This is a genomic window from Clostridium collagenovorans DSM 3089 (genome assembly GCF_900130005.1).
GTDB lineage: Bacteria > Bacillota > Clostridia > Clostridiales > Clostridiaceae > Clostridium_D > Clostridium_D collagenovorans.
Genome location: NZ_FQXP01000003.1, coordinates 57,672 through 115,342 on the forward strand (window position 1 = coordinate 57,672; position 57,671 = coordinate 115,342).

The 57,671-nt window shown below is 29.1% G+C and carries 55 protein-coding genes (1 of these 55 only partly in view); 44 read left to right on the forward strand and 11 right to left on the reverse strand.

From position 1 onward, the window contains the following. From BUA48_RS00345 to BUA48_RS00370, 6 genes are all read left to right on the forward strand, one after another. Positions 1–27, forward strand: partial view of a DUF1697 domain-containing protein gene (locus BUA48_RS00345; protein WP_072828871.1) — the 3' end only. Its footprint begins 501 nt before the window's first position; the window shows 27 of its 528 coding nt (coding positions 502–528); the start codon falls outside the window, past its left edge; its stop codon occupies positions 25–27. Between the two features lie 93 nt (positions 28–120). After that, a complete protein-coding gene (locus BUA48_RS00350; protein ID WP_072828874.1) occupies positions 121–639 on the forward strand; it encodes a GNAT family N-acetyltransferase in 519 nt (172 codons plus the stop codon). A 203-nt stretch (positions 640–842) separates the two neighbouring features. Next, positions 843–1,403, forward strand: coding sequence for an AAA family ATPase (locus BUA48_RS00355; protein ID WP_072828876.1), 561 nt, complete (start codon positions 843–845; stop codon positions 1,401–1,403). 353 nt (positions 1,404–1,756) lie between these two features. After that, a complete protein-coding gene (locus tag BUA48_RS00360) occupies positions 1,757–1,972 on the forward strand; it encodes a DUF1653 domain-containing protein (protein ID WP_072828878.1) in 216 nt (71 codons plus the stop codon). 50 nt (positions 1,973–2,022) lie between these two features. Beyond that, complete coding sequence (locus BUA48_RS00365) at positions 2,023–3,834, forward strand: sigma-54 interaction domain-containing protein (protein WP_072828880.1); 1,812 nt, start codon at positions 2,023–2,025, stop codon at positions 3,832–3,834. 762 nt (positions 3,835–4,596) lie between these two features. Further along, entirely contained in the window at positions 4,597–5,901 is a 1,305-nt protein-coding gene (locus BUA48_RS00370) for an L-cysteine desulfidase family protein (RefSeq protein WP_072828882.1), read from the forward strand. Between the two features lie 85 nt (positions 5,902–5,986). On the opposite strand, the gene BUA48_RS00375 is transcribed toward BUA48_RS00370, so the two are convergent. Beyond that, positions 5,987–7,147, reverse strand: coding sequence for an aminotransferase class V-fold PLP-dependent enzyme (locus BUA48_RS00375; RefSeq protein ID WP_072828884.1), 1,161 nt, complete (start codon positions 7,145–7,147; stop codon positions 5,987–5,989). A 212-nt stretch (positions 7,148–7,359) separates the two neighbouring features. Between BUA48_RS00375 and yedE the strand changes: the two genes are divergently transcribed. The 20 genes from yedE (at position 7,360) to BUA48_RS00475 (ending at position 25,923) form a co-directional block, all read left to right on the forward strand. Beyond that, positions 7,360–8,460, forward strand: a complete 1,101-nt coding sequence (gene yedE, locus BUA48_RS00380) for a YedE family putative selenium transporter (RefSeq protein WP_072828886.1) — start codon at positions 7,360–7,362, stop codon at positions 8,458–8,460. After that, positions 8,438–8,653, forward strand: coding sequence for a sulfurtransferase TusA family protein (locus BUA48_RS00385; protein WP_242944281.1), 216 nt, complete (start codon positions 8,438–8,440; stop codon positions 8,651–8,653). The genes yedE and BUA48_RS00385 overlap by 23 nt, the downstream gene beginning before the upstream one ends. Further along, a complete protein-coding gene (locus tag BUA48_RS00390; RefSeq protein WP_072828890.1) occupies positions 8,653–8,895 on the forward strand; it encodes a putative Se/S carrier protein in 243 nt (80 codons plus the stop codon). Before BUA48_RS00385 ends, BUA48_RS00390 begins: the two co-directional genes overlap by 1 nt. A 430-nt stretch (positions 8,896–9,325) precedes the next feature. Then, positions 9,326–10,282, forward strand: coding sequence for a peptide-methionine (S)-S-oxide reductase MsrA (gene msrA, locus BUA48_RS00395; protein WP_072828892.1), 957 nt, complete (start codon positions 9,326–9,328; stop codon positions 10,280–10,282). Between the two features lie 703 nt (positions 10,283–10,985). Then, complete coding sequence (locus BUA48_RS00400; protein ID WP_072828894.1) at positions 10,986–12,956, forward strand: class I tRNA ligase family protein; 1,971 nt, start codon at positions 10,986–10,988, stop codon at positions 12,954–12,956. 75 nt (positions 12,957–13,031) lie between these two features. Continuing rightward, positions 13,032–13,727, forward strand: a complete 696-nt coding sequence (locus BUA48_RS00405; protein ID WP_072828896.1) for a lantibiotic protection ABC transporter ATP-binding protein — start codon at positions 13,032–13,034, stop codon at positions 13,725–13,727. Between the two features lies 1 nt (position 13,728). Next, the gene (locus BUA48_RS00410; RefSeq protein ID WP_072828898.1) at positions 13,729–14,451 is read left to right on the forward strand and encodes a lantibiotic immunity ABC transporter MutE/EpiE family permease subunit; all 723 of its coding nucleotides are present in this window, start codon (positions 13,729–13,731) and stop codon (positions 14,449–14,451) included. Between the two features lie 4 nt (positions 14,452–14,455). After that, the gene (locus BUA48_RS00415; RefSeq protein ID WP_072828900.1) at positions 14,456–15,214 is read left to right on the forward strand and encodes a lantibiotic immunity ABC transporter MutG family permease subunit; all 759 of its coding nucleotides are present in this window, start codon (positions 14,456–14,458) and stop codon (positions 15,212–15,214) included. Between the two features lie 12 nt (positions 15,215–15,226). Continuing rightward, complete coding sequence (locus BUA48_RS00420; RefSeq protein WP_072830511.1) at positions 15,227–15,886, forward strand: response regulator transcription factor; 660 nt, start codon at positions 15,227–15,229, stop codon at positions 15,884–15,886. After that, a complete protein-coding gene (locus tag BUA48_RS00425) occupies positions 15,877–17,241 on the forward strand; it encodes a sensor histidine kinase (RefSeq protein ID WP_072828903.1) in 1,365 nt (454 codons plus the stop codon). Before BUA48_RS00420 ends, BUA48_RS00425 begins: the two co-directional genes overlap by 10 nt. Before the next feature lie 213 nt (positions 17,242–17,454). Then, positions 17,455–18,114, forward strand: a complete 660-nt coding sequence (locus BUA48_RS00430; protein WP_072830513.1) for an acyltransferase — start codon at positions 17,455–17,457, stop codon at positions 18,112–18,114. Positions 18,115–18,258: 144 nt separating this feature from the next. Then, positions 18,259–18,798 carry a GNAT family N-acetyltransferase gene (locus BUA48_RS00435; RefSeq protein ID WP_072828906.1) on the forward strand — a complete coding sequence of 180 codons (540 nt, stop codon included), beginning with the start codon at positions 18,259–18,261 and terminating at the stop codon, positions 18,796–18,798. Positions 18,799–19,274: 476 nt separating this feature from the next. Next, complete coding sequence (locus BUA48_RS00440) at positions 19,275–19,682, forward strand: helix-turn-helix domain-containing protein (protein ID WP_072828909.1); 408 nt, start codon at positions 19,275–19,277, stop codon at positions 19,680–19,682. Positions 19,683–19,691: 9 nt separating this feature from the next. Beyond that, positions 19,692–20,009, forward strand: coding sequence for a hypothetical protein (locus BUA48_RS00445; protein ID WP_072828912.1), 318 nt, complete (start codon positions 19,692–19,694; stop codon positions 20,007–20,009). Positions 20,010–20,153: 144 nt separating this feature from the next. Further along, positions 20,154–20,609 (forward strand): DIP1984 family protein, encoded by a 456-nt coding sequence (locus BUA48_RS00450; RefSeq protein ID WP_072828915.1) that lies wholly within the window; start codon positions 20,154–20,156, stop codon positions 20,607–20,609. Between the two features lie 766 nt (positions 20,610–21,375). Beyond that, positions 21,376–22,059, forward strand: coding sequence for a DUF5680 domain-containing protein (locus BUA48_RS00455; protein ID WP_072828917.1), 684 nt, complete (start codon positions 21,376–21,378; stop codon positions 22,057–22,059). 18 nt (positions 22,060–22,077) lie between these two features. Continuing rightward, complete coding sequence (locus BUA48_RS00460; protein WP_084665983.1) at positions 22,078–22,947, forward strand: methionyl aminopeptidase; 870 nt, start codon at positions 22,078–22,080, stop codon at positions 22,945–22,947. Positions 22,948–23,097: 150 nt separating this feature from the next. Then, entirely contained in the window at positions 23,098–23,607 is a 510-nt protein-coding gene (locus BUA48_RS00465) for a ClbS/DfsB family four-helix bundle protein (protein WP_072828922.1), read from the forward strand. Positions 23,608–23,753: 146 nt separating this feature from the next. Next, positions 23,754–25,010 carry an alpha/beta hydrolase gene (locus BUA48_RS00470; protein WP_072828924.1) on the forward strand — a complete coding sequence of 419 codons (1,257 nt, stop codon included), beginning with the start codon at positions 23,754–23,756 and terminating at the stop codon, positions 25,008–25,010. 142 nt (positions 25,011–25,152) lie between these two features. Then, on the forward strand, positions 25,153–25,923 hold the full coding sequence (locus tag BUA48_RS00475) for a DUF2087 domain-containing protein (RefSeq protein WP_072828927.1): 771 nt from the start codon (positions 25,153–25,155) through the stop codon (positions 25,921–25,923). A gap of 226 nt (positions 25,924–26,149) precedes the next feature. Here BUA48_RS00475 and BUA48_RS00480 read toward each other — a convergent pair whose 3' ends face one another. Then, a complete protein-coding gene (locus tag BUA48_RS00480) occupies positions 26,150–26,770 on the reverse strand; it encodes a VanZ family protein (protein WP_242944282.1) in 621 nt (206 codons plus the stop codon). Between the two features lie 408 nt (positions 26,771–27,178). On the opposite strand from BUA48_RS00480, the gene BUA48_RS00485 reads away from it, so the two are divergent. The 3 genes from BUA48_RS00485 to BUA48_RS00495 are packed head-to-tail and all read left to right on the forward strand — an operon-like array spanning position 27,179 to position 29,733. After that, positions 27,179–27,739 carry a class I SAM-dependent methyltransferase gene (locus tag BUA48_RS00485; RefSeq protein ID WP_072828932.1) on the forward strand — a complete coding sequence of 187 codons (561 nt, stop codon included), beginning with the start codon at positions 27,179–27,181 and terminating at the stop codon, positions 27,737–27,739. A gap of 12 nt (positions 27,740–27,751) precedes the next feature. Further along, the gene (locus BUA48_RS00490) at positions 27,752–28,438 is read left to right on the forward strand and encodes a response regulator transcription factor (protein WP_072828934.1); all 687 of its coding nucleotides are present in this window, start codon (positions 27,752–27,754) and stop codon (positions 28,436–28,438) included. After that, positions 28,435–29,733 carry a sensor histidine kinase gene (locus BUA48_RS00495; protein WP_072828937.1) on the forward strand — a complete coding sequence of 433 codons (1,299 nt, stop codon included), beginning with the start codon at positions 28,435–28,437 and terminating at the stop codon, positions 29,731–29,733. Before BUA48_RS00490 ends, BUA48_RS00495 begins: the two co-directional genes overlap by 4 nt. 125 nt (positions 29,734–29,858) lie before the next feature. On the opposite strand, the gene BUA48_RS00500 is transcribed toward BUA48_RS00495, so the two are convergent. From BUA48_RS00500 to BUA48_RS00510, 3 genes are all read right to left on the reverse strand, one after another. Then, a complete protein-coding gene (locus tag BUA48_RS00500; protein WP_072828939.1) occupies positions 29,859–30,494 on the reverse strand; it encodes a VTT domain-containing protein in 636 nt (211 codons plus the stop codon). Positions 30,495–30,761: 267 nt separating this feature from the next. Then, a complete protein-coding gene (locus BUA48_RS00505; RefSeq protein ID WP_072828942.1) occupies positions 30,762–31,418 on the reverse strand; it encodes a FusB/FusC family EF-G-binding protein in 657 nt (218 codons plus the stop codon). A 210-nt stretch (positions 31,419–31,628) separates the two neighbouring features. After that, positions 31,629–31,907 carry a CD3324 family protein gene (locus BUA48_RS00510; protein WP_072828945.1) on the reverse strand — a complete coding sequence of 93 codons (279 nt, stop codon included), beginning with the start codon at positions 31,905–31,907 and terminating at the stop codon, positions 31,629–31,631. A gap of 474 nt (positions 31,908–32,381) precedes the next feature. Here BUA48_RS00510 and BUA48_RS00515 point away from each other — a divergent pair, with 474 nt between their 5' ends. Beyond that, positions 32,382–34,157: a carbohydrate-binding domain-containing protein gene (locus BUA48_RS00515; protein WP_072828948.1), complete on the forward strand. Its 1,776-nt coding sequence runs from the start codon at positions 32,382–32,384 to the stop codon at positions 34,155–34,157. Between the two features lie 203 nt (positions 34,158–34,360). Here BUA48_RS00515 and BUA48_RS00520 read toward each other — a convergent pair whose 3' ends face one another. From BUA48_RS00520 to BUA48_RS00535, 4 genes are all read right to left on the reverse strand, one after another. Then, the gene (locus BUA48_RS00520; RefSeq protein WP_072828951.1) at positions 34,361–35,560 is read right to left on the reverse strand and encodes a sensor histidine kinase; all 1,200 of its coding nucleotides are present in this window, start codon (positions 35,558–35,560) and stop codon (positions 34,361–34,363) included. A gap of 2 nt (positions 35,561–35,562) precedes the next feature. Further along, on the reverse strand, positions 35,563–36,234 hold the full coding sequence (locus tag BUA48_RS00525) for a response regulator transcription factor (protein ID WP_072828954.1): 672 nt from the start codon (positions 36,232–36,234) through the stop codon (positions 35,563–35,565). 89 nt (positions 36,235–36,323) lie between these two features. Continuing rightward, positions 36,324–37,013: a DUF4956 domain-containing protein gene (locus BUA48_RS00530; RefSeq protein WP_072828957.1), complete on the reverse strand. Its 690-nt coding sequence runs from the start codon at positions 37,011–37,013 to the stop codon at positions 36,324–36,326. After that, entirely contained in the window at positions 37,007–37,759 is a 753-nt protein-coding gene (locus BUA48_RS00535) for a polyphosphate polymerase domain-containing protein (RefSeq protein ID WP_072828958.1), read from the reverse strand. Before BUA48_RS00535 ends, BUA48_RS00530 begins: the two co-directional genes overlap by 7 nt. 172 nt (positions 37,760–37,931) lie before the next feature. Between BUA48_RS00535 and BUA48_RS00540 the strand changes: the two genes are divergently transcribed. The 4 genes from BUA48_RS00540 (at position 37,932) to BUA48_RS00555 (ending at position 39,855) form a co-directional block, all read left to right on the forward strand. Next, positions 37,932–38,147 carry a hypothetical protein gene (locus BUA48_RS00540; RefSeq protein ID WP_072828961.1) on the forward strand — a complete coding sequence of 72 codons (216 nt, stop codon included), beginning with the start codon at positions 37,932–37,934 and terminating at the stop codon, positions 38,145–38,147. Between the two features lie 96 nt (positions 38,148–38,243). Then, positions 38,244–38,504, forward strand: a complete 261-nt coding sequence (locus tag BUA48_RS00545) for a TfoX/Sxy family protein (protein ID WP_072828963.1) — start codon at positions 38,244–38,246, stop codon at positions 38,502–38,504. A 30-nt stretch (positions 38,505–38,534) separates the two neighbouring features. Further along, positions 38,535–39,047 (forward strand): kinase, encoded by a 513-nt coding sequence (locus BUA48_RS00550; protein ID WP_072828966.1) that lies wholly within the window; start codon positions 38,535–38,537, stop codon positions 39,045–39,047. A 118-nt stretch (positions 39,048–39,165) separates the two neighbouring features. After that, entirely contained in the window at positions 39,166–39,855 is a 690-nt protein-coding gene (locus BUA48_RS00555; protein WP_072828969.1) for an HAD family hydrolase, read from the forward strand. A gap of 152 nt (positions 39,856–40,007) precedes the next feature. Here the strand turns inward: BUA48_RS00555 and BUA48_RS00560 are convergent, their stop codons facing one another. Next, positions 40,008–40,793 carry a peptidylprolyl isomerase gene (locus BUA48_RS00560; RefSeq protein ID WP_084665985.1) on the reverse strand — a complete coding sequence of 262 codons (786 nt, stop codon included), beginning with the start codon at positions 40,791–40,793 and terminating at the stop codon, positions 40,008–40,010. Positions 40,794–41,903: 1,110 nt separating this feature from the next. Between BUA48_RS00560 and BUA48_RS00565 the strand changes: the two genes are divergently transcribed. From BUA48_RS00565 to purD, 9 genes are all read left to right on the forward strand, one after another. After that, positions 41,904–43,292: an alanine/glycine:cation symporter family protein gene (locus BUA48_RS00565; protein WP_072828972.1), complete on the forward strand. Its 1,389-nt coding sequence runs from the start codon at positions 41,904–41,906 to the stop codon at positions 43,290–43,292. A 313-nt stretch (positions 43,293–43,605) separates the two neighbouring features. Further along, the gene (locus BUA48_RS00570) at positions 43,606–47,379 is read left to right on the forward strand and encodes a phosphoribosylformylglycinamidine synthase (protein WP_072828974.1); all 3,774 of its coding nucleotides are present in this window, start codon (positions 43,606–43,608) and stop codon (positions 47,377–47,379) included. A 607-nt stretch (positions 47,380–47,986) separates the two neighbouring features. After that, complete coding sequence (gene purE, locus BUA48_RS00575; RefSeq protein WP_072828977.1) at positions 47,987–48,466, forward strand: 5-(carboxyamino)imidazole ribonucleotide mutase; 480 nt, start codon at positions 47,987–47,989, stop codon at positions 48,464–48,466. Then, on the forward strand, positions 48,466–49,173 hold the full coding sequence (gene purC / locus BUA48_RS00580) for a phosphoribosylaminoimidazolesuccinocarboxamide synthase (RefSeq protein WP_072828979.1): 708 nt from the start codon (positions 48,466–48,468) through the stop codon (positions 49,171–49,173). Before purE ends, purC begins: the two co-directional genes overlap by 1 nt. Positions 49,174–49,723: 550 nt before the next feature. Further along, on the forward strand, positions 49,724–51,163 hold the full coding sequence (gene purF, locus BUA48_RS00585) for an amidophosphoribosyltransferase (protein WP_072828983.1): 1,440 nt from the start codon (positions 49,724–49,726) through the stop codon (positions 51,161–51,163). A gap of 31 nt (positions 51,164–51,194) precedes the next feature. Beyond that, positions 51,195–52,193, forward strand: a complete 999-nt coding sequence (gene purM / locus BUA48_RS00590; RefSeq protein WP_072828985.1) for a phosphoribosylformylglycinamidine cyclo-ligase — start codon at positions 51,195–51,197, stop codon at positions 52,191–52,193. Continuing rightward, positions 52,181–52,792 (forward strand): phosphoribosylglycinamide formyltransferase, encoded by a 612-nt coding sequence (purN, locus tag BUA48_RS00595; RefSeq protein ID WP_072828988.1) that lies wholly within the window; start codon positions 52,181–52,183, stop codon positions 52,790–52,792. The genes purM and purN overlap by 13 nt, the downstream gene beginning before the upstream one ends. A 16-nt stretch (positions 52,793–52,808) precedes the next feature. Further along, a complete protein-coding gene (purH, locus tag BUA48_RS00600) occupies positions 52,809–54,308 on the forward strand; it encodes a bifunctional phosphoribosylaminoimidazolecarboxamide formyltransferase/IMP cyclohydrolase (protein WP_072828991.1) in 1,500 nt (499 codons plus the stop codon). A gap of 361 nt (positions 54,309–54,669) precedes the next feature. Beyond that, a complete protein-coding gene (gene purD / locus BUA48_RS00605) occupies positions 54,670–55,920 on the forward strand; it encodes a phosphoribosylamine--glycine ligase (RefSeq protein ID WP_072828994.1) in 1,251 nt (416 codons plus the stop codon). Positions 55,921–56,286: 366 nt separating this feature from the next. Here purD and BUA48_RS00610 read toward each other — a convergent pair whose 3' ends face one another. Then, the gene (locus BUA48_RS00610; RefSeq protein ID WP_072828997.1) at positions 56,287–56,589 is read right to left on the reverse strand and encodes a hypothetical protein; all 303 of its coding nucleotides are present in this window, start codon (positions 56,587–56,589) and stop codon (positions 56,287–56,289) included. 335 nt (positions 56,590–56,924) lie between these two features. Here BUA48_RS00610 and BUA48_RS00615 point away from each other — a divergent pair, with 335 nt between their 5' ends. Continuing rightward, positions 56,925–57,467 (forward strand): GNAT family N-acetyltransferase, encoded by a 543-nt coding sequence (locus BUA48_RS00615; RefSeq protein ID WP_072829000.1) that lies wholly within the window; start codon positions 56,925–56,927, stop codon positions 57,465–57,467. The last annotated feature ends 204 nt before the right edge of the window (positions 57,468–57,671 follow it).

The following is a 57,671-nucleotide window of genomic DNA, read 5'->3' on the forward strand; positions in this document are numbered from 1 at the left end:
ATAAAACATCTATATAGCAAGGTCTAGGATTAATTAAAAGGTTAAACTGTATTACTAATATATTATGAATATGAGGAGGGGTTGGCAAAAGTTTTTATGAGGCATTAGGGGGGAATAGCTATGATAGAAAAATCCTTAGAAACAAATAGATTAATAATTAAGAGAACTAAAAAAGAGGATACATCATTTTGTATAGATATGTGGTTAGATGATGAGATGGGAAAATATTTATCGGACCCTCCACGTAATGCAGCTGGTGATATATATTTGAAATGGAGAGATAACATAGAAATCTATGGAGGATGTTATTATTTTGTTGCAGTTTCAAAGGAAAATGGAGAGTATATTGGGGCATGTAGTGCAGTTCCAAGTGAAGACAGGAAACATTGGGATTTAGGATATAGTGTGCATAAAAAGTATTGGCGTCAAGGTTATGCTACAGAAATCATAAGAGAATTGATTAACTTTTGCTATATAAATGGTGGGCGTAAGATTACAGCGGATGTAGCAAAATTAAATATAGGGTCTAATTCTGTGTTGAGAAAGCTTAATTTTTATATTGAAAAAGAAGGAACTTTTAAGAAAAGTGGAACTGATATTATTTATGAAAATTATACTTATAGACTAGATTTAAAATAATATTAAAGAATGTTATTAGAATATCAAGTAGAGAATAGAGGTAGTTTATTTACAAAATATATATTTTAGAGGCAAATAGACTATTTATATGTTGTAGGGGTAAGTAAAAAATTCAAATTAGATATAGGTATTAGGGAAATTTGAAAATTTATATAATAATAAGTTTAAAAGTTAATTTTAAGTTAAAATAGGGGGATATAGCCATGAAATTAGTAATAATATTTGGACCGCATGCTGTTGGGAAAATGACAGTAGGACAAGAATTAGAAAAGTTAACAGAGCTTAAATTATTTCACAATCATATGACAATAGATATTGTATTAGATTTATTTAAGAACATACCAGCAGAAAGAAGTAGATTAACTTCATTATTTAGAAAAGAAATTTTTGAAGCTTTCTCTAAAAGTGATGAGTATGGAATGATATTTACATTTATGTGGGCTTTAGATGATAAAGAGGATTGGGATTATATAAGTTCTGTTGAGAATTTATTTGCATCTAGAGGAGGAGAGGTATATTATGTTGAACTGACTGCAGATTATGATTTGCGTTTAGAAAGAAATAAGACTGAGAATAGACTTTTAAATAAGCCAAGCAAAAGGAATATTCAGCAATCGGAAAAAATATTTAAAAATTTAGAAAATTGCTACAGATTAAATTCAAATGAAAATGAAATACAAAAGAAAAATTATATAAAGATTGATAATACAAATCTTGAACCTGAAGTAGTAGCAAATATGATAAAAGAGAGATTTTTATTATAAGTAACTCATTATAGAAGTTTATTAAAGTCTCAATTTGTAAATTTAAAATGTTACCATAATAATTAAAGTGGACAAATTAATTTTTGTCCACTTTAATAGGTTTTATTATTAAAACTGCTTTAAAAGAAGTGGACATTTACTATGAAATTCTTATTGGTTAATATAAGTGTAATAGAGTGAGTTGTCCATTTTTTAGTTTGAATTAAAGTATAGAAGTTATTAGGAATCAGGATTAGTATGTTATATATTTAAAAATTACATAAAATTACTTTGATGTATTCATAGGTTTTTGCTATGCTAGAGTTAAGAATTATAGTAAAGTATAATAGAATAATTGTGAGGGTAACATTAAAATGGATAGAGAAATTAAAATAGGTAAAAAGTATAAGCATTTTAAGGGTGGAGAATACTTGGTGCTTCATATAGCAAAGCATTCAGAAACAGAGGAATTAATGGTAGTATATCAACCTTTGTATGGAGAAAGAGGAATATGGGTACGACCTTTAAAAATGTTTTTAAGCCAAAAAGAAGTTAATGGAGTAATGGTAAATAGATTTGAGGAAATGTAAACTTTAAAAATATATTTCAAAATAAAGTTTATTTATAAGGTGGTGAGAAATTGTCATTAGATAGCATAAGAGATTCTGTTCAGGAGGTAGCTGAGGCTATATCCGAGGTTTTAAATGTAGATGTTACAATTGTGGATCACGAACTTAATAGAATAGCGGCTTCTGGCAAATATAAGAGGTTTATTGGTACTAAGATACCTGCAAAATGCTTGTTTGAAAGAGTTCTTAGTGAGAAAAGACCCCTATGTCAATTAAGAGATGGAAAAAATAATAATATAGCAGATGAGAATTTTGCATGTTTACAGTGTGCAGCTAGAAGTACGTGTTTAGAGCTTGCAACGGTTGGATATCCAATTCTTAAAGACAGCGAAATAATAGGGATAATAGGAATTAATATTTTAAGTGAAGATAAGCTTAATTTAGTTAATGAAAACTTTAAGTCAACTATGGCTTTCTTAGAAAAACTAAGTAGTTTACTTGTTGGAGATGTAATTTATAAGGATATAATTAAGACTCTTGAAATTCAGCATGAAGAAAATCAGCATTTGATTGAAGGTCTAAGTAAGGGGCTTTTATCCATTGATGATAAGGGTATTATAAAATATATCAACAAGAAGGCTCAGAAGTTATTAACAGGAAAGATTTCAAATAAAAAATATAAATATATAAATGAAATAATAGAAGAGTTCGATTTACAGTGGATTCTAAAGGGTGAAAAAATTAATAACAAAAGTATAAGAAATGATGAGATACTTTTAAAAATAAACCCTGTTGTACTTAAGGGACGAGTTGTAAGTGCAATAATTGAAATAAGTAAGAAAAGTGATGAAGTAAGAGACGCTTATAAACTTATAGGTAAAAGTAAGGTTATAAGATTTCAAGATATTTTAGGGCAAAGTGCAAGTATACAAGAGGTTAAGGAACTTGCGAAGAACATATCCCATAGTGATTCTACTGTACTATTAAGAGGAGAAAGTGGAACAGGAAAAGAATTATTTGCAAGGGCTATACACTTTGAAAGTTTAAGAGCGGATAAACCTTTTGTTGCTATTAACTGTGCTGCCATACCTGAAAATTTATTAGAAAGTGAATTCTTTGGATATGAAGGTGGGGCTTTTACTGGCTCTAAAAGAGAAGGGCAAATAGGAAAATTTGAATTAGCCAGTGGTGGAACAATATTTTTAGATGAAATAGGGGATTTACCTATTTATCTTCAACCTAAAATTTTAAGAGTACTACAAGATAGATGCTTTGTAAGAGTTGGTGGAAGAGAAGAAGTTGAAGTAGATGTTAGAATAATAGCAGCTACTAATAGAAACTTAGAAGAAATGGCAGAGAAGGGTGAGTTTAGAGAGGATCTTTACTATAGATTAAATGTTATTCCAATATATTTACCTTCCTTGAATTGTAGAGAAGAGGATGTATTATTAATAACAAATGTGCTTATTAATAAATTCTGTACTAAATATAATATTGAACTTAAGGAATTGTGTCCAGAAGTAAAGAGGATTTTCAAGGAATATCCTTGGCCAGGAAATATTAGAGAATTACAAAATGCTATTGAATATATGATAAATATATGCACAGGCTCTATTATTGGAAAAGAAAGCTTACCTTTAGCAATGAAAAGGTATATAGGGGAAGGAAATGCTACACCTGGAAAGAAAAAAGTTGAGATAGAAGAAGTAAAAGCAGACCTTAGTTTAAAAGAACGAGTAGAGGATTATGAAAGGAATCTATTGAAAAGCTTACTTTGTAAACATGGTAATACTGCAGAGGGAAAAAATCAAATTATAAAGGAACTAAAAATAGATTTATCAACTTTATATAGAAAGTTAAACAAGTATGATTTGCAAAAATAAGATAAAATAAATAATTTATTTTATCAAAGTAAGAAAGGTATTCTTTTAGAAATAATAAGATTTTTGCAAATATGAGAAAGAAGTCTTAAACTCTATAAAGTCTTTTGCAAAAGTGCAAAAAGTATTAAATAGCAAGTTTTCATAGGTGCTAGGCTGTAAATGAAGGTTTATAAGTGTAGTTGCATGAAAACTTGTTTTATTTTTCATAAGAATTCAGTATATAAATAAGTATTCAACTAATATAAATAGGCGTTTTTGCAAAAATGCAAAAATTTATGTTTGGATTTTTGCAAAAATGAGAATGAAAATAAGCAATTGTAGAAAAAAGCTATAAATTAAAATTTTAAAAATATAAATAAACTTAAGGAATATATTAATAAATAGAAAAAGTTAAGAAAATAAAGAAAAAACCTTATAATATTTGAAATTCAACTCTAAAATCCTCAAAAACTTAAAGAAAAAAATAAAAATATAAATAAAAAATAGAAAAAACTTAAAATATTTAAAGTTTGGCATGTAAATTGCTTAATAAATAGTGTAATAATAAATTAAAATTTTTACTTAACTCATAAAAATATATATTTTGTAGTGAAAAAAATATTTTCCTATTTATAGCTTTAGTTAAAAAGCTTATAAGAAAATAAAATTAAGCAATGGAGCTTTTATTACAAAATATATATAAGAAAATTTTACTGATTAATTAAATTAATGAAGAGGATAAAATATCTTATAATAGGTATTTACATGGAGGAGAATAGAATTATGACAGTTATGGATTTACAATTATTAGAGGAAGAATTATTAAAGGCTATAAAAACTGAAACAAAACCAGCTATAGGATGTACAGAACCAGTAGCAGTAGCTCTTGCAGTTGCAACAGGTAAAAAATACTTTGATAAAAAAGTAGAGCATGTTAAAGTTGATGTAAGCCAAAATATATTTAAAAATGGTAAATCAGTTATAATTCCTAATACTGAGGAATGTGGTGTTGATATAGCAGCAGCTTTAGGATTAGTATGTGGAGATGCAGATGCAGTTCTTGGAGTTTTCAAGAATGTAGAAGATAAATTTGTAAAGGAAGCTAAGGAATTAATAGCTAACAACACTGTTGTTGCAAGTCCTTTAATAGGCTCTGAGCCAGTATATATTAAAGTTGTAATTACTGGTGAAGGGGATACTGTAGAAGTATTATTAAGAGGATCTCACACTAATATTGAAAGTGTTATAAAGAATGGAGAAGTAGTTTTTGAAAATAAAAAGGAAGAAGCAGTAGATTCAGTTAAGATGGATCCAGATTTCTTTAAGAAATTGGACTTTAAAACTTTAAGAGAAGTTGCTGAAAATATTGATATTAATAAATTAGACTTCATACCAGAAGGTATTGAAATGAATAAAAAAGCAGCAGAAGAGGGTCTTAAAAAGAATAAAGGCTTAAGATGGGGAGCTTCTTTATTAAGATTACAAGAAGAAGGAAAATTAGCTAAGGATACAATAACTAAGGCTAGAATTTTAACTGCTGCAGGTTCAGATTTAAGAATGGGTGGAGGTTTATGCCCAATAATGACTAGTGGAGGAAGCGGAAACCAAGGTTTATGCGTAATTCTTCCTATAACAGTTGTAGCAGAGGAACAAAATATAGAAAAAGAAAGATTATATAGAGCTATTTTCTTAGGTCACGCAGTTAATAACTTTGTTAAAAAGTACACTGGAAAACTTTCAGCAATGTGTGGATGTGCTATAGCAGCAGGTATTGGTGCTGGTGCAGCTATAACTTGGATGTTAGGTGGAACAGATGAACAAATTCAAGGTTCTGCACAAAACTTATTAGCAAACTTAACTGGTATGGTTTGTGATGGAGCTAAAGAAAGCTGTGCTATGAAATTATCTACATCAGCTGCTGAGGGAATAATGGCTGCATACCTTGCTTTAGAGGATGTAGTTGTACCAACTAACACTGGTATAATAGCTAAGAGCATAGAAGGAACTATTAATAATGTAGGAAAACTATGCAAAGATGGTTTAGCAAAAGCAGATGATGTAATGTTAGATATAGTGATTAACAATTAATTAGATAGATTTGTACCTTTCATGATTTGATTTTTAAAACACAAAAAATGCGACTTCTATTTGAAGTCGCATTTTTTACTTTATATTACATTAAATCTTCCTTAAGTACCTCTTTAATAGCCTTTATAGCAGTGTTTACATCTTCAATAGTATTGAAGTATCCAAAGCTAAATCTAACAGTTCCATGTGGAAAAGTTCCAAGAGTTTTATGTGCAGAAGGTGCACAGTGAAGTCCACATCTAGTCATAATTCCATAGTTCTTTTCTAAGAAGTAGGAAATTACAGCATTATCAAGGGGAGAAAAATCAAGAGATACAACAGCAACTCTATTTTCTGTACCCTTTAGTCCTGCTATTTTTGCTTCTTTTATAGAAGATATACCCTTTAAAAATTCTTCTGTTAAATATAATTCCTTCTCATGAATTTTATCTATACCAGTTTCTAAAATAAACTTAAGAGAAGCATTTAATCCAAAAATTCCTGGTACATTAGGAGTTCCACCCTCGAATTTATCAGGCATATAATCAGGTTGTACTTCGCTTTCAGATAAACTTCCAGTACCACCTTCAACAAGAGGATCTACAGAATTAACTAAGGAATCATCAATTAAGAATCCACCAATTCCTTGAGGCCCTAATAATCCCTTATGTCCTGTAAAGGCAATTATAGAGGCATTTATTTCTTTGAAATCTATAGGAATAACCCCTGCGCCCTGTGCAGAATCCACAATAAAAATCAAGTTATGTTCTTTGCATATCTCTCCAATTTCTTTTAATGGAAGTCTTGTCCCACAAACATTTGAAGCAGCAGTCATTAAAACAGCCGTTGTTTTCTTATTAATAAATTTAACTATATCCTTAGGACAAAGTTCACCTTCCTTAGAACAAGGAACTTTATGTACTATAACATTATTTTTAGTAAGAGATGTAAGTGGTCTAGTAACAGCATTGTGTTCCATTGAAGAAATTATGATTTCGTCTCCAGACTTTAACAATCCCTTCAAAATAACATTTAAGCTTTCAGTTATGTTTCTTGTAAACACAACATTTTCAGCTTTATCAAAATTAAATAGCTTACAAACTAATTCCCTAGTTTCAAAAACAGTTGATTCAGCTTTGAAAGAACTAGAATAAGCACCTCTATTAACATTACAGCCTAAAGAATTTAGATACTCATAAACTGTATTTGCAACGGTTGGTGCCTTTGGAAAAGTTGTTGAAGCATTATCTAAATATATCTGACTCATTGAAAATCTCCTTTTGTATTACTTTACTTTTAATATACACCATTCGTTGAATAAAACAATAGTTTTAGTATAATTTATTTTTTTAGACAATAATTGATAAAACCAATAGATAACAGGTTAATTATAGAAAATAACAATTTAACTTTATGTTGCCAATTTGTTAAAATTTTATTATGAAATTAAAAATATTAAAAAAGGGGGCCAATCCTATTATGAAAGACAAAAAGGTTTTTTTAGGTATTATTGGTGCAGGAGCAATCATAGGTCTTTTATCAGCTCTATTAGTTAAGCTTGGAAATCCAGGAAACATGGGAGTTTGCGTAGCTTGCTTTATTAGAGACACTGCAGGTGCATTAGGTTTACATGGTGCAAAGGTAGTTCAGTACATAAGACCAGAGGTAGTTGGTATAGTTTTAGGGGCATTTTTAGTTGCAGTAGCTTCTAAGGAATTCACAGCAAAAGGTGGTTCTTCACCTTTCATAAGATTTATCTTAGGTGCAGTTGTAATGATAGGTGCGTTAATGTTCTTAGGATGTCCATTAAGAATGGTTCTAAGAATTGGTGGCGGAGATTTAAACGCAATCGTAGGCTTAGTTGGTTTTGCAGCTGGTATAGGTGTAGGTATATTCTGTTTAAACAAAGGTTTCTCATTAAAAAGAAGCTACAAATTAAACAAATTAGAAGGATATGCATTCCCATTAGTTCAATTAGTTTTACTTGGATTATTAGCAGCAGCACCAAGTATAATTTTATTCAGTGCTGAAGGTCCAGGATCAAAACACGCTCCTATATTAGTAGCATTAGGTGTTGGAGCAGTTGTTGGTGTACTAGCACAAAAAACAAGATTATGTATGGTAGGTGGAATAAGAGATTTCATCTTATTTAAAGACAGCTATTTATTATTAGGATTTATCGGAATTATAGTATTTTCATTCATAGGAAACTTAGCTTTTGGACAATTTAAATTAGGATTTACTGGACAACCTATAGCTCATAATGATGCATTATGGAACATTCTTGGTATGTTCGTAGCTGGATGGGGAAGTGTACTTCTAGGAGGATGTCCATTAAGACAATTAATATTATCTGGAGAAGGTAATATAGACTCAGTTATAACTATTTTAGGTATGTTTGTAGGTGCAGCTTTCTGTCATAACTTCAAGTTAGCTTCAAGTGGAGAAGGCCCAACACCAAATGGAAAAATTGCTGTTATACTTTGTATGGTGGTACTAGCAGTTATATCATATGCATTTAGAGAAAAATTCTCAGCAAAACAATCTAAAAAGGTAGGTGTTAAAGTTGAAGCAAATTGATACTAGAGGAATGTCTTGTCCACAACCACTTCTTATGACTAAAAATGCTCTTAAAGATTCTGTAAAAGAGATTGAAGTTGTAGTTGATTGTGGAGCACCTAAAAGTAATGTTACTAGATTTTTAAACAACTCAGGTTTTAAAGTGACATCAACAGAAATTGAAGATGGGTGCATATTAAAGGCTACAAAATAATGAAAGAATTTTTAAGTTTATTTTACACACATTCAGGAGCTATTAAGTTTCAAAGAGCTATTGAAGGTAAGGGAATGAGTGGAGAGCTTATGCCAGTACCTAGAAAATTAAGTTCTAACTGTGGTATCGGATGTAGGTTTAGCTATGAAGAACCTATTGAGAATTTAATAAGTGAAGAAATAGAGAAAATCTTTGAAATAAAAGATAAAGAATATATAATGGTCTACGAAGAAGAAGAGTAAAATAAAAATATCATAAGAAGAATTAAAGGCTATACGGCACATGCTGTATAGCCTTTTTATTAAAAACAATTTTGAAGCTTAAATTCATTGTATTTAGTTTTACTATTATAAAATATTTAACTTGTATTTTAAAGTTAATACTATATAATAATTGTTATCAAGTAGTGCATAAATTATTTAGTGTTTCTTACTAAAGGTAAAAATAAGTGCTATAAATGTTATAACTATAAGTAAGATATATTGAGATGGAAATAATAAGGTAGAAGCATTAAAAGTTTTGAATTACATAAAATAAAAATATACTTTAGAAAACTTAATAAAATCTTTTAAGAAAAAAGATTAAGAATCTTAAATAAGGTCATATAGTATAGCTTTAAAATTATAAAATTTATGTTTAGAAATAAATATTACATTGAGAGGAGTGAAATTTATGAATAATAGCAGTATTGCAACTTTTGCTGGTGGGTGTTTTTGGTGTATGGTAAAGCCCTTTAATCAATGGTCAGGAGTGGAAAAGGTAGTTGTAGGATATACTGGTGGACATAAAGAAAATCCTACTTACCAAGAGGTTTGTTCAAAGAATACTGGGCACATAGAAGCTGTTGAAATAACCTATGATGAAAGTAAAATATCATATAATGAACTACTAGATATATTTTTTAAAAGTATAGATCCAACAGATAATGACGGGCAGTTTGGAGATAGAGGCGAAACCTATCGTACAGCAGTATTTTTCCATAATGATGCTCAAAAGAAAGAGGCAGAGAATTATATTCATAATCTAGAAAGTAGCGGTAAGTTTGATAAACCTATTGCTGTTAAGCTTTTACCTGCAAAGCCATTTTATCCAGCAGAGGAAGAGCACCAAAATTATTATAAGAAAAATAAACTTCATTATAATTTATATTTTAAGGGTTCAGGAAGAAAGAAGTTTATTGAAGAAAATAATTATATAAATAACTTCGATAAAGATAAACTTAAAGAGAGATTATCTGATATAGAATATAAGGTTACTCAAGAACAAGGAACTGAAATGCCTTTCCAAAATGCCTACAATGATCATTTTGAAGAAGGTATTTATGTAGATGTAGTAAGTGGTAAACCTCTTTTCTCATCAAAGGATAAATTTAAATGTAGCTGTGGATGGCCAGCTTTTGCTAAACCTATAATGGAAACAGCTCTTTATGAAAAGTTAGACTTAAGTCATGGAATGCATAGAGTGGAGGTTAGAAGCACTTCAGCGGATTCACACCTCGGGCATGTTTTCGAAGACGGGCCAAGGGAATTAGGTGGAAGACGTTATTGCATTAACTCCGCATCATTAAAGTTTATACCAAAGGATAAAATGAATGAAGAGGGCTACGGAAATTATCTTGAATTACTATAAATGAATAGAAAAGTTGTAGTAAGCTAATACTTTCTTTATAGTAAAGTTAATTGACACTTTAATGTTAAAGAGTATATAATTATAGAAGCAAAGGCAATGAAAAGAGCAGTAGTTATAAAGGAATACACAGAGAGTTTCCTAGTAGGTGAAAGGGAAGTTAGGAATTTATAATGAAACAAGTCTTGGAGCTGCATACGGATCTTATAAAAATGTATTATAAGTGATGCTATGACGTTTGTTCACGTTACAGAACTAAAGTATGATTTTTTCTAGTATTTTAGAAGGATGGTGTACTTGATGAGTCTAAGATGGTGACATTTTAGAAAAAAAGGGTGGTACCGCAAAATAGAATTTTGCCCCTGTAGATAGATTTCTACAGGGGTTTTTTGATGTTCAAAAACTTATAAAATACATGTAGTATATGTAATACTGTGTATTATAGAGTTTCCAATTAGCTATCTTTATCATATTTAGAAGTATACTTATTAAATAAATATATAAATATTTATATTTATAGGTAAATAATTAACTTATAAATTAAAGACCAATAGAGAAATAATAATTTAGTTTTAACATTGAAATTATATATGAAATAAAAAATATAAAACAACTTGATATTACAGTAGAAGTGATAACAAGCAAGAAGGGAGGATTTATTGAGAGTTTTGTATTTAAAGTACAATATTCTCGATAAAGGTAAAATATGATAAGTAAAAGATTAGATAAAAATGAAAGACCAGTATTTCCTAAGAAAGCTGTAATTACAGCAGGTATGCCTTATGGAAATAAAAACCTTCACTTTGGGCATGTTGGAGGTATGTTTATTCATGCAGATATATTTGCAAGATTTTTAAGAGATAGAATAGGAAAGGAAAATGTAATTTTTGTATCTGGTACAGATTGTTATGGTTCACCTATCCTTGAGAGCTATAGAAAGCTAAAGGAAGATGGATATGAAAAGACTATGGAGGATTATGTTAAGTCTAATCATTTAAGTCAAAAGGAAACCTTAGAGAACTACAATGTTAGCTTAAATCTTTTCGGTGCTTCTGCTTTAGGAAGAACTGGGGAAATTCATGATGAGACTTCAAGGGAAATATTTAATACATTATTTGAAAATGGATATATAAGAAAGATGTCCACTTTACAGTTTTATGATGAGGAGAAAAATGTATTTCTTAATGGAAGACAAGTAACAGGAAAGTGTCCAATTGCTGGATGTAATTCTGACAAGGCATATGCAGAGGAATGTTCCTTAGGTCATCAATACATGGCATCAGAATTAATTAATCCTATTAGTACTTTATCAGGTAAAAAGCCAGTATTAAAGAGTGTAGAGAACTGGTACTTTACATTAGAAGACTCTATGGAAATCATGAATGAGCTTAATGAGTTTCTAAAGAGAAATACTAATAGAAGAAAGTATGAGCTTAAGGCTATAGATGAATTTTTAAAGAAACCAGTAATATATGTTCCAAGAAAATACATTGAGGACCTTAGTGAATTAGAAGCTAAATTCCCAAATCATGAAACAATTGATGAGGAAAAGAAATCCTTTGTAACCTTTGTTTTTGAACACCTAGAAGATAGAGATAAGGCTAAAGAAACACTAGATAATTTAAGCATTAATTACACAAGTGGTAAGACTTTAGTTCCTTTTAGATTATCAGGAAATATATCTTGGGGAGTAAAAGTACCAGATAGAGATGAGCTTAAGGGTTTAACATTTTGGGTTTGGCCAGAATCATTATGGGCACCAATATCCTTTACAAAGGCATATTTAGAATCAATAGGAGAGGATCAGGAGAATTGGCATAAATGGTGGGATGATGAAGATTCCATGGTATATCAATTTATAGGAGAGGATAATATTTACTTCTATTCAATAGCTGAAATGGCAATGTTTACTGGCCTTAAAATAGCTAAAAATGAAGATGTAGATATTTCTAAGGTTAAATTGCCTCACATTATTCCTAATAAACATGTTTTATTCATGGATAAAAAAGCTAGTAGTAGCTCAGAAATTAAGCCACCTATGGCAGATGAGTTATTAGAGCATTACTCAAAGGATCAATTACGTATGCACTTTATGAGTTTAGGATTATCCTCAAAAAGTGTTGGATTTAAACCTCAAGTTTATATGAAAGAAGAAGAAAAAGCAGGAGTAGATCCAGTTTTAAAGGAAGGAAACCTTTTAACTAATGTATTTAATAGACTTATTCGTTCATGCTTCTATACATTACAAAGCATAGATGAAAGTATTCCAAGAGAAGAAGTAAGTCCTAAAGTAAAAGAGTTAACAGAAAAAGCAGTATTAGAATATGAAAGACATATGTACAATCACGATTTCCACAGAATAGCATATGTACTTGATGAATATATAAGAGAAGTAAACAAACATTGGGCTAAAAATATTAAAAATGAAGAATTAAAAGCGCAAGTAATAGCAGATTGCTTCTATGCTTGTAAGGTAATAGCAATATTAGTTCACCCTATAGCACCAGAAGGCTGTGAAATGTTTAGAGAGTATTTAAATATTGATGAAGAATTATGGAACTGGGATAAAATATTAGATCCTATTAATTCATACTTCAAAGATGGTGAAAATCATAAATTTAAATTCCTTGAACCAAAGGTTGATTTCTTTGAAAAAATGGAGCATCAATATCAATAAATAGATAAAACTTATAAAATTCTTATAAACACCCCTTATACTTAAATCAAAATTAAGTATAAGGGGTGTTTTTTCATGGAGTATATAGTAAAAACAGAAAAGTTAAGTAAAGTTTATAATGGACAAGAAGTTAATAATGAAATATCAATATCAGTAAAAAAGAATTCCATATATGGACTTTTAGGACCTAATGGTGCTGGAAAATCAACATTACTTAAGATGTTAACAGGAATGATAAGACCAACAAGTGGGGAGATTTTATATTGCGGAAGACAATGGGAAAGAAAAGATTTATTAAGCATAGGAGCTTTAATAGAAGAACCAGCAATATATGAAAATTTAACTGCAAGGGAGAATTTAAAGGTAAGAACATTGATTTATGGATTACCAGATTCACGTATTAATGAGGTGCTTAAGATAGTTAAGTTAACGGATACAGGAAATAAAAAAGCAGGTAAGTTTTCTCTTGGAATGAAACAACGTTTAGGAATAGCTATTGCATTGGTAAATAATCCAAAGTTATTAATTTTAGATGAGCCAACAAATGGACTAGATCCCATAGGAATTGGGGAGCTTAGAGAACTTATTCGATCTTTTCCAGAGAAGGGGATAACAGTTATATTATCAAGTCATATTTTATCGGAAGTAGAATTAATGGCAGATCATATAGGAATCATTGCTAAAGGAAAGCTTTGGTATGAAGAAGAAATAGAAAAGGATAAAAACTTAGAAAATGTATTTTTAGATGTAGTTAGAAAGGCAGGGGTATAATATGATTTCTATGATAAAAGCAGAATTATTAAAGCAAAGGCATACCTTCCAGAAGAGATTAGTTTGGATTGCACCAATTATAACCATAGTAATAGCTAATATTCTTATGGGGAAAGAGTATGTACAAAGTGCAGCTTACAACTGGTGGTATGTTCTTATATTACCCGGAACATTAACTATGATGAGCTCATTTCTTATAGTTAATGAGGAAAAGAGAAAATTTCATGGTATGTTTAATATTTTGATAGATGTAAAAAAGTTATGGTATAGCAAAATAATTATTTGTACCCTATATTTAGCTTTAACATCCATGGTATTTTGGGTGGGAATTACAATCTTAGGTTTTATATTCGGTAATAAAATATCTATATTTAATAGCTTTGTTGCATCAATATTATTATTTATATTATTTTTATGGCAAATACCCTTATGGATGTACCTATCAATGAAGAAGAATACAGTATTTTCTATGATACTTAGCATCATATGTAATTTTGGAATTGCTGTACTTTGTGCAGTAAAGTCTATGTGGTGGATTCCTTTTGCTATTCCAGCAAGGGTTATGATTTCTGTAATAGGGGTTTTACCTAATGGATTAAAGGCTGAATATGGAAATGCTCTTATGCATGGTGGAGTTATTCCAGTGGGTATAGCAATAACAGTAAGTTTATATTTGATTTTATCATATATTACAGCAAAGTCTTTTGGAGCAAGGGAGGTTTAGTGAAATGGTGACATTTAGAAATTATTTAAAAGCTGATTTATACAAATTTAGTCACTCTAAAATAATTATAAGTCATTTGATTATTCCAGTAATAGGAATAATTTTAATGATAGCTTACTTTACAATTTCTTCCTTAGGAGAATTAGAAAAAATCTCTGCGTATATGCAGATTATATCAATTGCCTTTCCTTTAATCATTTCCATGGTAATAACTATGGTTTATGAACAGGAAGAAGAAGCAAAAGGGTTTCAATATTTTCTTTCAACAGCAAGTAAAAGGTATGTTCCTCATACAAGCAAACTAGTTTTATTAGTTATCTTTGGAATGGTATCTACATTAATAAGCATTGTAGGATTTGGAATAATATTTAATATCTTAAGTGAGCAGAATATTAGTGTAATATTTTATATAAAAGAAGCAGTTATTATCTTCATAAGTAATCTTCCAATATATGTGATACAATATTTATTAGCATTTTCTTTTGGAAAGGGTGCAGCTATGGGACTGGGAGTTATTGGGACTCTTATTACAGCACTTATGTTAACTGGCTTAGGAGATGGTATTTGGTTTATATTGGCATGGGGATATTCAACAAGATTATCTTCATATTTTTTCCAATATGAAATGATGAATAACTGTAATTTAGCAGTGCAGAGTGAAGTAAATATAGCTATAATTTCAATAATACTTTTTATAATAATAGGAATAGTATCTCTAATAGTTTTCAGTAATCATTGGGAAGGAAAAAAAGAGAGTTATTAAGTGGGTGAGAAAGTGAGTAATATTTTAGTAATTGATGATGAAGAGGATATTTGTAAATTAATAAAAAATGCTTTAAGCAATCAAAAATATATAATTGAAACGAGAAATAATGCAATTGATATTTCGGTTGATGAACTTAAAAAATTTGATTTAATATTAATGGATGTTATGATGCCTAAGATAGATGGATTTACATTATGTAAAAGGATTCGTGAAGAAATTGATTGTCCAATAATATTTATAACAGCAAAAATACTAGAAGAAGATATTATTGAAGGCTTTTCAATAGGTGGAGATGACTATATAAAAAAGCCCTTTAGCATACTAGAATTAAGGGCTAGGGTTGCAGCTCATTTAAGACGTGAAAATAGGGAACATCACAATACTTTATCAACTAATGGATTAAGGTTTGATTTACAAGCTAAGGAATTATTTTTTAATGATATAAAAATATCTCTTACAAAGGGAGAATACAATATTTGTGAGCTTTTAGCAAAACATAAAGGACAAGTATTTTCCTTAGAACAAATATTTGTGAAAACATATGGGTATGACAAGAATAGTGATAATAGTGCAATAAGAGAGCACATTAAAAATATTAGAGCTAAAATTAACCTATATATAGATAATCCAATTGAAACAGTTTGGGGTGTTGGTTATAAATGGATATAATTAAAAAGAAGGAAGTAACACTATATAATATATTTTTAAGGTATTTAGTTAGTTTTTGTGTACTAACACTTGTAGCATTATTTTTGTCGATATTTATTTTTGGAATTGGTGTAAGTACAGGAATAGTATTGACAGCTGATTATGCTCAAAATAACGTAGAGGAGTTTAAAAAAGATCTTTTAGCAAAAGGAAATGTAGATAAAGATAGTATAAAGTATCCATATAGGTATGGCTTTTATAATAAAAATTTAGAAGTAATTAGTAGTAATTTTAATGAAAAGCAATTAGATGAAGCTTATAAATATTTAAATGGAATTAGTATAAAGGGCAAGTATATCTATACATCAATATCATTAAATGATGGAACTTGTGTAATATCATATGATATAAAGGCACATTTTTCATCGGAGTATATGAATAATATATTCCCCTATCCAGAGTTAATTATGATTATTTTATTTGTTGTTTCATTTATAATAATTTCTATTATTCTTATTAAAAACTTTGGTGAAAGATTAAAAGGTGAATTAAGTCCTTTAAAAAAATCTACGGAACTAATAATGCAGCAAGACTTAGACTTTGAAGTAACACCTACTAATATAAGAGAATTCAATGAGGTATTAATATCTATAGAAAATATGAAAAATGCATTGAGAAAATCCTTAGAAACACAGTGGAAAGCTGAACAAAGGAGAAAGGATCAAATATCAGCACTTGCACATGATATAAAAACTCCATTAACAATTATAAAAGGCAATGCTGAATTGCTATCAGAGGATGAAGCTTTAAGTGAAGATAAGGAATATGTAGATTTTATTATTAAGAACTCTAATAAAATTGAAAAATATATTTCAATTTTGATAGAAATATCAAAGGCTGAGAATGATATAGATTACAGTATGGAAACTATAGATTTTAATAGTTTCTTGCAAGAACTAAGGTGCGAAACTGAAATGTTGTGCAAGAGAAAAGATCTTAAAAACTCTATTGAGGTTAATAATCCTCCTGAAAGTTTTCATGGAAATTCAGAACTCTTAATAAGGGCACTTACTAATATAATAGTTAATTCTGTAGAGTATTCAAGTGAGGAGGATAAAATAGAGATCTTAGTTAATTGCCATAATAATAAATTAAACTTTACTATAAAAGATTGTGGAAAAGGTTTTTCAGAAGAAGGACTAAAAAATGCTACAAACCAATTTTATATGGAAGAATCACATCGTAGAGCAGGCAAACACTATGGGATAGGATTATACATTACAGAAACCATAGCAAAGAAGCATGGAGGAGAATTAGTGCTTAAAAATAGAGAAGATGGAAAGGGTGCAGAAGTTTCCTTAATTATTCTAAGATAAATATGTTTCAAAAGTATATAAGTTTAGATAGGTTTTTGAGTAACGTATAAATCTACAATAAGATTATTATTTTATAATTTTATTGTAGATTTATTATTTTTGTTTTAGAAAATACTGGTTTTTATTCTATAAATTATATATAATGCTAATATAAAGTTCTCAACGATTATATTATATGATGAAATAAATAATAGGAGGATTATGAGGATTATAATGAAAGTTTCTGTAAATGAATTATTAGACATTGAAGAATTAGATGCAAGAGCCATATTTGAAGGGGTTAAGTATCCTTGGGAAGCTCTTACAGAAATTAAGGATTTCATTTTTGAATATGCAAAAAATCTTCCAAGTGATTTTGAAAGAATAAAGGAATTTGTATGGGTTGGTAAAGGTACTACTATAGAAAAAAGTGTTCTTATAAACGGCCCAGCCATTATAGGTTACAATTGCGAAATCAGGCATTCTGCATATATTAGAGGCAATGTTATCATTGGTAATAATGTTGTAATTGGAAATTCAACTGAAATTAAAAATTCAATCCTCTTTAATAAAGCTCAAGTTCCCCATTATAATTATGTTGGTGATTCAATATTAGGGTATAAAGCTCATCTAGGGGCAGGAGCAATAACCTCCAATTTAAAATCTGATGGAACATTAGTAAAAGTAAAATATGGCAAAGATATTATTGAAACTGGTTTAAGAAAATTTGGTGCAATTGTAGGAGATTCAGCTGAAGTGGGATGTAACTCAGTTTTAAACCCGGGTACAATAATAGGAAAAGATAGTATTGTCTATCCATTAACTTCTGTAAGAGGTTATATTCCAGAGAAGAGTATTTTGAAAAGTAATGGTGAAATTGTAGAGAGAAAATAAAGTCAAAGAACCATGATAGGGTATTAATATTGTAGTTTTTCATTTTTTAATAACTGATTTTACAATTACTTTTCTTAGTATTGATGATACATCAAAAAAATCAAATGTTTTTTATAAATAATAACTATAGGAGGGAAAATAGTTATGATATTTTGTAAAACAGGAGAATTAACTATTCGTAGTTTAGAACTCTCGGATAAGCAGTTTTTAGTAAAATGGCTTTCAGATATCCATGTTCTTGAATATTATGGTGGAAGAGACAATCCATATGATGAAAATATGGTGGAAAAGAAATTCTACACTAGTAGTAATAAAACAAGATGTATAATTGAGTACTCGAATGATCCCATTGGTTATATTCAATTTTATCATATCAGTAAAGAAGAATATGAGGAATATGGTTATACCGGTATTCATAAAATTATTTATGGAACAGATCAATTTATTGGAGAAACTAAATACTGGGGACAAGGCATAGGGACAATGGTAATGAAAGAAATGGTAAATTTCTTAATAACAGAAATGGATACACAGAAGATAGTCTTAGACCCACAAGATAGAAATAAGAGAGCAATTAGCTGTTATGAAAAAAGTGGGTTTAAAAAAGTGAAAATTCTTCCGAAGCATGAATTGCATGAAGGGAATTTACAAGATTGTTGGTTAATGGAATATAATGTGTTGTAATGTAATTATAATAAAAGCAATGGTTATATTTGAAATAAATGATTAAATTATGGTAGGATTGATATAATTAGTTCATCTGAATCAAGGAAATCTATAGAAGTAGCAAAAAAAATATTACACCTATTAGATTATAAAATAATATAGGAAAAAACAGAATTAAATGTAGATAAAATTAAAGAGTTAAGTAAAGAAAATTTTTAAGATAGGTGATGAATCTATCTTATTTTTTATCCATAAATTTAGTTTTATAATTAAGAAAATAGTGTTAAGTTACTATAACTAATACAATTAATATCATGGTAATTTCAGTGTATAATGGTAACTATATGAAATTATAAAATTAAAACAAAAATGGTTGAAAGCCTTATAAACTGTGGATGTAAAAGAATTTTTACATAGAAAAATCCTATTGTAAAAGCATTTTGATAGATTAATAACTTTAAATATGAGAAGGTATTAGTGAAAGGAGAAGTATTATGGATGTTGGAAAAAAAATAAAGGATGCACGAGTAAAGTCTGGATTAACTCAAGAAAAAGTAGCAGAAAAAATAGAAGTTTCTAGGCAAACAATATCAAATTGGGAGAATGAAAAGTCTTATCCAGATATCATAAGTGTAATAAGATTGAGTGATATCTATAGTATTAGTTTAGATGAACTGTTGAAAGGAGACTCTGATATGATGAAATATTTGGAGGATAGTACGGATGTTGTTAGTAGTAATAAAAAGTTACTAATGGCTATTGGCGTCAATTGTTTACTATTTATTTTGTTTATATTTTTCAATGGTATTATAGGGAAAAATACTTATCTAATGATAGGTAGTGTGACTTTAGGAATTCTAAGTACAACGGCATTATTCTATCAAGTAATTAAGAAGTTTTAGGGGGATATTATGTGGTATTTAATTATAGTTATTTTTGTGGCAATGTTAGGGGCTTCAACTCTTGCTTATCAAGTTTATAAGATGACAGAACTTGATGCTGAGTGCAGGGGATTAAAACATCCGAAGTTCTGGGGAATTTTTTCATTAAGCGGACAAGGATCTGGAGGATTACTACTATATTTAATTGGGAGAAGAAAGTATCCTTCATCTATGAGCAATTCTGATAAACTTATAATGGAATCAAGAAAAAAGAAAGCAGCTGTTTCATTAACTTTTCTAGCAGTATCAACTATTCTTTTATTTACAATTTGTATTTTAAAATTTTAAGTATAGGTTAAAAAAACTAGTATATATTTTACTATATGAAACAATATGAGAAAAACCTTATATAAACCTTAAAGATAACCGAAAATCAGTGTATAATAGTAAATAAATATAAAAGGTAAAAGTAAGTGAAAATGGGGTGAAGATGTGAAATTAGCAGAAGCATTAAACTTAAGAGCGGATTTACAAAGAAGAATTGCATCTTTAAAAGAAAGATTAATAAAAAATGCGAAGGTTCAAGAAGGTGATACACCAGCTGAAGATCCAAAGGTACTTTTAAAAGAACTAGATAATAATATAGTAGAACTAGAAAATATTATAAAGGCAATAAACAAAACTAATAGTTCTACCTATGTGGAAAATGAGAGTATAGCAGATCTTATAGCCAAAAGAGATGCATTAGGGTTAAAATTATCAGTTTTAAGAGGATTTTTAAGTGAGGCCTCAGACAAAGTTGAGAGATATTCCAATAAAGAAATAAAGGTTTTAAGTACAATAAATGTAGCAGAAAAACAAAAAGAAATAGATAAACTTTCAAAGGAATATAGATTGTTAGATACAACATTGCAAGGATTAAATTGGACAACTGATTTAATAGAATAAAATTCAGATGGTAATTTATAAGGGTGAACATAAACTCTGCTAATTGAGATGTGAATTAGCTCAAGATGAGCATATACGGAACCAATGTGCAAATAGTAAAAGATGAGTTCAGTAATGTTACAAGGGTAAAGTTAAGTATTAATGTTAAAACCGTATGTTAACTTATAAATGAGGGTGGGATGGGGGACTTAATAGTATAAATAAAGTAAATATGGCTTATATATTAAGTGGAAGATGTAAATATACTATATTGAATTAATTAAAATAGCCTCTAGAGTATGTATAATTTAACATACTCTAGAGGTTATTTTATATTTTCATATATTCATTTAAATCAATTAAGTATAATAAGATAAAATAACTTAATACATATTTTTAAGCTTTAAATAATAAGGAGAATCTTATGAGTTTATTAAAAAAATATTTTAATAATAAAGGACAAGTGAAAACAAATTAAAATGTATTTACTAAAATTATATATGAATAATAGATAACCAATATAGAAATAAATCCTTAGGCATAATTTAATAGTGCTTATAAGAAAACTAAAGTGTACCTATAAGTACATGTTTTTCTTTAGTTTAATTTTCTAATAAACTTTCGATGATTTTTTAGATGTGATTTGAAAACTTTAAAGTGTGAAATGAAAGCTTTGGCATAAAGGAAATTACTATTTAAAAGCTACTTGTGGTTGTCAATTTTGCTACATTAGGTTGGTAGAAATATACTGATAATAATAGTATACTGATTTTAGAGGTGATTAAGAATGAGTTTTCATGAGCAGGTTCAAACATTAAGAAAATCAAGAGGGTTATCTCAAGAAAAATTAGCTGAAATAATAGGTATTTCAAGACAAGCTGTTGCAAAGTGGGAAGTTGGACAATCATATCCGGATATTGCTAAGCTAATTGCATTAAGTGATTTTTTTAATGTAAGCATAGATAAATTGGTAAATGACTATGAAGAGAATTGTCATTTATGTATAGAGCCAAGTAAAGTCAGTAGTATAAATGAAGAAGTTATAGATTTTTTATGTAGAGCTAAAAAGTCAACATATTCGGGAAATGGTCTGGAAAGTAAATCTTCAAGACCTAGCTCACATGATTTTGAATATATAGAAGGTGAATTTAAATATATTGATACATATTTAGGAGGAGAACAATTTTCAGGAGAGGAAGCTTTGTGGAAAAATGATACTCCATTATGGTCAATGAATTATGTAGGCAGAATTTTAGATGAAGCATTTTCAGTGAAGTTTTTAAAAGAGGTTTTAAATTTAGTATCTAGAGATTATCCTTACCGAGGCCCAATTATATATGAAAAGGGTCAGTACAAATATCATTGTATTATTAATGGAGAATTTGATTGGTTTCAAGGGTATGAAGAAATATATTTTAATAATAGTAAAGTTTATGAATGTTTTTTTCATGGTGGATCAATTAAATTATAAATAAATGGAGGATATTTTATTATGTTAAATAGAAATGATAATTGTTGGTGTGAAAGTGGTCTGAAATATAAAAAATGTCATTTAGAATTTGATAAAAAATTAAGAGATTTAAGGAGTAAGGGGTATATTACACCAGGTATAGAACTTATAAAAACTAAGAAACAAATTGAAGGTATAAAAGAAAGTGCAAAGATTAACAATGGACTTTTAGATTTGATTGGTGAGAAGATTAGAGTAGGTATGACGACTCAAGAAATAGATGATTTAGCATATAACTATACCATATCTAATGGTGGAATTCCTGCACCGTTAAATTATGATGGATTCCCTAAAAGTATTTGTACATCAATAAATAATGAAGTATGTCACGGGATACCCAGTAAAGATGTAATACTTAAAAGTGGAGATATTATAAACGTGGATGCAACAACGATATTTAATGGATACTATTCAGATGCATCAAGAATGTTTATGATTGGACAGGTAAGTGATGCTGCTAGAAAATTAGTTGAAGTAACTAAGGAATGCTTAGCAATAGGTATAAGTGAGGTTAAACCTTGGGGTTTTTTAGGGGATATAGGAGCTGCAATTCAAGAATATGCTGAGAGTAGAGGTTATTCAGTAGTTAGAGAATTTGGAGGACATGGTGTTGGATTAGATATTCATGAGGAGCCATTTATTAATCATTTTGGAAAAAGAGGAACAGATATGATTTTAGTACCTGGTATGGTATTTACAATTGAACCTATGATAAATATAGGGGGTCATGAGGTCTTTGTAGATGAAGATAATGGATGGACTGCTATTACAAAGGATGGGTCTCTTTCAGCACAATGGGAGCATACAGTTCTTGTAACTGAGGATGGGATAGAGATAATATCACAATAAAGATGGATAACTTATTGTTATCTTAAAGACGAAAAGCTTTCTCTTTTACAAAAGTAATTTAGAAGTTAAATATTATGGTATAAGAATAATTAGACTTGAGGAAAAAAGTTATAATTTAAATAAATAATGATACAGGGGATATGCGAGTAAATGGTAGAGTATGAAAATAGAGAGGAACTTATTTCAGAGATTTCAAAGCGTGCAAAACTATTTATTAAAGAGTTTAATGATATTGATGAAAAGTATAAGGACAAGTTAATTGAAGGTGTGGATAGAACTCCAGCCCAAATGATTTCATACCAGTTAGGATGGATGAATCTAATACTTGATTGGGAAAATAAAGAAAACCAAGGGGAAGTCGTAATTACACCAACACCAGATTATAAGTGGAATAAGCTTGGTGGATTATATGAAAGTTTTTATGAAGAATATAATAAGTATACGCTTAAAGAACTATGTGCTATGTTTATAGAAACAGAGTACAAAATTATTAATTTAATTAATAACTATACAGATATTGAGCTATTTCAGTCAGAAGGGAGAAAATGGGCATCATCAACACCTTCTAATTGGCCAATATGGAAATGGATTCACATAAATACCGTTGCTCCCTTTAAAACTTTCAGGAGCAAAATAAGAAAGTGGAAGAAATCTATTTAAGGGAATTGATTAAATATGGTATGTAAAACATTAGATTGATTAATTTGAAAAATAAGGATATAATTATCTAATAATTCCAAAGTCTATAAGTCGTGTCTGATTAGCAAAGATGAAAGATCATATCTTAACAATTTGGAGGTATAGTTATGAATAATCCGGTATTTAAAAATAAATTAATTGAAGATTTAGAAAATAAACTTGAACATAATCAAAGTGAGGCTGTAAATGAATTTTTACAATATATTCAAGACAATGGGACGCCTTTGATAGAAAAAATTGAAGGGGACAATGATAATTCCTTGGTTACTTTTATCTATAGTGCTGAAAAACAATTTGAAAGCGTATTAATATTTACTAGTTTTCTATTTGATTTTGCGAGTGAAATAGAAAAATATAAACTTAAACAGATAAAAAACACAAACTTATGGTATATAACTTTTAAAGTTATGAATGATATAAGATATGTATATACTTTTATTCCTAATGAATGTGAAGAAATTGAATTTGAAAAGGTTTGGGAAAATAAGGAGTATGATAAGTTTAATGAAAAGAAATTTATTTGGGAAGGCATAGATAATGGAAAGGATTTAATATATAGTTATGTTGAAATGCCGAAGGCTAAGGAAGACTTTTGGATTAAAGAAAGAATAGATATTAATAAAGGTACCATTGAAAATTATAAGTTTGAAAGTATAAATTTCAATTCACCTCGAAACATAGATGTATATATACCTCATGAATACAATAGAGATATGACTGAATATAAATTTATTGTTTTTACTGATGGTACTGCATATACTGATAAACTTTCAGCTAAAAATGTATTAGATAATCTAATAGCAGATAAAAAAATCCCACCAGTAGTTAGTATATTTGTTGATTCTGAAAGTGAAAGTAGGAGAGAAGAACTGAGATGTAGTGATAAGTTTTGTGCTATCATAGTTAATGAAATACTTCCATGGATAAGAAAAAAATATAAAATTTCAAATAATCCTGAAGATGCTATAATAGCTGGACTTAGTCTTGGAGGATTAACTGCATCTTATATGGGATTAAAACATTCTGAGACCTTTGGAAACATAATCTCACAGTCAGGCTCTTATTGGTACATACCTGTTGATGAGGAAGAAAAATTTAATAATAATAAAGAGAATAATGATTGCTGGATGAGTCTTCAGTTTAAGTCCGTAGATAAACTTCCACTTAAGTTTTATATTGAGGTTGGTATTATTGAAAAGCACAATATGAGAAAGAATAATTCTAACTTAAAAGATACTTTAATCTCTAAAGGGTATGATGTAAACTTTGAAGTATTTAAAGGTGGACATGATTATTTATGTTGGGGAGAAAATTTAGCTAATGCTTTGATTTCAATTTTAAATGTTAATGAGATAGCCTTGTAATTCAAGGCTATTTTTTATAGTCAAAACTCTTGAGCGTTGCATAATATATAGATGATTAATAAATAAGTTTGTTTATATATAGACAAAATTGAAAAATAACCATATAATTTATATAAAGTATTATATAAGGGGAGTTTATAAAATGAGTGAAAGCAATAAGGAATTATTTTGGGATGCAACAATTGGAGAGGTTAAGAAGGGGTATATTGAATTAGAAGATGGTTATAAGTGTATAATTTGTGAAAAGGAATTTACAAAGGGAAGAATATATGAGATAAATTCCATTCTATATGATGCTAGAAAAGCTACAGAGCTTCATATAGAAGAAAGTCATGGTTCCACTTTAGAGTATTTACTTGGAATGAATTCTAACTTTACAGGGGTATCGCAGGTACAACAAGAGGTTTTGGTGCTTATGGCATCAGGATTAAGTGATAAAGAAATTGCTACAAAGTTAGGAGTGGCACAGTCTACAATAAGGAATCATAGATATAAGTTACGTGAAAAAGAAAAGCAAGCTCGATTATTTTTAGCTATGATGGAATTAATATCATGTAATACAAATAAAAAAATAAATAAATTAGATAAGGATACTTTATGTGATGCTCATAAAACGGCAACTACCTTAGATGATAGATATAATGTTACCGATAAAGAAAGAGAAACTACAATTAAAATCTATATGGATGAAAATGGGGCAATGAAGACTTTTCCATCTAAAGAAAAGAAGAAGCTAATAGTTTTATGTGAAGTGACTAAAAACTTCTCAAAGGGTAAAAAATACTCTGAAAAAGAAATAAACAGAATCCTAAAAAGAATTTATGAGGATTACGCAACTATTAGAAGATCTCTTATAGAGTACGGCTTTCTTGATCGTGCCAATGATTGCAGTAGCTATTGGGTAAAGGAATAAAAGAATATATAAGAAAACCTTAGAAAACTTTTCAAAGAAGTTTTCTAAGGTTTTTTAGCTTATATTTCTGTAATATATAGTTACACAAATTTACTATAAGGTTATTACTAATTTTATTGAGTAAAAGAAAAAATGACATATAGTATAGTTAGAAAATATACCACATAAAAACTGTATAGGTCAATATGATAATAGTTTTATTTTAAACTATTATCATGCATGCATTTTAACTTATTAAAGTACATATAACTGTTATAGCCACGTACATGTATGGTTCTAATTTTAAAATTAAACTGTCCTTATTAGAAATTTCAACTACTGTGTTACTAGATAATTTAAGGAAGACTTTTCTAAGAACTTTAAATATAAGCCATCCTAAAATAGCTCCTAAGGAATTCATGATTAAATCAGTAACATCTGTACCACGACCATTAGTGAATAATTGTCCAAATTCAATAATCATAGAAAAAATTAATCCATAACATAGAGTGGGTAAGAAATTTCTAAACTTTTGCCAAAGTGTCGGTAATAAAAAACCAAAGGGCATAAAGAATAATATATTTAATATAGCAGAAATCTCAAATCCATCTGAAAATGGTATTAAATTAATATTAGGATTAAATATAGGCTTATTTAACTTAGAGAATCTTTGCCATTCACTTAAACAAGGAAACCCTACCACCTCTTTTAAGGAAATCATAAGATACAATATAAACAAGTATCCAAAGAAATAATGCTGCCAGTATATTTTCTTATTAAGCGTTTTACTGCTTTTATTTAAAAAAATATTAAAAATAGTTATTAGAAAAAATGGTAATAGCATTGCTATTATGTAACTTTTCATCATAAAACTCATCTCCATAGTTTGATAATAAATTTAAAGTAGCGTAGTAAAATTTACGGTGTTTTAATCATCCCAATATAGCATAACAACTTAAGCGAAAAATTATCTTAACAAAATATTACAATAATCTTAATTCTGTAAAATATTTATAAGGTAATAAGGAGCCTTATTAGGTATATAGGGAGGAACATAAAAATTATTATAAGAAGAATAAGCTTCATTATAATTTATATTTTAAGGGTTCAGAAAGAAATTTGAGCTTAAATATAGTTTAGAGAAGAAGATTAATTTCAATGAGTAATAAGATGATATATTTACAATCTTAATAATTCTTAATAAATACTAAACCAACTTTTTAATAATTACTACATATAATGGGCTTATTAAGTTGATTATAAGGGGAGATATTTGATGAAAGTTAAGTTTTTAATTCAGTATTTATTACATCCTAGAGCTACAGGAGCAGTTTTACCTAGTTCACAAAATCTATCTTCTAAAATTATTAAGAATATAGATTTTAAGGCTTGCGATTGTATAGTTGAATTTGGACCAGGTACAGGGGTTTTTACAAAAGAAATCTTAAATAGATGTAAGAAAGATACTACAATTATATTAATTGAATACAATAAGGAGTTTTATAAAATATTGAAGAAAAAGTATTATTACATGGAAAATGTGCATGTAATAAATGATTCAGCAGAAAATATTAATCATTATATAAATAAATATGGTATAAATAATGTAGATTATGTTGTATCAGGATTACCCTTTGCAAGTTTGCCAAAGGATATGACGGAGAAAATATTAGTTAATACTAAGAGTGTACTTGGGCATAAAGGCACCTTTATTATGTTTCAATATACAAAGTTAAAAATGTCATTAATAAGAGATTATTTTAAAAATATTAATATAAGCAGGGAGTTAATAAATATTCCTCCAGCATACGTTTTTACCTGCACAAATAAATTATAAGGAGAGGATACAATGAAAGGATATATTCTTATAGTTGATGATGATGAAAATATAAGAAACTTATTAAGTATTTATTTAGAAAATGAGGGCTTTAAAACTATAAAAGCAGAGAGTGCAAAAAGAGCTATTGAGTTTATAGAAGAAAAGGATATAGAGTTAATACTTTTAGACATTATGATGCCAGAGTTAGATGGAATAGAAGCTTGTATGAGAATTAGAAAAGAAAATAATATGCCAATAATTATGATATCTGCAAAGTCTGAAGATATGGATAAAATTCATGGATTAACAGCAGGTGCAGATGATTATATTACAAAGCCTTTTAATCCCTTAGAGCTTATAGCCAGAGTAAAATCACAGCTTAGAAGATATCAAAAATATAACATAGCTAACAATGATTCAAAGATTACAATTGAGATTGGAGAATTAATTATTAATACTGATACTAGACAAGTGTGGATTTCTGAAAATGAAGCAAGATTAACACCAAAGGAGTTTGATATTCTAGAATTACTTGCAAGAAATAAGGGGATTGTTTTAAGTATAAGAAAGATATATGAAGAAGTTTGGAAAGAGGAGTTTTTCAAATCAGATAATACTGTATCAGTACATATAACTAATTTAAGAGAGAAGATAGAAGCAGACCCTAAGGCTCCAATTTATATAAAAACTATATGGGGAGTAGGTTATAAAATATGATTAAGGGAAAAAAACTTAGATTAAATTTAGTTTTAGGAGTGCTTGTAGGGTTTTTTATATATCAGTTTGCAATATGTGAGGGATTTGCTGTGCTTGTAGCAAAACATCAAGGAACAGGTGGATTATTAGAAATACCCTCTAAAGATATTGTTGTACTTAGAGTTTTAGCCTTAATATTATTTGGAGTTATTATTTTAGCATTTAATACTAAGAAATTTAAAAAGATAAATTTAAATAAAATGAGCTTATATCTAGTGTTTTCAATTATAGTTTCAGTTATAGTAGCTATTGAGTGTTGTGTTATTACTATGTCATTTATTTTAAGGTTGTATCCCAATATAGATAAAATAATGATGAATAATTATTTCTTAGCAATAAATTCAGTTTTCCTTCTTATTTTTTTTGGTGTTGGGATATTTTTAAGTATTTTTGTTATGTTAGTTAATAGAAAAGTAAAATATATTAAATTTATAACTAAAGAGGTTAAATTAATTAAAGATGAGGGCTTTGGTAAAACAATTGAAGTTAAAGGTAAGGATGAAATAGCAGAACTTTGTGAAAGCATAAATAATATGTCAGTTGAATTGCGTAAAAAAATAGACCATGAGAAAAACATAGAAAATGCCAAAAATGAGCTCATAACAAATGTATCTCATGATTTAAGAACACCACTTACCTCAGTAATAGGATATGTAGACCTGTTAAAAAAGAATGGATTCGAGGATAAGAAAGTCTTTGATGATTATATATCCATTATAGATGAAAGGACTAAGAATCTTAATAGATTAATTAATGAGCTTTTTGAATATACAAAGCTAAATAATAATGATATTAAATTGAATTATAGTAATGTTGAAATAGGCTCTTTAGTAGAGCAATTAGTTGGAGAATACATACCTATTTTAAATAAAGATGGCTTAGAAGTTGAGAGATGTATTGAAAATAAAGATATATTTATAGATATAGACGTAGAAAAAATAGTAAGAGTTCTAGAAAATTTATTAATCAATGCAAAAAAGTATAGTGTAAAAAACACTATGATTTCAGTAAAACTATTTAGTGAAAATGATAGTGTTATAATCTCTATAGGAAATAAGACGCAAAATATATGCGAGGAGGATTTAGAAAAACTATTTGAGAGGTTTTATAAGAGAGATAAATCTAGAAACAATCAGGATAGCTCAGGACTTGGATTATCAATTGTGAAAAGAATAATGGAACTTCATAATGGTGATATAACAGTAGGACTTAAAGAAGATATTATAGAATTTAAATTAATATTGCCATTAAGATAAAATGATACTGTTGCACTAAACCTTACTTTCTAAAGGTATTAATGCAACAGTATCATTTTTTAACATTGATTTAAACATTTTAATTAAACATTGATTTAAATGTTTGATTTGAAGTTCATTAATCATTATATTGAAGATTTAATTTTACGCCAAATCATAAAGGAGTAGTATGATATAAGTAGTAAAATTAAAAGAGCTATAAGTTTAAACCAAGATGCTTCAGTAAGTCCACTCCCTAAGAAACCATATAAGAATATAAGTGGTGCATCTACTAAAACAATTAGTGCAATACATTTTTTATAACCTAAATTTATATACCCAGCTGTAGCTGTTATTAAATCAGAGGGCGTAACAGGACATATTATTCCAAGAGCTAAAATCTTATAACTATAAGTTTTAACTAGTTCTATAATACTCGGATTTTTGCTAATCCAATTGTCTTTAAGTAAGTTTTTATTAAAATATACACCTATGAAATACATAATACTTTGAGAGAAAAACAGTGCTAAAAGTGACAATATAAAGCTTGTATATGGACCAAAGATAACACTTCCTATTAGTATAAAAACTGTTTGAGGTATAAAAATAAGAACTCTCATAGTAGATATAAATACAAATAGTATTTGCATTTCAATATAATTTCCCTTAATAATAGAAATAAATTTACTACTATCTTTTGAGAGAAAGCCCATGTTATATAAAATTACTGCAATGCTTATCCAAAGCAAAATAATTAAAAGTAACTTAATTCCTTTTTTCATCATAAGTCTCTCCTTTAATCGTGATAAACCTATTGTAAAAAGGAAACTTTAAGATTTAATAATAAAAATTATTAAGAATTATTAAGATATATATTTTAATAAAAACTCTTCAATATATTTAATTAGATAAGATCAGTTCAAAATAAATATATTGAAGAGATTATGAGAGGAAAACTATAAATTGCAATAAAAAATTGAACTAATTTAAGTTTATTATCTAAATTAGTTCAATTTGCTTAGAGTTCATATATTTTATTAAAAATAATATCATTTTATATTATTTACTTCCTTTAAAAGTTCTTCTAATTTTTCTGTTGATGTAATTCTTTCATTGCATTTTTTGCTATCTAAGCATATATGAAAACCTATAGATTTGTAAGCATCTGAATTGCTACTTGAGGTTTTGCATATAGGGGAAACGAAGGCCACATCATTTTCAGAAGCGACGTGATTGCAAAGTGTGCAGACATTTGCAGTAGATGTGTTTGTTTCAGAAAGTCTACAAGACATACCAACTAATTTTCCATTAAGATTATAAGCAATAAGTAGTTTTTTAATTCCAGGATCAATCCATCCTAAATACACAAGTTTTGAATCCTCATTTAACTTAGGAAGTTTAAGTTTCTTTTCCTTTCTAAATAGTTTACTAAGAGCTGCAGAACTTATCTTAGGCATTCCATACACATAGGAATCAAGTTCTTTTAAATATCCATCTATTTTAATAGGATCAATTAGCTTATCAATATTAAGTATGGATTTTTGGTCTTCAGTAAGCGTATTAAATTGATTTAGAATTTTATTTTGAATATGTGCTTTAGTAGTGGTAACAATCATTGGATCAGGACAGTTTCTAAAGGTACTATTCAAGTCAAATAAACATTTACATATATAATTAAATTCATGCTTTTTTATAAAAGCTTCCATAATTTTAACACCTCATTTCAATAAAAAAAGATAATTATTATTTTCTAAATAAATAGAGTAATAATAATTATCTTTTATCTGTATTTTATAATGAACTACTCATTGTATACATATTTAGAATTAATTATTAGAACTTTTAATATGATATTACTCTAAAAGTATAACATCAATAAAAAGCTAGCTTCAAACTAATAAATAAGTATGTATTGATTATGAGCATTTAGTTTTCCTATCACTTATAATTCTTCGTATGCTTTTATCTGATAAATAATATTCTAAGGAAAGCTCATTAATCGTACTTCCTTTAAGATATTTCTTATAAATTTCAGAATTTCTAATTTTAAGGCTTTTCTTTATTCCACTTTTTTCACCCCAAGGTGCACGCTTATTTTCTTTTGCAGGAACATAAAGAAATTCTCCCTCAACATATTCTTGTATTATTTTAATAATTTCTGGTGGTAACACATCTAAAGCTTTTTTATATTTCATATCAGTACTCCTTAATATTTAATTTAATTATTAAATCAAAGAATACAAAAGGCCATGCTGTGTCACGGAACCTAAAATATATTGTTTTCAGCTAATTTAAAGGTTTAGGCTCCAAACAAAGCATAGCTGCTTTTAGTAATCTCTGAAAGGAGCAAGCTGATTTACAGCTGAATGTATAAGTATATACTTTCATAAGAAAACACCTCCAATATGTAAAATATTATATCATTAAATAAAAAAATATATAAGATTTTTTGTGATTGCTATAAAAATACCTATACATTTAATTAAAAAATTTTTATTCATCTTTATAAATAGGAAAAATCTCAATTCATGATGGGAAATATGTTGTAGTGGAAGATAGCTCTTATAATGATTACCTTATAAAAACTAAATTTATTTAAGATTACTTTAAGGTAGGAATGTTATTCTCCATATATAAAAAAGAGTATCTTTATACAAGGAGGAAAAATCATGAAAAAGAAACTTATAATGATGCTATTTGCAATTTCTATATGTACTAGTGTTGTAGGTTGCACAAAAAATGAAAACACAAAAAATATAGATAATACTTCAGCAATAAGCGAAAACAATGAAGCTAATGAAGTGGATACCACGATTCAATTAGGTGATGAAATAATTATAAATGGTGATGGTGCAGTAGCAGAAAATAATAAAGTTAAAATTACATCATCAGGTACTTATGAAATAAGTGGAAAATTAGAAGAGGGACAGATAATTGTAGAAGCAGGAGATGAAGATAATGTTGACATTATATTAAATGGAGCTGAGGTAAGTTGCTCTAATAGTTCACCTATTTATATTAAAAATGCAAAGAATGCAAGTATTAAATTATTAGAAGGCACAGAAAGTAAAGTAACTGATGGAGCTAACTATGTTCTAGAGGATACAGAAAAAAATGAACCTGATGCAGCAATCTTTAGCAAATGTGACTTGAAGATAAAGGGTACGGGTTCTTTAATTGTTGACGCAAATTATAATAATGGAATAGCAAGCAAAGATGATTTAGAAATTAAAAATGGAAATATTACGGTTACAGCAATTAATGACGCAATAAGGGGAAGGGATTCAATAGTAGTAACTGAAGGTGTATTTAACATAAACTCTGGTGGAGATGCGATGGAGTCTAATAATGATGAGGATGCCGAAAGAGGATATATAACAATCGATGGTGGAAAGTTTAATATAAATACATCTTCAAAGGATATAGCTACACAAAGTTCTAAAGGAATAAAAGCTATTACTAAAATCACAATTAATAATGGAGAATTTGAAATTAATTCTGCTGATGATGGAATCCATTCTAATGGAACTATAGAGGTTAATGGAGGAAATATTAATATTTCTTCAGGTGATGATGGAATACATGCTGATTCAACTTTAGATATTAATGATGGAAACATAAATATTTTTAAGTCTTATGAGGGATTAGAGAGTGAAACAATAAATATAAATAATGGGAATATATGTATAGTAGCTAGTGATGATGGTATAAATGCATCAGGAGGCAATGATGGTTCTGCTATGAATGGTAGACCAGGGCAAAATAAATTTCAAGGAGCAGGAAAAGGAGCTATTAATATTAATGGTGGTTATGTTTATGTGAATGCGAATGGTGATGGCATTGATGCAAATGGTTCAATTTCTATGAGTAATGGAACTGTTATTGTAAATGGACCAGAGGATAATGGTAATGGGGCTTTAGATTATGATGGAAGCTTTGATATGAAGGGCGGGATTTTAGTAGCAGCAGGAAGTTTAGGAATGGCACAAAGTCCAAGTACATCCTCTACTCAAAACTCTGTTAATATAATGCTGAAGCAGCAAGCAGCCAATACTTTAATTCACATTGAAAATGAGAATGGAGCAGAGCTTCTAACTTTTGCGCCAAGTAAGACATATCAATCAGTAGTTATATGTTCTCCGGAAATTAAAATGGGAGAAAGTTACAAAGTTTATCTTGGAGGAACGTCAACAGGAGCTTTAAAGGATGGAGTTTATTCTAATGGAAAGTATTCAGGAGGTACAGAAAAACTAAGCTTTACGGTTTCAAGCAATGTAACAACGATATCTGAGGAGGGGGTAAATGTAGGAAAATTTAATAATAAACCAGGGGAAGGCCAAATGCCAGAAGGTAGACCACCTATGTCGGGAGCAAAACCTCAGATGCCAGTAGATGGAGAAAAGCCAAAGGAAGATATGGTAAATGAAATTAAACCTAGAGAATAAAATAAATTTGAATCCATGTAATGTATAATAAATAAAGATATATATTGTAATCAATATATATCTTTATTCTGTAATCAGAGTTCAATCTAAATATGATTAAGATTGTTTAGTGGAATATATTATAGTAATACTTTTACTTTTAAAATTTAAAAGTAGAAAACAAATAACATATTATGTGTAAATTTAAATGAATGCAACTCAATCTATTTAAGTGGCAGTTCAACCATAAAGGTGGCACTTTCATTTACAATACTTTCAGCATAAATTTTGCCATGATGTTTTTGAACTATTGATTTAGCAATAGAAAGTCCTAGGCCATAGCCACCAGTATATCTAGCTCTAGAGATATCAACTCTATAAAATCTTTCGAAAATCTTTTCTAAATTTTTCTTTTCAATACCTTGCCCAGTATTTCTAATGGATAATTTAACTTTATTATTTTCTTCATAAAGATTTATGTTTATTTTTCCATTTTTAGTTGTATATTTAATTGCATTATCCAAAAGAATATTAAATAACTTCTTTATATCTTCAAGTTCAGCACTTATAATTATATTTTTTATAATAGTAGATTCTAACTTAATATCATTTTCAAAAAGAACTGCCTCAAAGGATAAAAGAGTATTTTCTATTAGTTTGCTTAAATCTATCTGTGAAAAATTAGCCCCTTGCTCTTCGGTATCTAACTTAGTTAATGATAGCATCTCATTAATTAAGAGTGACATTCTATTAGTTTGAGAATCTATGTAATTAAGCCATTTAATTTGATTTCTAATAGTATCATCAGAGTTTTCGAGTAATACAGAGGAATTAGTTTTTATTATAGCTAAAGGTGTTTTAAGCTCATGAGAAGCATCAGCAATAAATTGTTTTTGCTTTTCAAAGCTCTCCTTTATAGGCTTGATGGTCTTACTAGTTAAAAATATACTTACTCCAAAGAGAATAATTAAAACAAAAGATCCCATAAGTAAAAACTCTTTTAGAATATTTATAAGTACTTCCTTTTCTTTGCTAATATCAAAAAAAGCTATTTTTGTACCTATAGGCATAGACTTTTTTAAGAACATATAAGTATTATCTAAAAACTGTATTTTATTAGAATTCCCATTAGTAGATAGAGCCATATCAACTAAGTTAGGAATATCAGAAGCATTAATAAACATGTGCGAGTTACTATTAATTATTTTATTATTAGAATCAACAATAACTGATAAAGTATCCTTTGGCATAGATTTTCCTGTATTAGGTTTTGAATCCATTATAATAGAATTTAAATCCATTTTAATTTTATTATTCATATTAGCGGCTGTATTAAAATAAATAAGACTTAATATTGCAATGAAAACAGTGGTTAGTAAGCACATATTAATTATTATTAAATTCCTTTTTAATTTTCTAAACATAATTATTCCTCCAGTCTATACCCAACACCTCTTATAGTAGATATAGTTATTTTTGAACCTATATGAGATAATTTTTTTCTTAAAAAGGAAATATAAACTTCTATATTATTGTGTTCTACATCAGAGTCATAGCCCCAAACCTTAGCTATTAAATCATCTTTATTGACAACATTTTTAGGTCTTTGCATAAAATATCTAAGTATTTCAAATTCCTTAGAAGTTAATCTTATGGAATCAGTAGCGGTTTCTAAATCATAGGATTGTATGTTTAAATTTACATCACCAAAATGTAGTATATTTTCATTAATTACTTCACCTTTTCTTCTTGTAAGGGCACGTAGGCGAGCTAACAACTCTTCAGGAGCAAAGGGTTTTACTAAATAGTCATCTGCACCAGCATCTAAACCAGTTACTCTATCTTCAATTTGACTTTTAGCAGTAAGTAATATAACTGGAGTGGATATAACTTCTTTTCTTAATTTACGCAACACTTCTAAACCGGTTAATTTTGGAAGCATAATGTCTAAAATTATTACATCATAAATATCTGTTAAAGCATAATCAAGTCCATCTTCCCCGTCATAAACTGCATCAACGGAAAATTTATTTTTTATAAGAATTTCTGATAAAGCCTCAGAAAGTTGTTTTTCATCTTCTACTAGTAGAAGCTTCATAAAATCACCTCTTTTTAAATTTACCCTATTCACCTAAATTGTAACATAGAATTTTGTATGAGAAAAAAGGCTGTTTAAAGCAGCCTTTGTTAAGCATAAACCCTTTCTTCAAAGCCAGAAAGCATAAGTGATATTTGTAGATTTCCATTTATACATCTTAGTTCATCAATAAGATTTTTCTGATTCATATCAGACTTTATATTTATAATATATTGTAACTCAAACAAAGCACCAAAGTCCTTAGTTTTTATAGAATCTATATGCCAAGAAGTTGTGTACTTATTAAGCACCTGATCAAAGGCACCATTAAAGTTTAAGTCCTCTGGTATTATAATTTTTAACTTAGCAGTTTTATGTTTAGGCATTGCATATTTACTTTTATCTAATATTACAAGTAAGGCACATAGAATGAATGTGACGATAACAGCGTAACCTATGTATCCCATACCACATGTAAGTCCAACAGCTAAGGTGAAAAATACATAAGCAATATCCTTTGGATCGCCAGGAGCACTTCTAAAACGTACCAAAGAAAATGCACCAGCCAAGCTAAATGCTCTTGCGATATTATTTCCAACTAATAAAATTATAATAGATATAATTATTGGTAACATTATTAAAGTTATAGTAAAGCTAGGAGTATAGCCTTCCTTTTTATGAGTAATTATATATGCAAAGCTAATTACTAGGCCAAGAAGGGTAGATGAAAAAATAATGATTAAGGTGTTTACCAAGGTAAATGATTCACCACTGGTAGATGATATTATGGTTTCTAACATACTTTATCTCTCCTTTTATGATGAAAATCTTTTTTATTTAAACAATAACTCATAAATTCATTTCCATATTTAGAATAATGAGTACTGTATATAGCTAGTTCTGAAAGAATATTGGTAAACCACAAGGGGATGGCACCTAATATTTTAACTTCCATTAAGTAAAAACCTTCTTTGAGAATTGGATATCCAAAGGCTCCTTCTTGTAATGAAAGGCAATCACGTCTTGCTATAATATTTGTATCAAAGGTCATTCGGAAGTTTTTATCATTCTTAGCGAAAAAGGCTTTTCTACTATAGCTAATGTAAACCCTTGGATAAACTTCATTTTGTTTTAAATAATAACTTATTTCATTAAGTACTTGATTGTTTACATAATCAGTATTAGAAGGTCGTTCTTCTGACTCTAAAAATTTATAGGTTTCTTCAAGAGTTAAGATAACTCTTCTTTTATTTACAACACCATTAATTTTCTTTTTTAGTTCTAGAAATACTTTATCATTATGTTTTGCAGGAGATTTATAGCTTCTTAACCTAAGCTTTTCTTTATAATAAGGTTTAGATAGTGAGTGTCTAATTACATCATTATTTTTAGTATCGTAATATATATTATAAATATTGTAATCATTATCTAAATTGCAGTGACTATCAAAGTTCATATAATTTAATAAAATAGGCAACAAGATATTATACTGCTCCTTGCTTAATATAAATTTTTTCTCATAACGTTTAAAAGATTTAATAGCCATGAAATATCCTCCTTGTATTGTGTCTATGTATTAATTATAAGAATTCAACCTTAAACAAACCTTAAAAACATATATTGTTGAATGATTTTAGAAAGTACAAATTGCAAATATCAATATATAGATTTTTATAGAATAGGTTATAAATAATTTTTTATTATATAAATTTAAGAAAGTGAAGTGGAATTCTGTAAAGCGTTATAGAAATAAGATATTTAAGGTTTTATTTATAAAGTTTGCAGTATTAAATGAATTAATTTATGATATTATGAAAGATGAAATATATAAACAAGAAGAAGAAAATACAAATAGTATAGAGCAAATCAAAAGTCAATATGATTATAATAGCTTTGAAGATGAAGCAAAGCTTATAGTAGATAATTTAAAGTAAGCTTCACATCAAAGATTTATATGAAAACACATGATATAAAAATTTAATTTAATCAAAGTAAAGTTTGCAGGTTAAAATTTAGAAGGGGAGAGTATCATGGGAGAACTATCAAAACTACCTAATATTGGCGCAGCGGTTGAAAAGCAACTAAATAAAGTAGAAATATTTACTTATGAGGAATTGAAAAATGTTGGTGCAGAAAGTGCGTGGCTAAGGATACAAGAAATTGATGCTTCAGCATGTATTCATAGATTGTTAGCATTGCAAGGTGCAATAGAAGGTATTAAAAAGACAAATTTATCACAGGAAAAGAAAGCAGAACTAAAGAATTTTTATGAGGTCCATAAGCGTAAATGATAATTTAGAAAATTGAGAGGAATAAGGTTTATGGGGAAGGATGCTAAGTTAATAATACTAAGGGGTAACTCTGGAAGTGGTAAAACTACAACAGGTAAAGCCTTGCAAAAAAAGCTTGGACATGGCACAATGCTAATTTCACAGGATGTAATTAGAAGAGAAATATTATTTGTGAAAGATGGTCCAGAGACAGAAGCGCGTAAATTGCTACTTGAACTTGCTTTATATGGGAAAGAAAATTGTGATATTGTAATTTTAGAGGGTATTTTAAACTATGAGTGGTATAAAGATTTATTTGAAAAGTTATCATATGAGTTTGAAAATCAAGTTTTTGCATATTACTTTGATATACCCTTTGAAGAAACTCTAAATAGACACAAGCAAAAGCCAAATGCGCATGAGTTCGGAGAAAAAGAAATGAGAAAATGGTGGAAGGAAAAAGACCTCTTAGGTATTATTCCAGAAAAATTACTTTGGAAAGAATTAAGCTTAGATGAAATAGTTGATTTAATCTATGAAGAGGTTATAAGGGAACGGACTTAGTATTATTTAAATCTTTTGTATATCCAAAAGTGTTATATATTTAAGGAGAATGTTATATAAATCATAAAGTAAAGCTATTAAGCTGGTAAATTGGGCATATATAGGGGGTATATTTTATATGAAGAATGTTAAAGCAATTTTGTTTGATTCAGGTAGAACGCTAAATGTTCCTAGAACAGGACACTGGTTTATAACTCCAAATTTCATTAAGATAATTGAAAAGGAAGGTTTTGTGTATAGTGATGAGCAGCTAGATGAAGCAATGCAAAAGGCTTATGATCACATTAGCAAAATTTTAGTGGTGAAAACAGAAGAAGAGGAATATGAGATGTTCAAGGAGTTTTATGAAATTGTATTAAAAGAACTGAAGTATCCTGATATAAGTGATGAAATTATTGATTTATTAGCAAGGGATAATGTTTATAATGATGAAAAATTTTTCTTCTTTGAGGATGTGGAGCAGTCTTTAAAGATACTTAAGGGAAAATATTTATTAGGTGTGGTTTCAGATACATGGCCATCTTTGGAAAGGGTATTTATAAATAAGGATTTACGAAAATACTTTTCAACCTTTGTTATGTCATCAGTGCATGGCTCCTATAAAGCAGAAAAGGTTTTATTTAAAATAGCTATGAAAGAATTAGGAATTACTCCTGAAGAAGCAATATTTGTAGATGATAGTGAATCTAATCTACAGGCTGCAGAGGAGTTTGGAATGATCCCAATATTAATAGATGTGTATGATACAAAGGATTTAGAGAGTAAATATAAAATAATACACTCCATAAGTGAACTTATAGAAAAGTAATTATAAAAACTTTAAGTTGATATTATGTATTTTTAAGTAAGTACATTTTATCAAGTGCATAGTGTGAATTTAAGTAAGTATAAAATAAAAGAGCTACAGCTAAGAGAGAAGTCCTCTCAAGTGTTGTAGCTCTTTCTAAGTTTAAATAAATATTACTCTTCGTATTTAACTAATTCAGCTTTATCTATAGTTATATCTTTTACAGGCTTATCTTTATCTCCAACTTCAGTATTAGCTATTTTATCAACGATGTCTAAGCCTTCAAATACTTGACCGAAAACTGAGTGTTTACCATCTAAGTGAGGTGTACCACCGATTTCAGCATATTTGTCTACAACTATTTTAGGAAAGTTACCAGGGTAGCTTTCATCAACTTTCTTCATTTGATCTATGATAGAATCATCTACCTTAGAATTTTCAACTATGAAGAATTGGCTTCCGTTTGTTTTTGGCTGGCCAGTGTTAGCCATAGATACGGCACCTTTAAAGTGACGAATTGCAGGGTCTATTTCATTATCAAATGGTTCACCCCAAATACTTTGTCCGCCCATTCCTGTACCTTCAGGGTCTCCACCTTGAATCATGAAGTCCTTTATAACTCTATGGAATATAACACCATTGTAGTAACCTTTGTTTATTAATCCCTTGAAGTTTTCAACTGTTTTAGGAGCTATATCAGGAAATAATCTTATCTTAATATCTCCTTCACTAGTATGAAGAACAGCTATTTCTTCACCCTTTGCAGGTTTTTCAAGTTGAACTAAATTATCTGGAACAGGAAGTGGTTCAGGTTTTTCCTCTCCAGAAGCGGTTTTATCATTATTTTGATTTTGTGATTTATTAGTATCATCTTTAGGTGCATTTTTGTCTGATCCACAAGCAACTAAAGAAACACTAAGAATCACTGCAGTAACTATAAGTGATAGTCTTTTTAGCATTAATTATCAATCCTTTCTTAAATGTTATAATTTATCTTTAGATAAGGCTTGAAATCAGGCCTTAAAATAAATCGTTAAAATATCCTACAAAATTAATAGTCATTAAATTAGATAAAAGTGCATAAAATTAAATAAATATACTATTTAACAATGCAGCAAAGCTTCATATATGTAGGTTTCAAAAAAATTAGACATAAAAGATAGAAATAAATTATCAATTATTAAGTGATAAAAATAATTAATAATTTCCTTTTTAAGAAAAACTTAATCAAAAATATGTTTCCCAAAAGCTACTATTTTATGAATATTTCTTAAGGTCAATGAAGTTACTATGTAAGTACAAAGTTGAATTACCTATAAAAAATAAAACTTGAAAATATATAAGTTCTACTTAATACTCCACATTAAATTAATTATTGAATTTATTCCATAATTAATTTAATATCCAAAAAGAATGAAGATTCTTTATTAGAATATATATCTTGTAATATTAAAACTACATTATTTTACTTTAGATTTTATTAAGGGATTTAAAGCTGTGTATATAACTATAGTCTTATATATTAAAAGATAACTGGAAAACATAGTAATAAGCATATTCATAAACATAATACTATACTTGAAGTATATTTGTATAGTTAAATAAAGGAGATAACTAGAAAATTAAAGAAAAGTTAATTAATATTATCTCTTTGAAGTTATTTGTAGTAATTCGAAGTTGCAAAATTCTTTCAATGAAAGTATTATATAAAGTATAAAAGTAATAACTATTCACTTTTAGAATAACTATATAGTTAAAAAAATAACAATCCAATTCATGAAAATATTAATAATTCTTAAGAGAAATGCGTATTATTTATTAATAAACAAACAATACATGTATAAAATGTTAAAAAAATCATTATAAGAAATGAATAAATGTTAAAAAATAAGTTAACAAAAGTTGACAAAGTTATTACAAAATGATAAATTATAAGAAAGATATGTGCATATTAATACAAAATACTAAAATCAAAACACAGAATATTTAGAAATATGAATTAAAAAATATCATATTTTTGAATAGAAATAATACTTAATTCATTTAACATAATTAGGAGGGGTATGTGTATGGAGATGTTAACCAATATAGTAACGACTATTAACAAATATTTATGGGATTATATTTTAATATTCTTATTATGTGGAACAGGGATATATTTCACTATCAAATTTAAATTTGTTCAAGTAAGAAAATTTGGACAAAGTTTTAAAATGACCTTTGGTGGAATTAAGTTTGGTAAGAAGGCAGGAAAAGAGGGGATGTCATCTTTCCAAGCTCTAGCAACATCTATAGCAGCTCAAGTTGGTACTGGTAACTTAGCAGGTGCTGCTACAGCAATAGTTGCAGGTGGACCTGGTGCAATATTCTGGATGTGGCTTAGTGCTTTCTTCGGAATGGGTACAATCTTTGCTGAGGCAAGTTTGGCTCAAAAATATAAAGAGACTGTAGATGGGGAAGTTACAGGTGGACCAGCTTACTATATTAAGAATGGTTTAGGATGCAAATGGTTAGCAGTAATATTCTCAATAACAATTATATTAGCTCTTGGATTCATAGGAAATATGGTACAAGCAAACTCAATTGGTGATGCATTCAGCACAGCATTTAATATTAAACCTGTAATAGTAGGTATAGTAGTTGCTATATTAGCAGGGGTAATCTTTATTGGAGGAGTATCTCGTATAGCATCTTTCACAGAAAAAATAGTTCCAATTATGGCACTTTTCTATATAATTGGATCAGTAGTTATAATAGCGATGAATTACGCAGAAATTATTCCAGCATTTAAATATATTTTTGTAGGTGCATTTAGTAGCAAGGCTGTTGTAGGTGGAGCTTTAGGTGTAGGTATTAAAAAAGCAATGAGATATGGGGTAGCAAGAGGATTATTCTCAAACGAAGCTGGTATGGGTTCAACACCACATGCTCATGCTGTAGCAAAGGTTAATCATCCTGCAGAGCAAGGTTTAGTTGCTATGATGGGTGTATTCATTGATACTTTTGTAATATTAACATTAACTGCATTAGTTATTATAACAAGTGGAGCTTTAGGGGCAACAGATGCAGCAGGTAAGACTTTAACTGGTATCAGTTTAACTCAAAAGGCATTTGAAATGGGAATGGGTAATTTCGGAGTAACATTCATAGCAATAGCATTGTTATTCTTTGCATTCTCAACAATAATAGGTTGGTATTTCTTCGGTGAAGCAAATATTAAATTCTTATTTGGTAAAAAAGCTTTAACTCCATATAGAATCTTAGTTATGGTATTCATAGTTTTAGGATGTGTTGCAAAGGTTGATTTAGTATGGGACTTAGCAGATACATTTAATGGTCTTATGGTTCTACCAAACTTAGTTGCATTACTAGCTTTAGGTGGAGTAGCAGGTAAGCTGCTTGTAGATTATGAAGGTAAGAAAAATAAAATAGGTGAAAAAGAAAAGGTTAAAAAGTAACCTTGAAAATATAAGTTTTTAAGTTCTCAATAAGGGTTGTTTAAATGTAGCAAATTTAAAAGAAAGATATGAAATTTTAAAAGCTATATTTAAAGGGGTAATTGTAATAAAGGGAATATTTAAGTAAGCTGTGTTATGGTGATTAATTTCACTTTAGCACAGCTTTTTATTTTGCTTTTGAAAACTTTTTTGAAAAAAGTAGAAATACCCTTTGAAATTATTAGAAAATTCATCTATAATAAAAATATCGAACGATTTAAAATTACAGTTAAAAAACATTCGCAATATTTTTTAGAATACAAGGGGGATAACCATGGATAATAAAATTTTCAGGGTCTACGTAGAAAAAAAGGCGAACTTTAATATAGAAGGGGAAAGCCTGCACTTTGACTTAAACAATAACTTAGGTGTTAAATCTATAAGCGGTATAAGAATAATAAACAGATATGACATATGTGGTATCGACGATAAGGAATATGAGTTAGTTAAGACAAACATATTATCTGAAAAGGTAGTAGATAAGGTATATGAAGAGCTTTTAATGGATAAAGACGAGGTGTGTTTTGCAGTAGAGTTTTTACCAGGACAATATGATCAAAGAGCGGATTCAGCATCTCAATGTATTCAAATCTTAACTCAAAAAGAAGGTATTGAGGTAAAAAACAGTAAAGTTGTTGTTTTAAAAGGTAATGTTACTGAAGAAGAGCTAGCTAAGATAAAAGCTTACTTTATTAACAGTGTAGATTCAAGAGAAGCTACTATGGAAGAATTAACAACAATGCAAGATGAAAATGTGACACCTGAAAATATAAAATTCATAGAAGGATTTATAGATTTTACAGAATTAGAGTTACAAGAGTTTTTAAAATCTCAAGGGTTTGCAATGAGTTTAGAGGATATAAAACTTTGCCAAAACTATTTTAAAGAAAAAGAAAATAGAAATCCAAGTGAAACAGAACTAAAGGTAATTGATACTTATTGGTCTGACCACTGTAGACATACAACATTTAATACTGTTATAAGTAAAGTAGATTTTGAAGATGGAGAATTAACTAAGGCTATAGCAGAAAGCTACGAAGATTACTTAAATGACAGAAAAGAAATTTATGTAAATAAGCATAAGAATTTATGTTTAATGGACATAGCTGTTATGGGAATGAAAAAGCTTAAAAAAGAAGGAAAGTTAGACAACTTAGATCAATCAGAGGAAATAAATGCTTGTAGTATAGTTGTTGAAGCTGAAGTTAATGGAAAAAATGAAAAGTGGCTTGTAATGTTTAAAAATGAAACGCACAACCACCCAACTGAAATAGAGCCTTTTGGAGGAGCTTCAACTTGTTTAGGAGGAGCTATTAGAGATCCATTATCAGGAAGATCTTATGTTTACCAAGCTATGAGAGTAACTGGAAGTGGTGATCCAAGAACAGCTTTAGAAAACACCTTAAAGGGAAAACTTGCTCAAAGAAAGATAACTAAAGAAGCTGCTAGAGGATACAGTAGTTATGGTAACCAAATAGGTTTAGCTGCTGGTCAAATAACAGAAGTATATCATGAAGGTTATGTTGCTAAGAGAATGGAAGTAGGAGCTGTTATAGCTGCTGCACCTTTTGAAAATGTTATAAGAAAATCACCAGAAGAAGGAGATATGATTGTACTTCTTGGTGGAAGAACAGGTAGAGACGGATGCGGTGGTGCATCAGGTTCATCTAAGGAGCACACAGAAGCTTCATTAACATCTTGTGGTGCTGAGGTACAAAAGGGTAATGCTCCAACAGAAAGAAAGATTCAAAGATTATTCAGAAATGGAGAAGTTACTAGATTAATAAAAAGATGTAATGACTTCGGTGCAGGTGGAGTATCTGTTGCTATAGGAGAACTTGCTGATGGACTTTCTATTAATTTAGATTTAGTTCCTAAGAAATATGAAGGTTTAGATGGAACAGAAATATCTATATCTGAATCACAAGAAAGAATGGCTGTTGTTTTAGATAAAGAAAATGTAGAGAAATTTATAAAGTTTGCTGATGAAGAAAACTTAGAAGCTGTAGTTGTAGCTGAAGTTACTTCTGATAGAAGAATGAAAATGAGTTGGAGAGGAGCAACAATAGTAGATTTAAGTAGAGATTTCTTAGATACTAATGGAGCTACTCAATATATAGATGTAAAAATAACTTCACCAAAGGCTGAGTCTTTCTTCAATAATACTTTAGCTTGCGGAAAAAATGTAAAAGATGTATTCTTAAATACTTTAAGTGATTTAAATGTATGTTCTCAAAAGGGATTAGTTGAAATGTTTGATAGTTCTGTTGGAAGAGGAACTATACTTATGCCTTTTGGTGGTAAGAATCAATTAACACCAATTGAAGCTATGGCTGCAAAACTTCCAGTATTACATGGTGAAACAACTACAGGTACTTTAATGTCTTATGGATTTAATCCATATATAAGTTCTTGGAGTCCATACCATGGAGCTATTTATGCTGTAGTTGAGTCTTTAGCTAAAATAGTAGCTACAGGCGGAGATTACAAAGAAGCTAGACTAAGTTTCCAAGAATACTTTGAGAAGCTTGGTAAAGATAGTGAGAAATGGGGTAAACCTTTAGCTGCATTATTAGGTTCATTAACAGCTCAAAAGGAATTTGGAACAGCTGCAATAGGTGGTAAGGATAGTATGTCAGGTACTTTCAAGGACTTAACAGTTCCACCAACATTAATTTCTTTTGCAGTATCACCAGTTCATGTTGATAATGTTACTTCACCAGAATTCAAGGCTGTGGGAAGTAAGGTTGTTGAATTAAGAGGAAGCAGAGATGCAAGAGAAGTAGTTAATTTTGAAGAAGTTAGATCTATATTTGAAAAGGTTCATGAGCTTATTAAAGCTGGAAAAGTCTTAGCAGTACACAGCATTAATAAGGGTGGTATAGTAGAAGCTATATCTAAGATGGCTGTAGGAAACTTCATAGGATTTAACTTTGAAAATATTACAGAAGCTGACTTAATGGCTCCTAACTATGGAAATATGATTTTAGAATTAAAAGAAAATGTTAATATAGAAGAAGAGTTCCAAGGAATCAATGTAAGAGTGCTTGGAGAAACTATTAAAGAAGAAGTTATAAAGGTAAATGGAGAAATTATAGCTTTAGAAGAAATGGTTAAAGTATTTAAGGCACCATTAGAAAGCATATTCCAAACAGAATATAAAAATAAAGAAGAAAGTGGAATTATAGTACCTAAATTTGAAATAGAAAATGAAGTTGCTATGACTAAATCACCAGTTATAAAAATAGCAAAACCTAAGGTATTAATACCAGTATTCCCAGGAACAAACTGTGAGTACGATTCTAAACTTGCTTTTGAAGCAGCAGGGGCAGAGGCTCAAACTTTAGTATTTAGAAACTTAAGTGCTAAGGCTATAGAAGAATCTATAGAAGCTATGGTTAAAGCTATTGATGATTCACAAATGATCATGATTCCAGGTGGATTTAGTGCTGGAGATGAGCCAGATGGATCAGGTAAATTTATAGCTACTGCCTTTAGAAATGAAAGAATTAAAGAGGCTGTTATGAATCTACTTAAGAATAGAGATGGATTAATGTTAGGTGTTTGTAATGGATTCCAAGCTTTAATTAAATTAGGCTTAGTACCTTATGGAGAAATAAGAGACTTAGATGAAACTTCGCCTACATTAACTAACAATAAAATAGGAAGACATATATCTTGTATGGTAAATACTAAGGTTGTAAATAATAATTCACCATGGTTCTCAGAATGTAAAGAAGGAGAAATCCACACAATTCCAGTATCACATGGAGAAGGAAGATTCTACGCTGAGAAAGAGATTGCTGAACAATTATTTAAAAATGGTCAAGTTGCAACTCAATATGTAGACCTACAAGGAAACCCTACTTTAGATGTTAAATTCAATCCAAATGGATCTATTTGTGCAATAGAAGGTATAACTAGTCCAGATGGAAGAGTTTTAGGTAAAATGGGTCACTCAGAAAGAGTGAATAATGGATTGTTTAAAAATGTAATTGGGGAGCATGAGCAAAAGATATTCTTATCAGGAGTTAAATACTTTAAGTAGGTATGTAAGCTTTAAGTAGCTTTGCTTATTTATGTATATGTTGCTTTTAAGCACCTAATTAAATATAAAAATCACAATGAAGCTAATTAGTTTTGTTGTGAAATAACAAATATGACTTTTAATTAATTGAAGGTGAAAACTTTTAATTTAATATAAAAGTATAAAAGACTTCTTACAATTAATTTCTATGTAGAAAGGCCATGCATATGTAAAGTGTAAACTTTAAACATTGCATGGTCTTCTTTTTAAAATTTCAAATTGCAATTCAATATTTAAGTTTAATTATAGTTAATTTATATAAAATATCGAAAAAAACGTATATACACGTACAAAAACAGTAAAATCTAGTCAAAAGTTTGTATAATTATTCAAAAAAGAAATGTTCGTGTTTTTAAAAGCTAAATATGAGTTAAAAGCCTTAAAATATAAAAGTTTACTGTTAAACTCTATGAATAAAATGTTAAGTAAATAAAAAATACGAACATTAAAATAAAAAATATCGAAAATATATTGACTTATAAAAAAACCAGTGTTAAGATGAAAATGTAAATTAAAGAAATCAATACAAAAACATATATAACTATATTTTTATGGGGAGGAAATTTTCATGAAGGTAGCAATCATATTTGGAAGTAAATCTGATACAGAAGTAATGAAGAATGCTGCAAAAGCTTTAAAAGAATTGGGGATAGAATATAAGGCTTATGTACTTTCAGCACACAGAGTACCAGAAAGATTATCAGAGGTTATTGTTGAATTAGAAAACACTGGATTTGAGTGCATCATTGCAGGAGCAGGACTTGCAGCTCACTTACCAGGAGTTATCGCTTCACAAACAGTATTACCAGTAATAGGTGTTCCAATTAAGGGAGCATTAGAAGGAATGGATTCATTATTATCAATAGTTCAAATGCCGAAAGCAATCCCAGTTGCAACAGTTGGTATAAACAACAGTTATAATGCAGGAATGCTTGCAGCACAAATTTTGGCTGTCAAATATCCAGAAGTAAGAGAGAATTTACTTGCTTACAGAAAGAATATGAAAGAAAACTTTATTAAAGAAAGTGATATGGGGGTTGAGCTATAATGGAAAATTTAAAACCAATGTATGAAGGAAAAGCTAAAAAAATATTCGCTACTGAAAATGAAGATGAAGTATTACTATACTACAAAGATGATGCAACAGCATTTAACGGAGCTAAAAAAGCTTCAATAGCATCAAAAGGAATTTTAAATAACACTATTACTTCAATGATATTTGAAATGCTTGCTGAGAAGGGTATTAAATCTCACTTTGTAAGAAAAATAAGTGATAGAGAGCAAATCTGTAAAAAGGTTGAAATAGTTCCTCTAGAAGTTATAGTTAGAAACGTTGCAGCAGGTAGCATGGCTAAAAGATATGGTTTAGAAGAAGGAACTGAATTAAAAACAACAGTTTTAGAAATCAGTTACAAAAATGATGATTTAGGAGATCCTTTAATGAACGATTATCATGCAGTAGCTATGGGATTAACTACTTTTGAAGAGTTAAACGGAATATATGAACAAGCTAGCAAGATAAACGAAATATTAAAAGAGTTCTTCTTAAAACAAAATATCAGAATAATAGATTTCAAATTAGAATTTGGTAGAACACCAAGCGGAGAAGTTATATTAGCTGATGAGATTTCTCCTGATACATGCAGATTATGGGATATGACAACTGGAGAAAAACTTGATAAAGACAGATTCAGAAGAGAACTTGGGGATTTAGTTGAAGGGTACACTGAAATATTAAATAGACTTCAAAAGTAATTATTTAAAGTTTAAGTGTTTATATAAAAGTTGAATGTTTATTAGGTCAAAAACATTATAAAGCATTTAGGGTTATTAACTTATAAAGTTTGTTGATTTTAAGGTCAACAAAAGGCACAAGGGTAAAGTAGTAGTAAGAGAAGAAATTATTACTACTTTACTTAATCTTAAATTTCACTTCTTCAGGGCAAATATATTGGTAGATAAAAGAAGACTATATATTATAAATTGGAATTTGAAAAGATAAATTAAGAGATTTAAGAGATGAGTATAGATTGGTATAGTTACAGGTTATATGTAATAATAAGTGGAAATTGGCACAAATGAGGAATATAATTAAGAAGGGAATCTTACATTATAAATTAAAAGAGAAAGAAAAGTTGCAATAAAAGTTTGAAAGTATTTTATAAGGTGAAAAGTCAAAATATTTTCATTATAAAGATAAAATACGTTGCAAAAATAATAATAGAATTATCTTGTGAAATTAAATTTGAAAATAATTAATGTTGAGATAGATTAACAAAGTACTACTAACTGGGGGTTAGATTTAATGTTGAATTGTAAAAAGCCTTGCTTAAAAAACAGATATGAGACTTTTGATCCGGATAAGTTCCATGATGAATGTGGAGTTTACGGAGTGTATTCAAGTAAAGAAGATAATTTAGACGTTGGAGCATTATCATATTACGGATTGTTTGCACTTCAACATAGGGGACAAGAAAGTGCTGGAATAACTGTATCTACAGAAGAAGGATTAAAATGCCATAAAGATATGGGTTTAGTAACAGATATTTTCGGTAAAAAGGTTCTAGAAACTTTAAAAGGAAAAGCAGCAATAGGACATGTTAGATATTCTACAGCTGGAGAAAGTACAGCTGTTAATTCACAACCACTTGTAGGAGCATGTAAGCTAGGAGGCCTTTCAATAGCGCATAATGGAAATATAGTTAATGCAGATGTTATGAAAGAAATCTTAGAAGATACTGGATGTATATTCCATACTACAATAGATTCAGAGGTTGTTTTAAATCTTATAGCTAGAAGTGCAGCTAAAGGAATGAGAAGAGCCGTAGTTGATACAATTCAAGCTATGAAGGGTTCTTATGGAATGGTTATATTAACAGAGAATGAGCTTATAGCAATAAGAGATCCTCATGGAATCAGACCATTATGTCTTGGAAAGATAAAAAACAGTTATGTTGTAGCATCAGAAAGTTGTGCTTTAGATGCAACAGGAGCAGAGTTTGTTCGTGATGTAGAACCAGGAGAAATCCTAATTATAAATGACAATGGAGTAGAGTCTTTAAGCTTTGCAGAGAAAAGTGAAAGAGCAACGTGTTCCTTTGAATATGTTTACTTTGCAAGACCAGATACTACTATGGATGGAATAAATGTAAATAGCTCAAGAATAGAAGCAGGAAAGAAATTATTTGAAGAGTGTCCTGTGGAAGCTGACTTAGTTGTTGGAGTTCCAGATTCAGGTTTATCTTCAGCAGTAGGTTATTCTAAGGCTTCAGGTATTCCATTTGAAATAGGACTTATGAAAAATAAATATGTTGCTAGAACATTTATAGCACCAACTCAAGAACTTAGAGAAAGAGCAGTTTCACTAAAGTTAACAGCTTTAAGAGATATAATCGAAGGAAAGAGAATTATATTAATTGATGACTCTATAGTTAGAGGAACAACAAGTAAAAGACTAGTAACTTTATTAAGACAAGCAGGGGCTAAAGAAGTTCATTTTAGATCAAGTTCACCAGTAGTTAAATATCCATGTTATTTTGGAATAGATACAGCTTATAGAGATGAACTTATAGGAGCTAACTTAGATGTTAACGAAATAGCTAAAGAGATAGGAGCAGATAGTCTAGGGTACTTAAGCATTGAAGGTTTACTAGATTGCTTAGGAAAGAAACAAGGGTTCTGTTTAGGATGTTTCAATGGGTTTTACCCAATTTCAGCACCTGTAAAGGTATCAAGCGAAAAGTAATATTTTAAAAATAAATAAGGTGGTATGAGAAATGATAACATATAAAGAAGCTGGGGTTAATATAGAAGAAGGATACAAAGCAGTAAGCTTAATAAAAGAGCATACAGCTAAAACTTTCACAGAGGGTGTTTTAAATGGCATTGGAAGCTTTGCTGGTATGTTTGAAATAGGAACAGGATTCAAAAATCCAGTTTTAGTATCAGGAACAGATGGAGTAGGAACAAAACTTGAAATAGCTTTCAAATTAAATAAATATGACACAGTTGGTATTGATTGTGTTGCTATGTGTGTAAATGATATTTTATGTCACGGAGCTAAACCATTATTTTTCTTAGATTATATGGCATGTGGAAAATTAGAATCTAATGTAGCAGCTGACATCGTTAAAGGTGTATCTGAAGGATGTATTCAAGCAGCCTCAGCTTTAATTGGTGGAGAAACTGCTGAAATGCCAGGTTTCTATAAAGAAGGGGAATATGATATAGCAGGTTTTGCAGTTGGTATAGTTGATAAAGAAGCTATAATCGACGGAAGCAAAATAGAAGAAGGAGATGCCTTAATAGGAATAGCTTCTTCTGGTGTTCACAGTAATGGATATTCTTTAGTAAGAAAGCTAGTTACTAACTTAGATGAGAAATTTGGTGATACTACAATAGGTGAAGCTTTATTAACACCAACTAAGATATATGTTAAACCAATACTTAACTTACTTGATAAATTTGAAATAAGAGGCATGGCTCACGTAACTGGTGGAGGTTTCTATGAAAACATTCCAAGAATGTTCAAACATGAGCAAGTAGCTGTTATAAATAAAAGTAGTTATGAGTTACCAGAAATATTCAAATACCTTATGAACAAAGGCGTTGATGAGGATCACATGTACAATACTTACAACATGGGTGTTGGATTCGTATTATGTGTTAAACAAGAAGATAAGATGGCAGTTATAGAAAGCTTAAATTCCATGGGAGAAAAGGCCTTTGAATTAGGTCACGTTGAAAATGGAGGAAAGGGCATATGCTTAAAATAGCCGTTTTAGTTTCTGGTGGAGGAAGTAATCTTCAATCAATTATAGATGATATAAACTCAGGAGCTTTAAATTGCACCATTGAATATGTAATAAGCGATAGAATTGGTGCTTACGGTATTGAAAGAGCTAAAAAAGCTGGTATAAAGACTATTGAATTAGATAGAAAAGAATTAAAGTCAGATTTATCTAATACCATTTTAGGACTTGTTAAAGGTAAGGTTGACTTAATTGTACTAGCTGGTTATCTTTCAATAATAAGTGGTGACATTTTAAAGGAATTTAAAAATAGAATAATAAATATTCATCCATCCCTTATACCAAGTTTCTGTGGACAGGGTATGTACGGAATAAAGGTGCATGAGGCAGTTTTAGAATATGGATGTAAAATAGCAGGATGTACAGTTCACTTAGTTGATGAGGGGACAGACACAGGAGCTATAATAATTCAAAAGGTAGTGGAAGTAAAAGAAGATGATAGCAGTGAAGTACTTCAAAAAAGAGTACTTGAGCAAGAGCATAAGGCTCTTCCAGAGGCTATATCATATTTTGCTGATGAGAAGATAACAATTGAAGGTAGACAAATTAAAATAAAAAAATAATTGGGGAGAGGATATTATGATAAAAAGAGCTTTAATAAGTGTTTTTGATAAGAGTAACATTTTAGAATTTGCAGCATTTTTAAGAAGCAAAGACGTAGAGATATTATCAACAGGTGGAACTTATAAATACTTAAAAGAAAATGGAATAGAAGTAGTAGAAGTTTCAGAAGTTACTAACTCAGATGAAATGTTAGATGGAAGAGTTAAAACTCTTCACCCAATTATTCACGGTGGAATTCTAGCTATAAGAGACAACGAAGACCACATGAAACAATTAGAAGAAAGAAATATAACTACAATAGATATGGTTATAGTTAATTTATATCCATTCTTTGAAAAGGTTAAAGAAGATTTAAGCTTTGAAGAGAAGGTAGAGTTTATAGATATCGGTGGTCCTACAATGTTAAGATCAGCAGCTAAAAACTTTAAGGATGTATTAGTTATAACAAATACTTCTGATTATGAAGTAGTAAAAAATCAATTAGAAGAAAATGGCGAAGTTGATTTTGCAACAAGAAGAAGCTTTGCAGGAAAAGTATTTAACTTAACTTCAGCGTATGATGCTGCTATTTCTAACTTCTTATTAGAAGAAGAATATCCAGAGTATTTATCAGTATCATATAAGAAAATGGATACATTAAGATATGGTGAGAACCCACATCAAAGTGCAGCTGTATATGTTAATACACTAGGCACTGGAATGATGAATAATATAAAACAACTTCATGGTAAACAATTATCATACAATAACATAAAAGATATGGATATAGCATGGAAAGTTGTTTGTGACTTTGAAGAAGTTGCTTGTTGCGGATTAAAACACAATACACCATGTGGAGTGGCAATAGGAGAAACAGTTAGTGAAGTTTATACTAAAGCCTTCTCATGTGACCCAGTTTCAATATTTGGTGGTATAGTTGCTTTCAACAGACCAGTTGATGCTGAGGCTGCACAAGAGTTAAGCAAGACTTTCTTAGAAATCATAATAGCTCCAGGCTTCACAAAGGAAGCTTTAGAAATTCTTTGTCAGAAGAAAAATCTAAGACTTATAGAATGTGATTACAAAGCTTCTGATGAAAAAGAAATGGTAACAGTTGATGGTTCTATTTTAGTTCAAGACAGCGATAGAACACTTTTAGAAGATGTTAAGGTAGTTACAGAAAAAGCTCCAACAGAACAAGAAATGAAAGATTTAATCTTCGGTATGAAGGTTGTTAAATATGTTAAATCTAATGCTATAGTAGTTGTTAAAGACGGTATGGCTAAGGGAATTGGTGGTGGCCAAGTTAATAGAATTTGGGCAACAGCTCATGCTTTAGATAGAGCTGGAGATGGTGTAGTACTTGCATCAGATGCATTCTTCCCATTTAGAGATTGTGTTGATGAAGCACACAAATACAATATAAAAGCAATAATTCAACCAGGTGGATCTTTAAGAGACCAAGAATCTATAGATGCATGTAACGAACATGGAATGTCTATGGTACTTACAGGGATAAGACACTTCAAACACTAATTTGAATGTTTTATATAAATATTTATAATTTCTTTACACAATTAAAAAAACCTTACTCAAAACCAAGTGTGTGTTTAGTCCTTATTCCTACGGGGGTAGGGACTAAACTATTATAAGATAAGATTCGAGAAAAAGTAATTATAAACGGTATTGAAAGCTTAGGATTATGAAATAAAAATAATCTTAGTTAATTTAAAATAAAAGGGAATGAAAAATAATCTTAGTTAATTTAAAACACATGGGTAAAAGAGTTAATAGAAATAAAATATTATAATAAATTAAGGATATAATATGGCATAAGTTTATATAAAAAGAAGATAAAATCTAATACTAGATTATGTTTAACGGGGGAAATAGGACTATGAAAATATTATTAGTAGGTTCAGGCGGAAGAGAGCATGCTATAGCGTGGAAATTAGCACAAAACAGTAAGGTGGAGAAAATATACTGTGCACCAGGAAATGGTGGAACGGCTTTAGAAGATAAATGTGAAAATGTAAAGATATCAGGCAATGAAAATTTACTTCAATTTGCTAAGGAAAACAACATAGATTTAACTGTAGTAGGGCCAGAAAATCCATTATGTGAAGGAATAGTAGATTTATTTAAAGAATCTAACTTAAAGATTTTTGGACCAGATAAGAAGGCAGCAATGCTTGAAGGAAGTAAATCCTTCTCTAAGGATTTCATGAAGAAATACGGCGTAAAAACAGCAGAATATGGAGTGTTCTCTAATAAAGAGGAAGCTATTAAATATGTAGAAAACTGTGAAATACCAGTTGTAATAAAAGCAGATGGACTTGCAGCAGGAAAAGGCGTTGTAATATGTGAAAGCAAGGAAGAAGCTATAAGCACTTTAGAAGACTTTATGAGTAAAGACATATTTAAGGGTGCTGGTCAAAGAGTTGTAATAGAAGAATTCTTAGAGGGTGTTGAGGCTTCTATTTTATCAATAACAGATGGAAAGGTAGTACTTCCCTTTGTATCTTCTAAGGATCATAAGCAAATATTTGATGGCAATAAAGGTGCAAATACAGGTGGTATGGGAACAATAGCACCAAACCCATATTGTACTGAAGAAGTATTAAAAGCCTTCGAAGCAGATATAATGAAGCCAACATTAAAGGGAATCCAAGAAGAAGACATGGATTTTAAGGGAATAATTTTCTTTGGATTAATGATTTGTAAAAAAGGCGTATATCTACTAGAATACAATGTAAGAATGGGAGATCCTGAAACAGAGGTTGTACTTCCTTTAATGGAAAGTGATTTCTTAGAATTAATAGAAGCAGCTATAGAAGAAAATCTAAGCAGCAAAGAAGTTAAGTTCAAAAATGCTAGTGCATGTTGTATAATTGCAGCTTCAAAGGGATATCCAGGTAGCTATGAAGTAGGTTTTGAAATAACAGGTACAGAAACAGCTACAGGAAAGGTATTTTCAGCAGGAACAGAGCTTAAAGAAGGCAAACTTCTAACTAAGGGTGGAAGAGTATTAGGTGTAACTTCCATAGGAGAAAGCTTAGAAGAGGCTAGAAATTGTGCGTATAAAAATATTGAATCAATAGACTTCGAAGGAATTTACTATAGAAAAGATATTGGAGAAATAAAATAATAAGTTCGAGCACTTCTATTCCACTCAAGAATTTAATTTCTTAATAATAAGAAATAAGTGCTTTAGAGAAAATATAATTAATATAAATAGATGTATAATTTAAATCTTGAATATAAGAAATTTTAAAGGCTGTAGCACTAATAATAAACTTTATAGCATAGAGTATTTGTATTTATAATGAATTAATAAATACAAATACTCTATGTTGTACATGAATTTATTAAGGCTACAGCCTTATTTTGAGTTTAATACTTATATTTTTTACTACGATATTAGACTTCATTATAATAGATTAACTGAATTTCAGTAGTACACTATAATGTTAGTAATATAAGTTAAGCTTATTTAATGAAATCTATGATTTCTTTATGCAAATAATTGTAGTAATATTAATATAAGGATTAATACTAAGGTTATTGAAGATATTACTTTCCCTTGAGTTGCACCATGTTGATTCTTATATTTTATACTAAGGTATAAAGATAAGTATGATAATAAAACTGATAAAATGTATATAGGAAAGTGAATATCAAGATATGAAAATAAAATTTCTCCTAAATTTTTACCACCAATACAGGTGAAATATAAAGACATGGATAGCAGGGATAATATGAAGGAAAGTATTCCGAATCTTCCGAAAGTTTTTTTGTTATGATTTTTAGTTTTCATTAATGTTCCTCCAAAATATATAATAATTATATATATAAGTTCTGTTAATCTTTATCTTAATTCTATAATGAGAGGACCTCTAAATAGAATTAAGACTGTTTATTAGAACATATATACTATATAAGAATATTTATATATTTAACATCAATATATTACCATAAAAATTAAGAACTTCATAGTATATTTTAAGAAAAATCATAATTTTAAGATAAATCGAGAGAAATAAATTTGGAATATGTAAAAAAACATAATATAAGTGAAAAACAAGGAAAATAAATTTAGAATATGTAAAAACATAATATAAATAAAAATCAAGGAATAAAAGGAAGTAAAATATGGAGAATCAAAATACACTTATTTTAAAAATTCCAACAATAGAAGAGTTAGATTATCGCAAAAAAATTTTAAGTGATGAAGACACAGTGAGCTATAACATGGGATGTGAAGAATTTCAAGGATATAATCCATATACGGGATGCATTGACTTTAATGAAAGCAAGTGGAGTGATTGGTTTTTAAAATGGATTACACAGGATAAAGAAAGATATTACGCATATATAATTAAATGCCCTGAGAATATACCAGTTGGAGAAGTAGCTCTTCGTTATGATGAAATGCAAAAGGGGTATTGTGTTAGCATTATAGTTGAGCATAAATATAGGGGTAAAGGATATAGTGAAGAAGCATTAAATCTATTATTAGAAGTTGCATTTAATGAACTAAAGGCAGAGAAAGTATTTGATAATTTTCCACAAGAAAGAACTTCCGCAGAGAAAATATTTGAAAAAGTAGGATTTAAAAGAACCTCTGTAGAAATAGTAGAGTTATTGAGGGAAGATTATTATAAAAAACAAAACGCTATTCTACATAAAAATTAATTATAATAAAAATTTTTTAAAATAAATGAAAATTTAGGATAAAAATAGTATAATGTAATAAATACAGAAAAATAGAACCTATAAACACAGAAAATTATGTAAATATAGAGAGTTTTTTTGAAAACATAATATTTATAGATTCTTAATAGCTTTATTTAATAGTCGTGATGAAAATAAAGCTATGGAATATTACTTTGTTAAATA

Excerpts from the sequence above, each read along its gene's own strand:
- yedE (WP_072828886.1), top strand. The coding sequence starts at position 7,360 with ATGAAAGACAAAAAGGTTTTTTTAGGTATTATTGGTGCAGGAGCAATC.
- BUA48_RS00520 (WP_072828951.1), bottom strand. The coding sequence starts at position 35,560 with ATGTTTAGAAAATTAAAAAGGAATTTAATAATAATTAATATGTGCTTA.
- BUA48_RS00490 (WP_072828934.1), top strand. The coding sequence starts at position 27,752 with ATGAAAGGATATATTCTTATAGTTGATGATGATGAAAATATAAGAAAC.
- BUA48_RS00505 (WP_072828942.1), bottom strand. The coding sequence starts at position 31,418 with ATGGAAGCTTTTATAAAAAAGCATGAATTTAATTATATATGTAAATGT.
- BUA48_RS00355 (WP_072828876.1), top strand. The coding sequence starts at position 843 with ATGAAATTAGTAATAATATTTGGACCGCATGCTGTTGGGAAAATGACA.
- purD (WP_072828994.1), top strand. The coding sequence starts at position 54,670 with ATGAAAATATTATTAGTAGGTTCAGGCGGAAGAGAGCATGCTATAGCG.
- BUA48_RS00435 (WP_072828906.1), top strand. The coding sequence starts at position 18,259 with ATGATATTTTGTAAAACAGGAGAATTAACTATTCGTAGTTTAGAACTC.
- purM (WP_072828985.1), top strand. The coding sequence starts at position 51,195 with ATGATAACATATAAAGAAGCTGGGGTTAATATAGAAGAAGGATACAAA.
- BUA48_RS00375 (WP_072828884.1), bottom strand. The coding sequence starts at position 7,147 with ATGAGTCAGATATATTTAGATAATGCTTCAACAACTTTTCCAAAGGCA.
- BUA48_RS00555 (WP_072828969.1), top strand. The coding sequence starts at position 39,166 with ATGAAGAATGTTAAAGCAATTTTGTTTGATTCAGGTAGAACGCTAAAT.
- BUA48_RS00515 (WP_072828948.1), top strand. The coding sequence starts at position 32,382 with ATGAAAAAGAAACTTATAATGATGCTATTTGCAATTTCTATATGTACT.
- BUA48_RS00405 (WP_072828896.1), top strand. The coding sequence starts at position 13,032 with ATGGAGTATATAGTAAAAACAGAAAAGTTAAGTAAAGTTTATAATGGA.
- BUA48_RS00610 (WP_072828997.1), bottom strand. The coding sequence starts at position 56,589 with ATGAAAACTAAAAATCATAACAAAAAAACTTTCGGAAGATTCGGAATA.
- purH (WP_072828991.1), top strand. The coding sequence starts at position 52,809 with ATGATAAAAAGAGCTTTAATAAGTGTTTTTGATAAGAGTAACATTTTA.
- purN (WP_072828988.1), top strand. The coding sequence starts at position 52,181 with ATGCTTAAAATAGCCGTTTTAGTTTCTGGTGGAGGAAGTAATCTTCAA.
- BUA48_RS00475 (WP_072828927.1), top strand. The coding sequence starts at position 25,153 with ATGAGTGAAAGCAATAAGGAATTATTTTGGGATGCAACAATTGGAGAG.
- BUA48_RS00445 (WP_072828912.1), top strand. The coding sequence starts at position 19,692 with ATGTGGTATTTAATTATAGTTATTTTTGTGGCAATGTTAGGGGCTTCA.
- BUA48_RS00565 (WP_072828972.1), top strand. The coding sequence starts at position 41,904 with ATGGAGATGTTAACCAATATAGTAACGACTATTAACAAATATTTATGG.
- BUA48_RS00495 (WP_072828937.1), top strand. The coding sequence starts at position 28,435 with ATGATTAAGGGAAAAAAACTTAGATTAAATTTAGTTTTAGGAGTGCTT.
- BUA48_RS00525 (WP_072828954.1), bottom strand. The coding sequence starts at position 36,234 with ATGAAGCTTCTACTAGTAGAAGATGAAAAACAACTTTCTGAGGCTTTA.
- purE (WP_072828977.1), top strand. The coding sequence starts at position 47,987 with ATGAAGGTAGCAATCATATTTGGAAGTAAATCTGATACAGAAGTAATG.
- purF (WP_072828983.1), top strand. The coding sequence starts at position 49,724 with ATGTTGAATTGTAAAAAGCCTTGCTTAAAAAACAGATATGAGACTTTT.
- BUA48_RS00480 (WP_242944282.1), bottom strand. The coding sequence starts at position 26,770 with ATGATGAAAAGTTACATAATAGCAATGCTATTACCATTTTTTCTAATA.
- BUA48_RS00400 (WP_072828894.1), top strand. The coding sequence starts at position 10,986 with ATGATAAGTAAAAGATTAGATAAAAATGAAAGACCAGTATTTCCTAAG.
- BUA48_RS00470 (WP_072828924.1), top strand. The coding sequence starts at position 23,754 with ATGAATAATCCGGTATTTAAAAATAAATTAATTGAAGATTTAGAAAAT.
- BUA48_RS00535 (WP_072828958.1), bottom strand. The coding sequence starts at position 37,759 with ATGGCTATTAAATCTTTTAAACGTTATGAGAAAAAATTTATATTAAGC.
- BUA48_RS00545 (WP_072828963.1), top strand. The coding sequence starts at position 38,244 with ATGGGAGAACTATCAAAACTACCTAATATTGGCGCAGCGGTTGAAAAG.
- BUA48_RS00530 (WP_072828957.1), bottom strand. The coding sequence starts at position 37,013 with ATGTTAGAAACCATAATATCATCTACCAGTGGTGAATCATTTACCTTG.
- BUA48_RS00465 (WP_072828922.1), top strand. The coding sequence starts at position 23,098 with ATGGTAGAGTATGAAAATAGAGAGGAACTTATTTCAGAGATTTCAAAG.
- BUA48_RS00440 (WP_072828909.1), top strand. The coding sequence starts at position 19,275 with ATGGATGTTGGAAAAAAAATAAAGGATGCACGAGTAAAGTCTGGATTA.
- msrA (WP_072828892.1), top strand. The coding sequence starts at position 9,326 with ATGAATAATAGCAGTATTGCAACTTTTGCTGGTGGGTGTTTTTGGTGT.
- BUA48_RS00415 (WP_072828900.1), top strand. The coding sequence starts at position 14,456 with ATGGTGACATTTAGAAATTATTTAAAAGCTGATTTATACAAATTTAGT.
- BUA48_RS00430 (WP_072830513.1), top strand. The coding sequence starts at position 17,455 with ATGAAAGTTTCTGTAAATGAATTATTAGACATTGAAGAATTAGATGCA.
- BUA48_RS00360 (WP_072828878.1), top strand. The coding sequence starts at position 1,757 with ATGGATAGAGAAATTAAAATAGGTAAAAAGTATAAGCATTTTAAGGGT.
- BUA48_RS00455 (WP_072828917.1), top strand. The coding sequence starts at position 21,376 with ATGAGTTTTCATGAGCAGGTTCAAACATTAAGAAAATCAAGAGGGTTA.
- BUA48_RS00570 (WP_072828974.1), top strand. The coding sequence starts at position 43,606 with ATGGATAATAAAATTTTCAGGGTCTACGTAGAAAAAAAGGCGAACTTT.
- BUA48_RS00410 (WP_072828898.1), top strand. The coding sequence starts at position 13,729 with ATGATTTCTATGATAAAAGCAGAATTATTAAAGCAAAGGCATACCTTC.
- BUA48_RS00390 (WP_072828890.1), top strand. The coding sequence starts at position 8,653 with ATGAAAGAATTTTTAAGTTTATTTTACACACATTCAGGAGCTATTAAG.
- BUA48_RS00560 (WP_084665985.1), bottom strand. The coding sequence starts at position 40,793 with ATGCTAAAAAGACTATCACTTATAGTTACTGCAGTGATTCTTAGTGTT.
- BUA48_RS00510 (WP_072828945.1), bottom strand. The coding sequence starts at position 31,907 with ATGAAATATAAAAAAGCTTTAGATGTGTTACCACCAGAAATTATTAAA.
- BUA48_RS00370 (WP_072828882.1), top strand. The coding sequence starts at position 4,597 with ATGACAGTTATGGATTTACAATTATTAGAGGAAGAATTATTAAAGGCT.
- BUA48_RS00615 (WP_072829000.1), top strand. The coding sequence starts at position 56,925 with ATGGAGAATCAAAATACACTTATTTTAAAAATTCCAACAATAGAAGAG.
- BUA48_RS00350 (WP_072828874.1), top strand. The coding sequence starts at position 121 with ATGATAGAAAAATCCTTAGAAACAAATAGATTAATAATTAAGAGAACT.
- BUA48_RS00485 (WP_072828932.1), top strand. The coding sequence starts at position 27,179 with ATGAAAGTTAAGTTTTTAATTCAGTATTTATTACATCCTAGAGCTACA.
- purC (WP_072828979.1), top strand. The coding sequence starts at position 48,466 with ATGGAAAATTTAAAACCAATGTATGAAGGAAAAGCTAAAAAAATATTC.
- BUA48_RS00550 (WP_072828966.1), top strand. The coding sequence starts at position 38,535 with ATGGGGAAGGATGCTAAGTTAATAATACTAAGGGGTAACTCTGGAAGT.
- BUA48_RS00500 (WP_072828939.1), bottom strand. The coding sequence starts at position 30,494 with ATGAAAAAAGGAATTAAGTTACTTTTAATTATTTTGCTTTGGATAAGC.
- BUA48_RS00425 (WP_072828903.1), top strand. The coding sequence starts at position 15,877 with ATGGATATAATTAAAAAGAAGGAAGTAACACTATATAATATATTTTTA.